This window comes from Rhizobium sp. 10PS4, from assembly GCF_032464805.1.
GTDB classification, from domain to species: domain Bacteria; phylum Pseudomonadota; class Alphaproteobacteria; order Rhizobiales; family Rhizobiaceae; genus Rhizobium; species Rhizobium laguerreae.
In genome coordinates this window covers 503,437-558,649 of sequence record NZ_JAWDIW010000002.1, presented here as the reverse complement: position 1 = coordinate 558,649, position 55,213 = coordinate 503,437, and the positions used below count along the sequence as shown (strand labels likewise).

Annotated in this window: 57 protein-coding genes and 3 pseudogenes (1 of these 60 cut by a window edge); 33 read left to right on the top strand and 27 right to left on the bottom strand. The window is 60.5% G+C overall.

What is annotated here, in order from left to right:
- The first annotated feature begins 25 nt into the window (after positions 1-25).
- Together RWJ89_RS05720 and RWJ89_RS05715 are read left to right on the top strand one after the other, a co-directional pair.
- Complete coding sequence (locus RWJ89_RS05720; protein WP_170268656.1) at positions 26-673, top strand: ankyrin repeat domain-containing protein; 648 nt, start codon at positions 26-28, stop codon at positions 671-673.
- A 77-nt stretch (positions 674-750) separates the two neighbouring features.
- Complete coding sequence (locus tag RWJ89_RS05715; RefSeq protein ID WP_077978517.1) at positions 751-1,242, top strand: YHS domain-containing (seleno)protein; 492 nt, start codon at positions 751-753, stop codon at positions 1,240-1,242.
- 19 nt (positions 1,243-1,261) lie between these two features.
- Here the strand turns inward: RWJ89_RS05715 and RWJ89_RS05710 are convergent, their stop codons facing one another.
- Positions 1,262-3,478, bottom strand: coding sequence for an adenylate/guanylate cyclase domain-containing protein (locus tag RWJ89_RS05710; RefSeq protein WP_316030682.1), 2,217 nt, complete (start codon positions 3,476-3,478; stop codon positions 1,262-1,264).
- Positions 3,479-3,710: 232 nt separating this feature from the next.
- Here RWJ89_RS05710 and RWJ89_RS05705 point away from each other — a divergent pair, with 232 nt between their 5' ends.
- Positions 3,711-4,478, top strand: coding sequence for an adenylate/guanylate cyclase domain-containing protein (locus tag RWJ89_RS05705; protein WP_221941416.1), 768 nt, complete (start codon positions 3,711-3,713; stop codon positions 4,476-4,478).
- A 78-nt stretch (positions 4,479-4,556) separates the two neighbouring features.
- Here RWJ89_RS05705 and RWJ89_RS05700 read toward each other — a convergent pair whose 3' ends face one another.
- Entirely contained in the window at positions 4,557-4,781 is a 225-nt protein-coding gene (locus tag RWJ89_RS05700) for a DUF982 domain-containing protein (RefSeq protein WP_245503836.1), read from the bottom strand.
- 500 nt (positions 4,782-5,281) lie between these two features.
- Here RWJ89_RS05700 and uvrB point away from each other — a divergent pair, with 500 nt between their 5' ends.
- The 6 genes from uvrB (at position 5,282) to RWJ89_RS05670 (ending at position 14,968) form a co-directional block, all read left to right on the top strand.
- Complete coding sequence (gene uvrB, locus RWJ89_RS05695; protein WP_316030681.1) at positions 5,282-8,281, top strand: excinuclease ABC subunit UvrB; 3,000 nt, start codon at positions 5,282-5,284, stop codon at positions 8,279-8,281.
- Between the two features lie 295 nt (positions 8,282-8,576).
- Positions 8,577-9,929, top strand: a complete 1,353-nt coding sequence (locus RWJ89_RS05690; protein WP_316030687.1) for an AAA family ATPase — start codon at positions 8,577-8,579, stop codon at positions 9,927-9,929.
- A gap of 2 nt (positions 9,930-9,931) precedes the next feature.
- Positions 9,932-10,429 carry a hypothetical protein gene (locus RWJ89_RS05685; protein ID WP_316030680.1) on the top strand — a complete coding sequence of 166 codons (498 nt, stop codon included), beginning with the start codon at positions 9,932-9,934 and terminating at the stop codon, positions 10,427-10,429.
- 76 nt (positions 10,430-10,505) lie between these two features.
- Positions 10,506-11,357, top strand: a complete 852-nt coding sequence (locus tag RWJ89_RS05680; protein WP_316030679.1) for a hypothetical protein — start codon at positions 10,506-10,508, stop codon at positions 11,355-11,357.
- 58 nt (positions 11,358-11,415) lie between these two features.
- A complete protein-coding gene (locus RWJ89_RS05675) occupies positions 11,416-11,802 on the top strand; it encodes a GNAT family N-acetyltransferase (protein WP_222061206.1) in 387 nt (128 codons plus the stop codon).
- 379 nt (positions 11,803-12,181) lie between these two features.
- Positions 12,182-14,968: a metal-binding protein gene (locus RWJ89_RS05670; protein ID WP_316030678.1), complete on the top strand. Its 2,787-nt coding sequence runs from the start codon at positions 12,182-12,184 to the stop codon at positions 14,966-14,968.
- An 85-nt stretch (positions 14,969-15,053) separates the two neighbouring features.
- Here RWJ89_RS05670 and RWJ89_RS05665 read toward each other — a convergent pair whose 3' ends face one another.
- On the bottom strand, positions 15,054-15,365 hold the full coding sequence (locus RWJ89_RS05665; RefSeq protein WP_131663630.1) for a putative quinol monooxygenase: 312 nt from the start codon (positions 15,363-15,365) through the stop codon (positions 15,054-15,056).
- Between the two features lie 172 nt (positions 15,366-15,537).
- Here RWJ89_RS05665 and RWJ89_RS05660 point away from each other — a divergent pair, with 172 nt between their 5' ends.
- The 3 genes from RWJ89_RS05660 (at position 15,538) to dusA (ending at position 18,151) form a co-directional block, all read left to right on the top strand.
- On the top strand, positions 15,538-16,005 hold the full coding sequence (locus RWJ89_RS05660; RefSeq protein ID WP_131663631.1) for a DUF3828 domain-containing protein: 468 nt from the start codon (positions 15,538-15,540) through the stop codon (positions 16,003-16,005).
- A gap of 761 nt (positions 16,006-16,766) precedes the next feature.
- Complete coding sequence (locus tag RWJ89_RS05655; RefSeq protein ID WP_003540801.1) at positions 16,767-16,979, top strand: cold-shock protein; 213 nt, start codon at positions 16,767-16,769, stop codon at positions 16,977-16,979.
- Between the two features lie 170 nt (positions 16,980-17,149).
- A complete protein-coding gene (gene dusA / locus RWJ89_RS05650; protein ID WP_316030677.1) occupies positions 17,150-18,151 on the top strand; it encodes a tRNA dihydrouridine(20/20a) synthase DusA in 1,002 nt (333 codons plus the stop codon).
- Positions 18,152-18,190: 39 nt separating this feature from the next.
- On the opposite strand, the pseudogene RWJ89_RS05645 reads toward dusA, so the two are convergent.
- Both RWJ89_RS05645 and RWJ89_RS05640 read right to left on the bottom strand, forming a co-directional pair.
- A pseudogene (locus RWJ89_RS05645) lies at positions 18,191-18,305 on the bottom strand (tRNA-dihydrouridine synthase); the annotation flags it as partial.
- Between the two features lie 66 nt (positions 18,306-18,371).
- Positions 18,372-19,328, bottom strand: a complete 957-nt coding sequence (locus RWJ89_RS05640) for a S1C family serine protease (RefSeq protein WP_222042824.1) — start codon at positions 19,326-19,328, stop codon at positions 18,372-18,374.
- 564 nt (positions 19,329-19,892) lie between these two features.
- Between RWJ89_RS05640 and RWJ89_RS05635 the strand changes: the two genes are divergently transcribed.
- The 3 genes from RWJ89_RS05635 to RWJ89_RS05625 all read left to right on the top strand — a co-directional run bounded on the left by RWJ89_RS05635 (position 19,893) and on the right by RWJ89_RS05625 (position 21,461).
- Positions 19,893-20,729 carry an alpha/beta fold hydrolase gene (locus RWJ89_RS05635; protein ID WP_077978533.1) on the top strand — a complete coding sequence of 279 codons (837 nt, stop codon included), beginning with the start codon at positions 19,893-19,895 and terminating at the stop codon, positions 20,727-20,729.
- Between the two features lie 43 nt (positions 20,730-20,772).
- Positions 20,773-21,054 carry a hypothetical protein gene (locus RWJ89_RS05630; protein ID WP_077978534.1) on the top strand — a complete coding sequence of 94 codons (282 nt, stop codon included), beginning with the start codon at positions 20,773-20,775 and terminating at the stop codon, positions 21,052-21,054.
- A 197-nt stretch (positions 21,055-21,251) separates the two neighbouring features.
- Positions 21,252-21,461, top strand: coding sequence for a hypothetical protein (locus RWJ89_RS05625; RefSeq protein WP_131619898.1), 210 nt, complete (start codon positions 21,252-21,254; stop codon positions 21,459-21,461).
- A gap of 312 nt (positions 21,462-21,773) precedes the next feature.
- Here the strand turns inward: RWJ89_RS05625 and RWJ89_RS05620 are convergent, their stop codons facing one another.
- Positions 21,774-22,664, bottom strand: a complete 891-nt coding sequence (locus RWJ89_RS05620; RefSeq protein ID WP_168337790.1) for a hypothetical protein — start codon at positions 22,662-22,664, stop codon at positions 21,774-21,776.
- 181 nt (positions 22,665-22,845) lie between these two features.
- Here RWJ89_RS05620 and RWJ89_RS05615 point away from each other — a divergent pair, with 181 nt between their 5' ends.
- Positions 22,846-23,337, top strand: coding sequence for a BA14K family protein (locus RWJ89_RS05615; protein ID WP_077978536.1), 492 nt, complete (start codon positions 22,846-22,848; stop codon positions 23,335-23,337).
- A gap of 272 nt (positions 23,338-23,609) precedes the next feature.
- Here the strand turns inward: RWJ89_RS05615 and RWJ89_RS05610 are convergent, their stop codons facing one another.
- The 3 genes from RWJ89_RS05610 to RWJ89_RS05600 are packed head-to-tail and all read right to left on the bottom strand — an operon-like array spanning position 23,610 to position 26,606.
- On the bottom strand, positions 23,610-24,542 hold the full coding sequence (locus RWJ89_RS05610) for a DUF3313 domain-containing protein (protein WP_316030676.1): 933 nt from the start codon (positions 24,540-24,542) through the stop codon (positions 23,610-23,612).
- A 40-nt stretch (positions 24,543-24,582) separates the two neighbouring features.
- Entirely contained in the window at positions 24,583-25,935 is a 1,353-nt protein-coding gene (locus tag RWJ89_RS05605) for a sensor histidine kinase (RefSeq protein WP_131663781.1), read from the bottom strand.
- Positions 25,935-26,606, bottom strand: a complete 672-nt coding sequence (locus RWJ89_RS05600) for a response regulator transcription factor (RefSeq protein ID WP_316030675.1) — start codon at positions 26,604-26,606, stop codon at positions 25,935-25,937. The genes RWJ89_RS05605 and RWJ89_RS05600 overlap by 1 nt, the downstream gene beginning before the upstream one ends.
- A 138-nt stretch (positions 26,607-26,744) precedes the next feature.
- Between RWJ89_RS05600 and RWJ89_RS05595 the strand changes: the two genes are divergently transcribed.
- Positions 26,745-26,891 (top strand): hypothetical protein, encoded by a 147-nt coding sequence (locus tag RWJ89_RS05595; RefSeq protein WP_165940264.1) that lies wholly within the window; start codon positions 26,745-26,747, stop codon positions 26,889-26,891.
- Positions 26,892-26,907: 16 nt separating this feature from the next.
- Here the strand turns inward: RWJ89_RS05595 and RWJ89_RS05590 are convergent, their stop codons facing one another.
- Positions 26,908-27,450: an NADPH-dependent FMN reductase gene (locus RWJ89_RS05590; protein ID WP_316030674.1), complete on the bottom strand. Its 543-nt coding sequence runs from the start codon at positions 27,448-27,450 to the stop codon at positions 26,908-26,910.
- Between the two features lie 163 nt (positions 27,451-27,613).
- Between RWJ89_RS05590 and RWJ89_RS05585 the strand changes: the two genes are divergently transcribed.
- From RWJ89_RS05585 to RWJ89_RS05575, 3 genes are read left to right on the top strand one after another with little or no spacing between them, the layout of a single operon-like run.
- Positions 27,614-28,615 (top strand): ABC transporter ATP-binding protein, encoded by a 1,002-nt coding sequence (locus tag RWJ89_RS05585; protein WP_131663636.1) that lies wholly within the window; start codon positions 27,614-27,616, stop codon positions 28,613-28,615.
- Positions 28,612-29,412: an ABC transporter permease gene (locus RWJ89_RS05580; RefSeq protein WP_131663637.1), complete on the top strand. Its 801-nt coding sequence runs from the start codon at positions 28,612-28,614 to the stop codon at positions 29,410-29,412. Before RWJ89_RS05585 ends, RWJ89_RS05580 begins: the two co-directional genes overlap by 4 nt.
- 2 nt (positions 29,413-29,414) lie before the next feature.
- Positions 29,415-30,218 carry an ABC transporter permease gene (locus tag RWJ89_RS05575; RefSeq protein WP_131663638.1) on the top strand — a complete coding sequence of 268 codons (804 nt, stop codon included), beginning with the start codon at positions 29,415-29,417 and terminating at the stop codon, positions 30,216-30,218.
- A 24-nt stretch (positions 30,219-30,242) separates the two neighbouring features.
- Here RWJ89_RS05575 and RWJ89_RS05570 read toward each other — a convergent pair whose 3' ends face one another.
- Positions 30,243-30,764 carry a winged helix-turn-helix transcriptional regulator gene (locus tag RWJ89_RS05570; RefSeq protein ID WP_316030673.1) on the bottom strand — a complete coding sequence of 174 codons (522 nt, stop codon included), beginning with the start codon at positions 30,762-30,764 and terminating at the stop codon, positions 30,243-30,245.
- A 243-nt stretch (positions 30,765-31,007) separates the two neighbouring features.
- Between RWJ89_RS05570 and RWJ89_RS05565 the strand changes: the two are divergent.
- Positions 31,008-31,100 (top strand): annotated as a pseudogene (locus RWJ89_RS05565) (O-methyltransferase); the annotation flags it as partial.
- A gap of 69 nt (positions 31,101-31,169) precedes the next feature.
- Here the strand turns inward: RWJ89_RS05565 and RWJ89_RS05560 are convergent.
- Positions 31,170-31,790: a TetR/AcrR family transcriptional regulator gene (locus tag RWJ89_RS05560; protein ID WP_131642597.1), complete on the bottom strand. Its 621-nt coding sequence runs from the start codon at positions 31,788-31,790 to the stop codon at positions 31,170-31,172.
- Positions 31,791-31,923: 133 nt separating this feature from the next.
- Here RWJ89_RS05560 and RWJ89_RS05555 point away from each other — a divergent pair, with 133 nt between their 5' ends.
- Positions 31,924-32,955, top strand: coding sequence for an aldo/keto reductase (locus tag RWJ89_RS05555; RefSeq protein WP_131642598.1), 1,032 nt, complete (start codon positions 31,924-31,926; stop codon positions 32,953-32,955).
- Positions 32,956-33,240: 285 nt separating this feature from the next.
- On the opposite strand, the gene RWJ89_RS05550 is transcribed toward RWJ89_RS05555, so the two are convergent.
- The gene (locus RWJ89_RS05550) at positions 33,241-34,116 is read right to left on the bottom strand and encodes a bifunctional helix-turn-helix transcriptional regulator/GNAT family N-acetyltransferase (RefSeq protein WP_131663639.1); all 876 of its coding nucleotides are present in this window, start codon (positions 34,114-34,116) and stop codon (positions 33,241-33,243) included.
- Positions 34,117-34,264: 148 nt separating this feature from the next.
- On the opposite strand from RWJ89_RS05550, the gene RWJ89_RS05545 reads away from it, so the two are divergent.
- Positions 34,265-35,077: a hypothetical protein gene (locus tag RWJ89_RS05545; RefSeq protein ID WP_131663640.1), complete on the top strand. Its 813-nt coding sequence runs from the start codon at positions 34,265-34,267 to the stop codon at positions 35,075-35,077.
- Between the two features lie 30 nt (positions 35,078-35,107).
- Here RWJ89_RS05545 and RWJ89_RS05540 read toward each other — a convergent pair whose 3' ends face one another.
- Positions 35,108-35,929 (bottom strand): class I SAM-dependent methyltransferase, encoded by an 822-nt coding sequence (locus RWJ89_RS05540; RefSeq protein ID WP_131663641.1) that lies wholly within the window; start codon positions 35,927-35,929, stop codon positions 35,108-35,110.
- 337 nt (positions 35,930-36,266) lie between these two features.
- Between RWJ89_RS05540 and RWJ89_RS05535 the strand changes: the two genes are divergently transcribed.
- Positions 36,267-36,698: a nuclear transport factor 2 family protein gene (locus RWJ89_RS05535; protein WP_131663642.1), complete on the top strand. Its 432-nt coding sequence runs from the start codon at positions 36,267-36,269 to the stop codon at positions 36,696-36,698.
- 106 nt (positions 36,699-36,804) lie between these two features.
- Here RWJ89_RS05535 and RWJ89_RS05530 read toward each other — a convergent pair whose 3' ends face one another.
- Positions 36,805-37,239 carry a MarR family winged helix-turn-helix transcriptional regulator gene (locus RWJ89_RS05530; protein WP_168284858.1) on the bottom strand — a complete coding sequence of 145 codons (435 nt, stop codon included), beginning with the start codon at positions 37,237-37,239 and terminating at the stop codon, positions 36,805-36,807.
- Between the two features lie 120 nt (positions 37,240-37,359).
- On the opposite strand from RWJ89_RS05530, the pseudogene RWJ89_RS05525 reads away from it, so the two are divergent.
- A pseudogene (locus RWJ89_RS05525) lies at positions 37,360-37,730 on the top strand (hypothetical protein).
- A 10-nt stretch (positions 37,731-37,740) separates the two neighbouring features.
- On the opposite strand, the gene RWJ89_RS05520 reads toward RWJ89_RS05525, so the two are convergent.
- Complete coding sequence (locus tag RWJ89_RS05520) at positions 37,741-38,208, bottom strand: Lrp/AsnC family transcriptional regulator (RefSeq protein ID WP_168284859.1); 468 nt, start codon at positions 38,206-38,208, stop codon at positions 37,741-37,743.
- A 124-nt stretch (positions 38,209-38,332) separates the two neighbouring features.
- Here RWJ89_RS05520 and RWJ89_RS05515 point away from each other — a divergent pair, with 124 nt between their 5' ends.
- Together RWJ89_RS05515 and RWJ89_RS05510 are read left to right on the top strand one after the other, a co-directional pair.
- A complete protein-coding gene (locus RWJ89_RS05515; protein ID WP_168284860.1) occupies positions 38,333-39,544 on the top strand; it encodes an argininosuccinate synthase in 1,212 nt (403 codons plus the stop codon).
- A gap of 355 nt (positions 39,545-39,899) precedes the next feature.
- Positions 39,900-40,073, top strand: a complete 174-nt coding sequence (locus tag RWJ89_RS05510) for a hypothetical protein (RefSeq protein WP_003540843.1) — start codon at positions 39,900-39,902, stop codon at positions 40,071-40,073.
- A gap of 36 nt (positions 40,074-40,109) precedes the next feature.
- On the opposite strand, the gene RWJ89_RS05505 is transcribed toward RWJ89_RS05510, so the two are convergent.
- Positions 40,110-40,493 (bottom strand): VOC family protein, encoded by a 384-nt coding sequence (locus RWJ89_RS05505; RefSeq protein WP_168284861.1) that lies wholly within the window; start codon positions 40,491-40,493, stop codon positions 40,110-40,112.
- Between the two features lie 591 nt (positions 40,494-41,084).
- On the opposite strand from RWJ89_RS05505, the gene RWJ89_RS05500 reads away from it, so the two are divergent.
- Positions 41,085-41,861 carry a phosphodiester glycosidase family protein gene (locus RWJ89_RS05500; RefSeq protein ID WP_131663646.1) on the top strand — a complete coding sequence of 259 codons (777 nt, stop codon included), beginning with the start codon at positions 41,085-41,087 and terminating at the stop codon, positions 41,859-41,861.
- Positions 41,862-41,918: 57 nt separating this feature from the next.
- On the opposite strand, the gene RWJ89_RS05495 is transcribed toward RWJ89_RS05500, so the two are convergent.
- Together RWJ89_RS05495 and RWJ89_RS05490 are read right to left on the bottom strand one after the other, a co-directional pair.
- Complete coding sequence (locus RWJ89_RS05495; protein WP_131663782.1) at positions 41,919-42,515, bottom strand: demethoxyubiquinone hydroxylase family protein; 597 nt, start codon at positions 42,513-42,515, stop codon at positions 41,919-41,921.
- Positions 42,516-42,655: 140 nt separating this feature from the next.
- Positions 42,656-44,536: an ABC transporter ATP-binding protein gene (locus tag RWJ89_RS05490; protein WP_316030672.1), complete on the bottom strand. Its 1,881-nt coding sequence runs from the start codon at positions 44,534-44,536 to the stop codon at positions 42,656-42,658.
- Between the two features lie 237 nt (positions 44,537-44,773).
- Here RWJ89_RS05490 and RWJ89_RS05485 point away from each other — a divergent pair, with 237 nt between their 5' ends.
- On the top strand, positions 44,774-45,175 hold the full coding sequence (locus RWJ89_RS05485; protein ID WP_131663648.1) for a GFA family protein: 402 nt from the start codon (positions 44,774-44,776) through the stop codon (positions 45,173-45,175).
- Positions 45,176-45,255: 80 nt separating this feature from the next.
- Here the strand turns inward: RWJ89_RS05485 and RWJ89_RS05480 are convergent, their stop codons facing one another.
- The 3 genes from RWJ89_RS05480 to RWJ89_RS05470 all read right to left on the bottom strand — a co-directional run bounded on the left by RWJ89_RS05480 (position 45,256) and on the right by RWJ89_RS05470 (position 47,597).
- A complete protein-coding gene (locus RWJ89_RS05480) occupies positions 45,256-45,729 on the bottom strand; it encodes a VOC family protein (RefSeq protein WP_025395052.1) in 474 nt (157 codons plus the stop codon).
- Between the two features lie 250 nt (positions 45,730-45,979).
- Positions 45,980-46,984 carry a carbon-nitrogen hydrolase family protein gene (locus tag RWJ89_RS05475; protein ID WP_131663649.1) on the bottom strand — a complete coding sequence of 335 codons (1,005 nt, stop codon included), beginning with the start codon at positions 46,982-46,984 and terminating at the stop codon, positions 45,980-45,982.
- A 223-nt stretch (positions 46,985-47,207) separates the two neighbouring features.
- A complete protein-coding gene (locus RWJ89_RS05470) occupies positions 47,208-47,597 on the bottom strand; it encodes a VOC family protein (RefSeq protein ID WP_168259221.1) in 390 nt (129 codons plus the stop codon).
- A 193-nt stretch (positions 47,598-47,790) separates the two neighbouring features.
- Between RWJ89_RS05470 and RWJ89_RS05465 the strand changes: the two genes are divergently transcribed.
- Positions 47,791-48,006, top strand: coding sequence for a hypothetical protein (locus RWJ89_RS05465; protein WP_094085643.1), 216 nt, complete (start codon positions 47,791-47,793; stop codon positions 48,004-48,006).
- A 131-nt stretch (positions 48,007-48,137) separates the two neighbouring features.
- Entirely contained in the window at positions 48,138-48,908 is a 771-nt protein-coding gene (gene dapB, locus RWJ89_RS05460) for a 4-hydroxy-tetrahydrodipicolinate reductase (RefSeq protein ID WP_131663651.1), read from the top strand.
- A gap of 15 nt (positions 48,909-48,923) precedes the next feature.
- Here the strand turns inward: dapB and RWJ89_RS05455 are convergent, their stop codons facing one another.
- From RWJ89_RS05455 to RWJ89_RS05445, 3 genes are all read right to left on the bottom strand, one after another.
- Positions 48,924-49,844, bottom strand: a complete 921-nt coding sequence (locus RWJ89_RS05455) for an ornithine cyclodeaminase family protein (RefSeq protein ID WP_316030671.1) — start codon at positions 49,842-49,844, stop codon at positions 48,924-48,926.
- A gap of 99 nt (positions 49,845-49,943) precedes the next feature.
- Complete coding sequence (locus RWJ89_RS05450; RefSeq protein WP_168284869.1) at positions 49,944-50,450, bottom strand: GNAT family N-acetyltransferase; 507 nt, start codon at positions 50,448-50,450, stop codon at positions 49,944-49,946.
- A 136-nt stretch (positions 50,451-50,586) separates the two neighbouring features.
- The gene (locus RWJ89_RS05445) at positions 50,587-51,084 is read right to left on the bottom strand and encodes a hypothetical protein (protein ID WP_316030670.1); all 498 of its coding nucleotides are present in this window, start codon (positions 51,082-51,084) and stop codon (positions 50,587-50,589) included.
- Between the two features lie 314 nt (positions 51,085-51,398).
- Between RWJ89_RS05445 and RWJ89_RS05440 the strand changes: the two genes are divergently transcribed.
- Positions 51,399-52,802 carry a pyridoxal phosphate-dependent decarboxylase family protein gene (locus RWJ89_RS05440; RefSeq protein ID WP_168284871.1) on the top strand — a complete coding sequence of 468 codons (1,404 nt, stop codon included), beginning with the start codon at positions 51,399-51,401 and terminating at the stop codon, positions 52,800-52,802.
- Between the two features lie 516 nt (positions 52,803-53,318).
- Positions 53,319-54,044: a class I SAM-dependent methyltransferase gene (locus tag RWJ89_RS05435; protein WP_316030669.1), complete on the top strand. Its 726-nt coding sequence runs from the start codon at positions 53,319-53,321 to the stop codon at positions 54,042-54,044.
- 56 nt (positions 54,045-54,100) lie between these two features.
- Here RWJ89_RS05435 and RWJ89_RS05430 read toward each other — a convergent pair whose 3' ends face one another.
- Positions 54,101-54,523, bottom strand: a complete 423-nt coding sequence (locus RWJ89_RS05430; RefSeq protein ID WP_316030668.1) for a TIGR02594 family protein — start codon at positions 54,521-54,523, stop codon at positions 54,101-54,103.
- A gap of 502 nt (positions 54,524-55,025) precedes the next feature.
- Positions 55,026-55,213 carry the 3' end of an MFS transporter gene (locus tag RWJ89_RS05425; RefSeq protein WP_316030667.1) on the bottom strand. The gene runs 985 nt beyond the window's last position, so the window shows 188 of its 1,173 coding nt (coding positions 986-1,173); its start codon lies beyond the right edge, outside the window — the gene reads right to left on this strand; it ends in the stop codon at positions 55,026-55,028.

The window sequence follows — 55,213 nt, the reverse complement described above, 5'->3', positions numbered from 1 at the left end:
GCAATCTTGTTTACGAATTGCACACGTGCTAAAACGCAACAAAACGGCGCATACGAACCCTGATCAAACCGAGATCGTGCCCGTGAATATTTTTATCGCGACTGTTGCTACGCTTGTCATTGGCGTCCTGCCGGCATGGGCAGGTCCTTTGCATCAGGCGGCCAAGGACGGCGATATCGCCCGCGTCACACAGTTGCTGGACCAGGGCTCCGATCTGTCGGAGCTCGATGAGGCGGGCGAGCCGGCGTTGATTATCGCGTCATTGGCGGGCCATGCCGATGTCGTCGTTCTTTTGCTGGATCGCGGCGCCGACATCGAAATTCGCAACAAGGGTGGGCTGACGGCGCTGCATGCAGCAGCCTATGCAGGAAATCTGGAGGTGGTGAAACGGCTTGTCGCCGAGGGAGCTGATGTCAACGACAGGAAGAATTTCTATCAGATGTCGCCGCTGCACGGCGCCGCCGAAGAGGGCCGCACCGACGTGGTCGCTTTTCTGCTGACGAAGAGCGCGGATGTCGAAGCGACGGAAAGAAACGGGTACACGCCTCTCACTCAAGCCGGGTGGCGGGCGCATTGGGATACGGCCAAATTACTCATGGAAGCCGGTGCTGTTTGCCAGAAAGCCGAGCTTGTGGGCGAACCGCTCTACAAGGAATGCACCAAACGGCAATAGCATTTCGCTGGAGTAACGGACCGCGTCCGGGAACGGAGCTTGTTATGTCTTATCATGTGCAAAAATGCGGAACGCGGATGGGCGTGGCTGTTGGCGCTGCGGTGATGTTGCTTTCCTTCCTTCAGCCTGCGGGGGCCGAGGAACTCGTCAATACCGGCTATTTTGGCGATGTCGCGATCAAGGGCTACGACCCGGTCGCCTATTTCACTGAAAACCAGGCCGTCGAAGGATCCGAGACATATTCCCACCACTGGCTTGGCGCGACTTGGTATTTCGCCAGCGCTAAAAATCGCGACCTCTTTAAGGGCGATCCATCCAAATATGCGCCGCAATATGGCGGCTATTGCGCTGACGGCGTGTCTTTCGGGACGGTGACCACCAATATCGATCCGAAAGCTTGGCGGATCATCGATGGCAAACTGTACCTGAGCTATGATCCCGGGGCAGCCGAAGGCATGGAGAAAAATCCGACCAAGGTGACCGACTCGAAGAAGCATTGGTCCGAAGTTCAGCAGACGCTGATTTCGGAGAAGATGCATACCGTCTGGCAGCAACCGGATACGAAATGAAGCCGCAACGCCCGACCCGTCAGGGTGTGGGTGAAAAGAAGGTCAAGGCGCGCGGCGTGACATGGACGTATGGCCTGTCGCGCTGTTCACCTGACGTGTTGCGGTAAACATATCCGCACACCATCCGGTCTAAGAAATAGCCGTCGAATTTTTCGCAGAGACTGTCGCCTCGCACCTCGACGATACCGGTGATGTTGGTATTCGCGCTGCGATAGGCAGTGTTTCCAGCCTTGTCGAAATATTGGGTGAAATCCGTGCCGTTTTTGTGCTTGCCGGTCCAGCTCTTGCCATCGACAAGATTGCGCAGGTCTGCCTCGCCCAGCCTGTCGGCTTGACTGCCTGTAAAGCCGAAGGGCCATTCGGGAATGCCGGCCTTTCGCAATGCGGCCAGATGGCGCTGCAGATCGCCGTCCCGCCAGTAATCATAGAGATAGCCGTAATAGGTGAGATTGCTTTCTGGGAAGAGCTCCAGCAGCTTTGCCGTCTCCGCTGCAGCCTTGGTCTCATTGCCCTGGTCGGCATAGGCGGCCGCCAGGTATTCGCGTGCCGGCTCGACCTTCGGCAGGCTGTCGAGCGTCGGCTCTATCAGCGAGATCGCGCGCTGATCATCGCCCGCGGTATAAAAGACGATCCCCGCCAGCAGTTGAAAGCTCGACGCCGGCGAAGGGTCGAGTCGCAAAGCCTTTTCCATCTCCGTGATCGCCTGCCCGCTGCTTCCGGTATGGACCAGAATGAGAGCGAGGTTGGCGGCGGCCTCAGCATCGTTCGGCTCCATCGCAACCGCCATGTTGGCGGAATTTTTGGCCTCCGTCTCGCGTCCATCCACCCATTGCAGCAGGGCAAGCACCGTGTGCGCCCTGGCATTGTTGGGATCGAGCTTCAGGGCTTGCCCAGCGGCGTCATAGGCGATCTTGCGGGCGACGGCGGCCGACCAGAGGTAATTATAGTCGTTGCGCCAGACATCGACGGCCACGCGCGCGATTCCCGCATGAGCATTGGCAAAGCCCGGATCGAGATCGATCGCTTTCTGGTAGAAGGACAGCGTCCGACGATAGGTGTCGACATCCCTGAGAATGAAGCCCTCCTGCTCGGCCCGCATGTAATAATCGTATGCTTCGAGGTTTTCGGTCGGGATTCGGGCCAGTTGGTCGCGCTCGCGCGCGCTGAGTTTGACCGACAGGGCCGAGATGATCTTGCCGATCACATCGTCCTGCACCGCAAAGAGGTCGGCATACTGGCGGTCGTAGCGCTCGGCCCAGAGCGACAGGCCGGTGACCGCATCGATCAGTTTGACATTGATCCGCAGCCGCGGTCCGGCCCGCTGCAGGGTCCCTTCGAGCACATATTTGACGCCGAGTTCGGCGGCCACATCCTGGATCTTGCCGACGGAGTCCCGGATGGCGAAGACCGAGTGGCGGGCGATGACGAAGAGACCCGATACTTTGGACAACTCGGTGATCAGATCGTCCGTCAACCCCTCTGCGAGATGGTCGTGCTCGGTGTCGCCGCTGACATTGATGAAGGGCAGAACCGCGACGGAGGGCCTGTCCGGCAGAGGATAGGCGAAACGTTCGCCGGGCCCCGGTGGTTTTGCCGGCATCCATGGCTGCCACCAGAGTGCTGCGCCCGCGAACGCGAGGATAACGGCCGCGGCTACGCCCGCAACCAGGTGGCGTCTCGGCAGGCGCCTGCGGGTCTTGAGGGTTTTGCCGGCGGCAGTCGGATCAAGCAGGACGCGGTAGACCCGGATCGGTTCGGTGATGCTCTTCAATCGCTGTTCGCCGAGCGAAGCAAAACCGACCGGGACTTTCGATTTCACCTGGTCGTATGTCGTGCCCGATATGGCGATGCCGCCCGGTTCGGCCAGCGCCTGTATTCGATCGGCGATATTGACGCCGTCGCCCTGGATGTCTTCGCCCTCGACGATGATATCGCCGAGATTGATGCCGATCCGGAATTCGAGTCGGTGCTCCTGGAGCGCCGCGGCACTCTGCGTGGCTTTCAGTTGCTGGACCTCCACCGCGCAGCGCAAGGCATCGACGACACTCTGAAATTCGACCAGCAGACCGTCGCCCATGGTTTTGACCAGCCGGCCGTGATGACGCTCGATCGCCGGCTCGAAGATATCGTTCTGGTCCGCCTGAAAACGCGCACGGGTGCCCTCTTCGTCGATCTGGCTCAATCGACTGTAACCGACGACATCAGCGATCAGGATTGCTGCAAGACGGCGCTCCATCCCCGGGTCTTTCCTGGAGAGCGAATGTATTACTAACAATATCCTACAGTATGTCCCACCGCGATGCTATCGTCGGGCCGGGCGATATTCAACTTAGTGGCGACGTGTCCGATAAGGATGGAGCCGGACGGAATATTTCGAGTTATCATCGCCCTCGACGGTCGGGAGAGTTGCCAAAAGCAGGCGAGTGTCGGAAGCTTATTTTCAGCTATCAGGCGATGGATTGCGAGATATGACGACAGCCTCCTCTACGGAGCCAACCAGGCACGGCAGCGCCCGGATCTGCCGCGGCTGCTGGGACCAGATGCACATGCCGATCCCGATCGGCGGCCCGCTCGCCTTACCCTTCCGCGCCTTAGGCATCACCCGCAGCAAGATGAATCCCGATATCTGCACGATCTGCGAACGCTCCTTCCAATATGTCAAGAAGCAGCGCCAGATCACCGTCGACGCCACCATCCTGTTTGCCGATATCAGGGGCTTCACGGATCTGTCGGAGCGCATCGAAGCGGTGCAACTGAGCGAGATCGTCAGCCTGTTCCAGGATCGCTGCGCGCAGGCGATCTGGGCGCATGACGGCATCGTCAATAAGCAGATGGGCGACGGCCTGATGGCTATCTTCAACTTCCCGATCGTCCGAAAGGATCACGCCGGCGCCGCTATCCTGGCCGCGCAGGAGATCCAGCAAAACTGCGCCACAGCGCTGAACGGTCTGGCGCTCGAGGCATTGCCCGGCCGCACCCTCGGCGTCGGCGTCGGCATCCATTCCGGTGAGGTCCAGATCGGCGAATTCTCAAGCTTTCGCAGCGATTTCACCGCCATCGGCGGCGTCGTCAATCAGGCCGCAAGGCTGGAATCCCAGGCCGCCGCCGGCGAGATCCTGATCTCGGCCGAAACGGCGGCGAAGGCTGCTGATCTCGCCGCAGGCGCCGAAACTCGCATGCTCGTGCTCAAGGGCATCGAGCAGCCGGTGCAGGCACGGGTGCTGGCCAAGCGCTGAGCGACCGCGACCACGCCACGATCTCTTCGAAGCGGATGCCGGCCGCGTGAAGCCTGAATGTAGCCGGCGTCGCTCCAGCTATATCGCAGGGTTCAAGGCGGAGGCTTCTGCGCCGTCTTCATCATCATTGATCGTAACGCCTGCTTCCAGCGCGGCCAGGATGAAAGCCTGCCGCACCGTCTCGGCCGGCATGCGTCCGGCAAGCCAGGCGCGGCAGAAATCGATCGCCCTCTGCTGGTGGACGCCGCCATTGACCGGCCAGTCCGAGACGAGTGCATAAAGCGCATCCTGCGGTGAGCGCAGAACCAGCCGTTCGCCGGTATCAAGGTCGATCGAGATGGGGGTTTCCCAGAAGGCAGAATGGTCGCTAATGGCAGTAGCACCTGAAGCTGAAGTGACAGGAAACTAACTGCGGAAGACCGATTCTGGTTCCAGTGCGGAGCCGGATCATCGCTGCCCGGCATTCGACGGTCGCCGGTAATCCATGCGAGGAAAAACAATGGCTGCCAGCAGCCACGCTGCGGCGCGTGCTTCGAGGCTTCGCCCTGCGGGCTGCGCACCTCAGCATGAGGGGCGTTAGAGAATGCCGTACCCGAATAGCCGGTGCTGGAAGAATCCCGCGCGAACGCTCAAGAGAGCCTCACTCTGAGGTGCCCCGCAGGGCCTCGAAGGGCGGGGCGGGTGCGCCGGCTTCGCAGCGCCATTAAGCTTGGGAACTATTCACACTTTCGAACAAACAGTTCGTTTCCCTTTTGTACTCTTTCCCTCTTCACTTTCGCGCTGACTCTCTCCATATTCCCGCCATGGCCAAATCTCCGAAGAAATCCCCCGCCCCGAATGGCTTCGAGGAAGCCCCTCAATCGTCTTTTGAGGGAGCCCCCCTCTCAGGCTCGGTTGCCGATTGGGTGAAGCAGCTGGAGGCCGATGCCGAAGCCTCGGGCGTTGAGACCCAGCGCCAGATCGCCTCCAAGGCCGGCAAACATCGGAAGAAGGTGGAAATCGCCGCCAGGACGAAAACCAGCGACGGCGGCGTCAGCGCGTCGAAATCGGCGCGCGGCACCTCAATGGGCGGCTCGACCGACCCGAAGACGCGCGCGGCCGCCGGCCTCAATCCCGTCTCCGGCATGGATACGACGCTGGAGGAGGCCTCGTCGCTGCAGGCCGGCACCGCCGTCACCGCCACGGTCGAGGCGCTGTCGGCGCTGATCGAGAGCGGCAATCCGCTGCACAAGAACGGCAAGATCTGGACGCCGCATCGCCCTGCCCGGCCCGACAAATCCGAAGGCGGCATCGCCATCCGCATGCAGTCGGATTACGAGCCGGCCGGCGACCAGCCGACCGCCATCCGCGATCTCGTCGAGGGGCTGGAGAATGGCGACCGCAGCCAGGTGCTGCTCGGCGTCACCGGTTCCGGCAAGACCTTCACCATGGCCAAGGTGATCGAGGCGACGCAGCGCCCGGCCGTCATCCTGGCGCCGAACAAGACGCTGGCCGCCCAGCTCTATTCCGAGTTCAAGAATTTCTTCCCCGACAATGCGGTGGAATATTTCGTTTCCTACTACGACTATTACCAGCCGGAAGCCTATGTGCCGCGCTCCGACACCTATATCGAGAAGGAAAGCTCGATCAACGAGCAGATCGACCGCATGCGCCACTCGGCGACGCGCTCGCTGCTCGAACGCGACGACTGCATCATCGTCGCCTCGGTCTCCTGCATCTATGGTATCGGCTCGGTCGAGACCTATACGGCGATGACCTTCCAGATGTCGGTCGGCGACCGGCTAGACCAGCGCCAGCTGCTGGCTGACCTTGTGGCCCAGCAATATAAGCGCCGCGACATGGATTTCACCCGCGGATCCTTCCGCGTGCGCGGCGATACGATCGAGCTCTTCCCCGCCCACTTGGAGGATGCCGCCTGGCGCATTTCGATGTTCGGCGACGAGATCGACGCCATCACCGAATTCGACCCGCTCACCGGCCAGAAGGTCGGCGACCTGAAATCGGTGAAGATCTACGCCAATTCGCACTATGTCACCCCGCGCCCGACGCTGAACGGCGCCATCAAGTCGATCAAGGAGGAGCTCAGGCTTCGCTTGGCCGAGCTGGAGAAGGCCGGCCGCCTGCTGGAGGCCCAGCGCCTCGAGCAGCGCACCCGCTACGATATCGAAATGCTCGAAGCCACCGGCTCCTGCCAGGGCATCGAGAACTATTCGCGATATCTCACCGGCCGCGACCCCGGCGATCCGCCGCCGACGCTGTTCGAATATATCCCCGACAACGCCCTCGTCTTCATCGATGAAAGCCATGTCACCGTGCCGCAGATCGGCGGCATGTACCGGGGCGACTTCAGGCGCAAGGCGACGCTGGCTGAATACGGCTTCCGCCTGCCCTCCTGCATGGACAACCGGCCGCTGCGCTTCGAGGAATGGGACGCCATGCGCCCCGACACCATCGCCGTCTCGGCCACGCCCGGCGGCTGGGAGATGGAGCAGTCCGGCGGCGTCTTCGCCGAACAGGTGATCCGCCCGACCGGCCTGATCGACCCGCCGGTCGAGGTCCGCTCGGCCCGCACTCAGGTCGACGACGTGCTCGGCGAGATCCGCGAGACAGCGGCCAAGGGCTACCGCACCCTCTGCACCGTGCTGACCAAACGCATGGCCGAGGACCTGACCGAATATCTGCATGAGCAGGGCGTGCGCGTCCGCTACATGCACTCCGACATCGACACGCTGGAGCGCATCGAGATCCTTCGCGATCTCCGCCTCGGCGCCTTCGACGTGCTCGTCGGCATCAACCTTTTGCGCGAAGGCCTCGACATTCCCGAATGCGGCTTCGTCGCCATCCTCGACGCCGACAAGGAAGGCTTCCTGCGCTCGGAGACCTCGCTGATCCAGACCATTGGTCGTGCAGCACGCAACGTCGACGGCAAGGTCATCCTCTATGCCGACCAGGTCACCGGCTCGATGAAGCGGGCGATGGAAGAAACCAGCCGCCGCCGCGAAAAGCAGATGGTCTATAACCAGGAACACGGCATCACGCCGGAATCGGTAAAAGCCAGGATCTCCGACATCCTCGACTCCGTCTACGAACGCGACCACGTCCGCGCCGATATCTCGGGCGTCTCCGGCAAGGGCTTTGCCGATGGCGGCAACCTCGTCGGCAACAACCTGCAGACCCATCTCAACGCGCTCGAAAAGAGCATGCGCGACGCCGCCGCCGACCTCGACTTCGAAAAAGCCGCCCGCCTCCGCGACGAAATCAAACGCCTCAAGGCTGCCGAGCTGGCCGTCATGGACGACCCTATGGCGCGCGAGGAGTCAAAGGCGATGGAAGGCGGAGGAAGAAAGAAGAGCGGTGCGGCAAACGCAACCGGCTCCCTCCCCCCTGTGGGGAGGGTTGGGGAGGGGAATGCCGTAAACTCGGCACCCTCCTACTTCTCAAGACCCAGCCTCGACGACATGGGCCCGGGCACCGACACCACCACCCCGCTCTTCCGCAAACCCACCCTCGACGAAATGGGCCGCGACACCGCCGACCCCACCAAGAAGACCCTCTTCCGCAAAAACGACCTCGACGAAATGACCGTCGGCCGAACGGAAAAACCGGTCACCGGCGCATTGCCGGAAAAGCCGGAGGCCGCCAAAAGCACGAAGCGGTTTTCACCGCTGCTCGAAGGCCAGCCGGAGCGCGATGACGTGCGGCCGGTCGTGCGCGGGAAGACGGGCGTGGGGAGCTATGAGGATCCGGGCGAGCAGAAGCGCAAGGGGCGGACGAAGGGGAAGACTGGGCGGCCGGGGCGGTAGTCAGACACATTCTCGACTGTTGAAGTCAATCCGCACTATGACCAGTTCAACGTCAACAGCTTTCAAGTTATAAACGTGGCTATTCGGCGGGCTGGCTGGCCATTTCTGGATGCCACTCTCCCTCACCTTTCAGTCGTCAAAATTCGTTGCAGAAGAGCCTCCTCATCACTATCCGATCGCGATCGGCCCTAGCCTTCTGTTAACAAGTTTATCAAGTACTCAACAAAATTGACGCAACCTACCATTGCGCAAGATCCTGTCTGTTGATACGCCAGCGACAGGAGAAGGATATAAGATGCTTCGATTCTTACGCGTCCGAAACTTTCGGGCTTACAGAGATCATAAATTTGATTTCAAGAGGATAAATATATTTATCGGAGCAAACAACTCCGGGAAATCTACTGTGTTGAGCGCTATCAACCTGCTCGCTCAGACTCATACTGAATCCAGAGGTCGAGCAAGCCCCCTAGTATTAAATGGTCCATATGAACAATTAGGAACCTACCAGGACGTAGTTCACGGCAACAATGTAAGAACGTCTTTAGGGTTTGATATAGGATTTGAGAAGTATGAGGTATCCTTTGATATAAAGTACCGAACTCAGCGAAGAGAAATAGAAGTCTCAAGATTCTCCCTATTCGAAAACGGGGATGAATTATACAGTTTCCAGAGCAGAAGCTCGAAGAACGATATAAAACTCCAGAGAGTTAACATCGAGGAAATATTTGGGCAAAAAGCTTTGAGAAGACCTGAATTTATTGGTTTTTGGCCATACCAACCGGAGATAAATAGATTCGCACCAGGAGAGAGGCTAGCTGATGAAAAATCAAGAAAAATAGTTGAGCGAGTTTCAAGAGGACTGAGGAATTCTGAGATATTACTAAGAAATATTTTACGTCAATTTGATACCCTCTCTCCCTTTAGAGATCAGCCCCAGCGCACTTACCTGCACACAGGAGAAACCCCGCGAGAAATAGGAAGAACGGGGTCCAGCGCAATAACACTTCTCGCTAACGATTCTTCGCGACGTGGAGCGATGAGGATTGGCATCGAAGATCAAGTCTCGGAATGGTTACGGGTTAACGGTATTGCAAAAGAAATTCGAGTTAAGAGTCTGACGCCAAGGCACTTTGAGATATGTATTGTGGATTTTAAAGGCAAAGAACACAACATATGCGATGTTGGATTCGGATGCAGCCAAGTACTACCCGTTCTTGTCGGCGGACTCAATCTATTCCTTTCTCCGGAACGGTCTCGGCGGCAACCTATTTTTGTTGTACAAGAACCTGAAATACACTTGCATCCGAATGCGCAAGCCTCCCTCGGCTCCTTTTTTGTTGGCCTGTCACAATCAGGCGGACAGCAATTTATTGAGACTCACAGTGACAATCTGGTTCTAAGAATTGCCCGCCATGTCGCACATGGTGAAGTTGATATTGACGATGTAAAGATTTTCTTCGTCAAAGATGAGAATGGCGACAAATATGTTACGGACATAAAGATTAATTCTAAAGGTATCTTTGAACCCGAATGGCCAGGCGGCTTCTTTCCTCAACGGCAATTCGAGTCTTTGCAACTCGCCAGGGCTAGAATTTCCGGCGAAAAAACCTCCAGCGACGAACAGCTTCGCTTCAAATACTTGGATTGAACATGCCATATTTCCTGGATGCGAATTGTTTTAAAAAATATATCGACGAAACAGTACGAGATGACGCGGGTGACTATAGTGCCGTGGTTTCTTATATTCTTGAGGAGGATATGCTTACCGTCGATGACCAAGGAATATTTGTTCAAGAATGGAAACAGACCACCGGAGGCGCCTACAACCCATTCGTTGACGACTTGATATCAAGTTGGCTTGCGGAAGGACGCATTACGCTCAGCGAATTCAAGCGAGATGTCAGAGTTAAGAGGAAGCTACAGCAACAAGGAATACCGAACATAGACGCGAGAATTGTAGAATTCTGCGCCGGCGCCGGTGTTTCGACTATCGTATCTGAGGACATTGACCTTTACGAGCCCACTCAAAAGCAATGCTCGCCACAGAAGCGCAAGAAATATGTATGCGATAAGATGGGGTCGGCTGTTAGATTCATTAGAAAGCAGTTTCACATAGAGGTTACTTGTTGCTGTCACTTTGCGCCGTAGACAGCCGGATTTTTGCAATAAAAGTGCCCTAACCTGCTTCCTCGTCTTTCTAAAACGAGCTGGGGGCATCGCCGACATGTTCAAGACCCTTCTCTCGAAAATAGGCCTCCGCTCCGAAGCGCAGCCCATCTCTGCCGCACCGCCCGAAACCATTGCCGACCTGCGCGATGCCGTTGCGGCGCGCCTGCGCAGCGAGCCCGAGGTCGAAGAGGTTGCGATCGACCCCGGCAATCCCGCCGCTCTCCGCGTGCGGCTTGCCAACGGCGGAGGTGAAGCCGTGACGGGAACGGTCGATGTCACCAACGTCTACGGCAGGCTTTATACGCTCCGCAGCGGTGGCGCCCGCGAGGCCGCCGTCGAAAACCTCGTGCAGAGCGTTCTCGTCACGGTCCGCAGGCCGGAGCTCGACCTGCAGCATGTCTTCGCCAATATCCGGTTCCGGAAGCCTGGGAGTGACCAGGATGCGGCAACCTCCCTGGCGAAGGAACTTGCCGGCGACGTGGCGATCGTCTTGCAGCTGGACACGCCGCAGAGCCTGGTCGGGCTCTCGCGCGCCGATCTCGGCGAACGTTCCGTCGCGGAGATCCGCCAGGCCGCGCAGCGGAACATTCTGCGGGAAATGTCGAAGCTCCAGGAAGAACGGGTCAACGATCACGTGATCGCCTACCGGATCGACGACAACCCGCCGCTGACGTCGGCCATCATGCTGACGGATGAATTCTGGGCGATGGTGGACAAGAATTTCCCGGATGGCGCCTTCCTGATCCTGCGCCAGCGTGACGAGGTCGCCGTGATCGACCGAAAAGCGCCCTCCGCGCTGAATACGGCCAGGCAGCTGATCGACATGGCGAAACACTGCGGCGTCGATTTTCTCTCCGACAGGATTTTCGAAAGACGCGACGGTCGGCTCGTCACCGTGACGGAATGAGCCTGCGTCCGCCCTTGATCCGGAAGACCTCATGCCCGCTGAAGGAAAGGAACCATCCATGGTGGACCTGCGCATCGACCCTTTCCCGTCCGCCGCCGAACTGAACGCGCTCTTTTCCGCTGCCTGGGACAGCCCGCACAACCGAGATTTCACCCCCATCCTCTCCCGCAGCCTCGCTCATATCGGCGCCTATCAGGACGACCGGCTCGTCGGCTTCGTCAATGTCGCCTGGGATGGCGGCATCCATGCCTTCATCCTCGATACCTCGGTCCATCCCGAGATGCAGAGGCAGGGGATCGCCACGCGGCTGGTCAGGGAAGCGACGCGGGTTGCGCGGGAGCGCGGTGCCGAGTGGCTGCATGTCGATTTCGAACCGCACCTGACCGGCTTCTACCGCGCCTGCGGCTTCAGACCCACGGAAGCAGGCCTCATCAAGCTCGTGTGACACCTCCCGCGTGGAAAGCCGGACAAGTCGAAGCCAGCACCAACCTGCGATAGCGACGGGATGGTCGCGCGGCGCGGCACCGCCGAAGAACTCACTGAAAACACAATTTTCGCGAGAGCATCCCACCCGAAAATGAAAGATAATACTATTTACGAAACCAAAGTATGACTTTGAGTTCCCAAATTAAAATCCGTTTCCCCAGTATTTCATCCTTAGTTTTTCATTAAAAAAGCAATGAAAAGACACAATTTTGCATTGAAAAGTTAATCGAGGATTGGCATAGATCCCCGAGGGGTTGTCGTCCGCTGAGCAATAAAACAGTTCTTTCGGGGATGTCTCATATTGCCGAGTACAAAGCATCTTTTGGGGAAAGATATATATGGCCTTGAATATTCTGGACACGAACGGCGCCACAGTTACCAAGACCGGCGCTGAGTTCGAAGCTTACGATGTTATCCGCCATTCCGCCGCTAATCCTCTCTCCGCCGTCGCCCTCACCGTCTCAGATTCCAGCGTGGCAGACCTCGCCGACGAGTTGGGCTCGGTTTCCGCGAGCGTCAGGGGCTCGAGCGGCCCGAATACGATCACGACGGGCGCCGGCAACGACACCATAGTGAGTGGTGGTGGCGCAGACACGCTGAGCGGCGGCGCCGGTAACGACTTGCTCAATGGTGAAGCAGGCAATGACACGCTGAATGGCGGCGACGGCAATGACGAGATTTACGGCGGCGTCGGCAATGACGTCCTCAAGGGCGGCGCGGGTAATGACACGATTAGCGACGGAGATTATTTTTCCGATGTCGCTGAAACCTTCAATATCGATGCCGGCGATGGCAACGACAAAGTGATTTTATTCACCGGCTCTTTCGCCAAGATATCGGGAACGATAGACGGCGGGGCCGGCACCGACACGCTGCAAGCCAATGATCTGACAGGCCTGACGATCAAGAACGTCGAGATTCTCCAGCCTGCGACATCCAGCGTGACCGCATCGACGGCACAATTCGAATCCTTCGATAAAATCATCGGTACCGGCTCCGATTCTTCCGTGCAGCTGGTCTTGACAGACGGCGCCCATGTCGATCTTTCCGACGAGTTGGCAGGCAAGCTAAACTACATCTTTGGCGGCCCTAACGTTTCCGGCATCGATGTCACGACCGGGAGCGCTCGCGACCTTCTCACCGGAACTGCCGGCAACGACATCTTCGACGCCGGCGACGGTAACGACTACATCAACGGCAATGGTGGAAATGACCGGTTGATCGGTGGCAAGGGCGACGACGTAATCGTCGATGGTGATGTTTCGAGTCTTTCATCAGAAGTCTTCAACATCGATGCCGGCGACGGAAACGATATCGTAACCCTCCAGACACAGTCTCAGGGGCTTTCCGGCACGATCGATGGCGGTACCGGCATTGATACACTGCGCGTATCCAGGCTAGCCGGGCTGACGATCAAGAATTTCGAAATTCTTGAAACGAATGAGTATGGCTTTACCGGTTCATCCGCGCAGTTAGAAAGCTTTGACAAAATCTCGGGAACGAAGGACGCTTTCGGCTCCTCCATCGCCATCTTGAGATTGACGGACAAGGCCCATGTCGATCTTTCCGACGAGCTTGGAAACAGTCGGGCTAGTATATTTGGCACGGTCTCCGGTATTGACGTCAAGACTGGCGGCGGTGACGACATATTTACGGGAACCGACGGCAACGATATTTTCGATGGTAGCGGCGGCAACGACACGATCAACGGCAATGCCGGCAACGACAAATTGACCGGCGGCGATGGCAACGATCAGATCTTCGGCGGCGTCGGAAATGACGTCATCAAAGGCGGCGCGGGCGACGATAAAATCACCGATGGCGATAATATGTCCACCGCCCCTGAGGCCTTCGATATTGATGCCGGCGATGGCAATGATGCCATCAACTTGCAGTCACACTCTTCCGCGCTTTCCGGAGTAATCGATGGCGGCGCCGGCACGGACACGCTGCAGGTCATCAAACCTACTTTAGGCCCTGGGCAGGAATCCATCGGGCTTGCCGGTTTCACGATCAAGAACGTCGAAATCCTCGAAACGACAGGAGCCGAGGTTCTCGCTTCGGCCGCCCAATTCGAAAGCTTCGACAAGATCGTCAAATACGACAAGCCGGGCTACGAGAATGATGTCCTGGCGCTGACATTGACGGACAGCGCCCATGCCGACCTCTCCGACGAACTGGCAAACCGCCACGTCGACATCTTCGGCACCGCCTTCGGCATCGACGTCAAGACCGGCGGCGGCGACGACTACTTCTTCGGGACCGACGGCAACGACAGGTTCGAAGGCGGCGCCGGCAACGACGTGCTTTTGGGCGGTGCGGGCATCGATACGGCGGTCTTCTCAGGCAATTTCGCCAAATACACCTTCGCATTGAACAATGGCAGCCACATCCTGACGAGCGCCCTGGAGGGCAAGGATACGCTGACCGATGTTGAATTCGCCCTTTTTGCCGACGGCGTCTACGATTTCGCCAAGGGAAAGTTCACGCCCGACGGCAGCAACATCGCGCCCACCAATATACAGCTCTCGAAAACTTCCCTGTTGGAGAGCACACCGATCTGGACCACGGTCGGCCTGCTCAGCGCCAAGGACGCCGATGGCGACGCGCTAACCTATACGCTGATCGACGGAGCCAACGACCACTTCCGGATCAATGGCAACCGCATCGTCACCTCGAAGGCGCTGGACTACGAGACCGCCAAATCACACACGATCAAGGTCGCTATTTCGGATGGCAAGGTCACGGTCGAAAAGGACATCACCATCAACGTGCTCGACGTCAACGAGGCCCCCGTCAACAAGGCGCCGACCAATCTCGCCTTCTCGCGCAGCTCGGTCTCGGAGAACGTCGCGATCGGCACCTCGGTCGGCCTGCTCACGGCAAAGGATCCGGAAGGCGACACGGTGAAATGGCGGCTGACGGACGATGCCGACGGCATCTTCAAGCTCGTCGGCAACAAGATCCAGACCAAGGCGGCGATCGACTACGAAAGCGCCCATAGCCTGACCTTCACCGCCGAAGCCTATGACGCGGCCGGAAACGTCACCAGCCACGATTTCACGCTCGCTGTGAAGGACGTCTTCGAGCCGTCATTTGCGCTGTCGCATGAGGCATTGATCTAGCCGCGACAGAATTGCCGGGCACCGAGGTGGGACTTGCAGTCGTGCAAGCCCCACCGATGGGCGGCCGCGCGAAATCAGGCACGCATCAGTCAAACCGCTCGTCGATATGCTCCACCTGAGCGGAAATCACATTGTCGATAACGACATGCGACAGCAGCGTCGGGCCGACGGCCCATAACTCACGCATGTGGTCCGTATCCTCGTGCCGGCGATGCGCTTCCTCGCTGGTGAAGGCCTCGGCCAGCAGGATCTTGTCGGGATGCTCGGGCATCGGTACCAGCTCGATATAGAGACAATCCGGGTCGAGCCGGCTCTGATCGAGATGGTTCTGCGCCGCGGCCAGATAGGCATGGCGCTTTCCAGGCTTGGTCATGAAGAATCCGACGATGCATTTCATCTCACCCTCCCCAGCTTGATTGGAAGTCTCGCCCGGGCGCCTGCCACAAGCAAGCGCGAAGCCTTTCATAAGCAGCGATGGCCGAGCCAAACCCTGATACCCCTCCAAAAATGCCGCTCCACCTCAGCGCCTGATTCCGCTATGATTCACCGCTTATCCGAGGAGAGCCCGCATGCGCCTGCCCACATTCATCCTCGCCCTCGCCGTGTCGGCGGTCGCAGCCTTGCCCGCATCGGCACAGACCTACAAGACGCCGAAGGCGCTGCTCAAGGCACTCTATAGCTACGACACCGACAACAGCGACGCCGAGGCGCCCTCACCCTATTCGACCTTCTTCTCCGACCACCTGAACGAACTCCACCAGACCGATCTCGACAACACGCCGGAGGGCGATGTCGGCGCGATCGACTTCGATCCCGTCATCGCAGGTCAGGACGGCGCGGCCAGCGACGTCAGGATCGGCCAACCGATCCTGCTGGATGACAAGGCCGAGGTGGAGGTGGAGTTCGAAAACGGCGAAGAGGTGACGCTCTTCTACACCCTGGTACGCGAACACGGCGGCTGGAAGGTCGACGACATCGCTAATCAGAAGGGTGATAATCCGTGGAGCCTCGGCGCGTTGCTGGGTGACGCGCAGTAGGCGGGAAGCCTTTGGGGGTCTCGCCTACGACGAGGATGGAGCGGACAATTGCACTAGCTGTAGAATAAAAGCCGCAGGCGCCAAAGAGAGCCCTCATGGTGAGGAGGCCCAAGGGGCCGTCTCGAACCACGAGGGCGGGCGTGGAAGCTCCTGCATTCCACAAAGCCCCCTATGCAAAATCTAAGGTTATGGCGCCGGTGGCCGCCCCCGTCCTTCGAGGCTTCAGCCTCCGGCTTCCGCACCTCAGGATGAGGGCGGAGCAAAGACGGCGCGAGGAACACCGGAGAGCAGACTTTGCGATCCTCATCACAATGAATGAGACTGATCGGTGTGCCTGCCGCCCCAACCACTTCCTACATATCCCTGTCCGGCTATCGAATCCGCCGCTCATCCCGTTTCGGCACAAAATCCCGATATGGCACAGCCGTGCAAGAATTCGTTAACCTGTGGTCAAGTATCTGAATCTTCGGCATTTCCCGACATCGATGCGGGCATGCCACAATAATCCCGCTTGCTTTTTGCCCGAAATGCTGGCACGAATTGACTTACTCGGGCATTTGCATGCCGGTGACTGGACTGATGTGGTAATCCCTTCCGTTTGGAAGGCGGCGCGGGACTACCCGCCTACGTAGACGTTCTTTCCCCGTACGTGACTTCTCCGACTGACCCTTCGTCCCAATCGATCGGGGCGAAAGCTAAAGCCGTCCGCTTCCTCTCGGGGGCGCGGATACTACACAGACTAAGGGAAAAGGACGATCCCAATGGCCACCAAGGGCACCGTAAAATTCTTCAACCAGGACAAGGGTTTTGGTTTCATCACGCCGGACGGCGGCGCAAAGGACGTTTTCGTCCATATCTCTGCGCTGCAGGCTTCTGGCATCCAGTCGCTGCGCGAAGGCCAGCAGGTTACTTTCGACACCGAGCCGGACCGCATGGGCAAGGGCCCGAAGGCTGTCAACATCTCGGCTTCGTAAGTCAGACATCGCTTCGGCGGCATGAACGGCGCTCCGTATGGGGCGCCGTTTCTGTTTGCGGTACTCGATCAATTTGTCGATCGTATTGGCAAGTGTTATATGCGCGGTAATGGATTAGCGGCGGTGACGGCGCCGTGCTTGCCTCGGCAACAAGGAACAATGGAACATCGATGACGCAGAAGAGGCCGATTTTTGCGGTCGCCCCGATGATCGACTGGACGGATCGGCATTGCCGCTATTTCCACCGGCAGATCAGCCGCGAGGCGCTGCTCTATACCGAGATGGTGGTGGCCGATGCGATCATCCACGGCCCGCGCGACCGGCTGCTCGGTCATGACGCCGCCGAGCATCCGCTGGCGCTGCAGCTCGGTGGATCGGACCCGGCAAAGCTTGCCGAGGCGGTGAAAATCGCCGAACCCCACGGTTATGACGAGATCAACCTCAATGTCGGCTGCCCCTCCGACCGCGTGCAGTCGGGCACCTTCGGCGCCTGCCTGATGCTGACGCCGGAGACGGTGGCCGCATGCATCGCGGCGATGAAGAGGGTTGCGACTGTGCCGGTGACGGTGAAATGCCGGATCGGCGTCGACGAGCAGGAGCCGGAACAGGCGCTGCCCGAGCTGATCACCCGCGTTCTAGACGCCGGCGCCGACGCGATCTGGATCCATGCGCGCAAGGCCTGGCTGAAGGGCCTGAGCCCCAAGGAGAACCGCGAAATCCCGCCGCTGGATTACCAGATTGTCTACCGGATGAAACAGCGCTGGCCCGACGTCTTCATCGGCATCAACGGCGGCATCCGCACGCTCGACGAAGCCGCCGTCCATCTCGACCATGTCGATGGTGTCATGCTCGGCCGCGCCGCGTATCAGAATGCGGCGATCCTAGCCGACATCGACCAGCGCTTCTTCGGCGCGCCTGCAAGCGAGCCGGACTGGGAGGCCCTGCGTGACCGGATGATGGCCTATGCCGAACGCCACATCATGAGCGGCGGCCGGTTGCAGCACGTGGCCCGCCATATGGTCGGCCTCTTCACCGGCCTGCCCGGTGCCCGCCGCTACCGCCAGATCCTCTCCACCGATGCCGCGAAAAACGGCGCTGGGCCGGAGGTGCTGGCGGCAGCCTTTGCGGCGGTGGATTTTTCGGGGACCGAGCAGGAGCCGGTCAGCGCCTGACGCGAAGTGGTGTATTGTCGTCACGCTCCGCTCTGGCGGTTCGCGAGGGCCGCGGATGATCACATCGGCCACCACCATCTCGGTATAAAGCAGCGACCGCCCGGCTGATCTGCAGGTGGAAATACCGGCAATGCCGATCCGTCCAGTCGATCATCGGGCCTACGGCGAAAAGCGGAAACGCCGCGTGCGCCCCGCCTTTTCTTGCGAAATCTGCGACGAGTCACGACCTGGCCATCGGCAACAAAATCTTCTTCTCGATCCGGCCCGCCACCGAGAACACCAGGATTTCCGTATCCCTGCCGATCCTGCTGCCATCCATCAATCGGACGATATCATCGACACCGCCGACCGGGCTGCCGTCGATGGCGAGGATATAGTCGCCCTCCTGCAGGCCTCCCTTCGCCGCCGGCCCGTCCGGCTCGACGCGGCGGATGCGCACGGATGTCGTCTGCACCGTGCCCGCCGCAAGGGCCACCCGGCGCGGCAGCACGATCGTATCGCCTGATATGCCGATGAAGGCGCGCCTGACCTGCCCGTAACGGAGGATTTCCGAAACGACGAAATTGGCTGTATTCGACGCCACCGCAAAGGCGATGCTCTGCGCGCCCTGGATGACGGCAGTGTTGACGCCGATGACCTCCCCGCCCGAAGACACCAGCGGCCCGCCCGAGTTGCCGGGATTGAGCGCCGCATCGGTCTGGATCACATCTTCCATCAGCCGGCCGCTGGCCGCCCGCATCGACCGGCCGAGCGCCGAGACGATGCCGGCGGTAACAGTCCATTCGAAGCCGAGCGGGTTTCCGATCGCGATCGCGATATGGCCCCTGCGCAAGCGCTGAGAATCTCCGAGCTTCGCCCAGGCGCCGGTGCTTGTATTGGCGCGAATGAGGGCAATGTCGGTATCCACATCCCGGCCGAGCACGCGGCCCTCGGTGACGAAGCCGTCAGGCGTGGTGATGCGGACGACCTTGGCGTCATCGACGACATGGTTGTTGGTGATGATCAGGCCGTCAGGCGAGACGGCGAAGCCCGACCCGTGCCCCTGCCGGCCGCCCACCCTCTCGATCCGGCTGACCGCCGGCCCGACGATGTCGATTGCTGCTGCGATCGATTGCGAATAGGCATCGATCAGCGCCCCATCATTCTGAGGCGCTATGTCCTTATCCATGTAACCCATGATTTATCCTCAGGCGGCAATAACGGCCGTCCCGCCGCCGGCAAAGCCGTCGCGGTTGCGACGGTCTGCCATGGCGCTGTTGTATGAAGATTAGATGGTTGGGCGATGAACCGCGTTCAAGTGAGCGCCGGCAGCAGCATGCACGCGGCGGCAGAACGGGAATACACCTACCCCGGACAGATATATTGAACTACCCGGACGGATATATTGAACGAATATCAAAAAAATGGCTCATTACAGACGTTCGCCGCGTCCCTGACGGACTAGCCTGAGGTGGCCAACAGCCGAGATATCGTGGATTAAAAGAATGTTCGCAGTGCAAAGCAGCCATGCGAAATGGGCGGGTTCACACCCATCCTCTCGGAAACATACAAACTTCTGTCATGTCAACAGAATAGAAAGAAGCATTCAATAAGCACATCAACATATTCGGGTTGATCAGGCGCGACCTTCTTGCCCCTGGCCTCCGGCCCAACGGCGCTCGTGGCCTTGTCAATTCTGCAGGCAACGGCGCAAACTTCTGACCGCATTAATCCAACCAACCCCAACCAACGGAGCCAAAAGATGAGCACGGTTACCACCAAGGACGGCGTCGAAATCTTCTACAAGGATTGGGGGTCGAAGAGCGCCCAGCCGATCATGTTCCATCACGGCTGGCCGCTATCCTCCGACGACTGGGACGCCCAGATGCTGTTCTTCCTCGAGAAGGGCTATCGGGTCATCGCCCATGACCGGCGCGGCCATGGCCGCTCGACCCAGGTGGGCGACGGTCACGATATGGATCACTACGCCGCCGATGCCGCAGCCGTCGTCGAGCATCTCGATCTCAGGAACACCGTCCATGTCGGCCACTCCACCGGCGGCGGCGAAGCGACCCATTATGTCGCCCGCCATGGCCAACCACAGGGCCGCGTCGCCAAGCTGGTGATCATCGGCGCCGTGCCGCCGATCATGGTAAAATCCGAAGCCAATCCCGGTGGCCTGCCGATCGAAGTCTTCGATGGCTTGCGCAAGCAGCTCGCCGCCAATCGCGCGCAGTTCTATTACGATCTGCCGGCCGGTCCGTTCTACAGCTTCAACCGGCCGGGCGCGAAGGTCCTGGAACCGGTCATCAACAATTGGTGGCGCCAGGGCATGATCGGCGGCGCCAAAGCGCATTACGACGGCATCAAGGCCTTTTCGGAAACCGACTTCACCGAAGACCTGAAGATCATCACCGTGCCGACTTTCGTCATGCATGGCGACGACGACCAGATCGTGCCGATCGCCGACTCTGCCCTGCTCTCGTCCAAGCTCCTGCAGAACGCCACGCTGAAGGTCTACGAGAAATTCCCGCATGGCATGTGCACTACCCACGCAGACATCATAAACCCCGACATCCTCGCCTTCATCAAAGGCTGATCCATGCTGTTGCCGGGCGCCGATCAGGCGCCCGGTCGCCACAATGGCTTGCCATCCTCCACGCCGGCGTTCTGGCCACGTCGATCGATTGACAGCCAGTGACGCATTTTCCCATGAAACCGTTTTCGCCCATTTGCGTTTAGCGGCCATGAAAAGAGAACGTGAACCCTCATCAAAGGCTTACCGGCAGGATCGTTTCGAAAACACCGAGCGAGCCGCCAAGGAAACCATCGAGGCGGAGCAGCGGGCCCGCCGCGAAAAAACCAAGCGGCTGAAAGAGCTGCGCCTGGCGCAACAAAGCGGCCAGGATCCCGCAACCAAGTAGATCTCACGCTCACACCATCCGTCCGGCCGACGCCTTGATCGGTCTCATCTCGTGCCGCCGCCCTCGCCCGCATCTTCTCGCGCGGCCAAAATTGTTTTTTGAATTTCGGACCTTCGCCCATCTTGCAGAGCAAAGATCGCGAAATTATCTTTTTTTTCACGAAAGCGATTCACGGCATCCAAAAAGGGCAGATTGCGATGTCAGACAAGCTGTTTAGCACACGTGACGAACCGCTCGCCTCGGAAGACCTCGATGTGTGCAGGCGTGTCCATGAATCTCTCTGTAGCGGTCTAAAGATCGACAGAGCAGGCAAGGAGGCCGACCGTCTTGGCGCCCTCATCATCGAGCTTTACCGCCAAGGTGTGCATGACGAAAGCCAGCTCCGACTGCTGGCCGGCGGAAGGTGAGCCTGATAACGCGCCTTCAGGTTCAAAAGGCCTTTCACCATCCCGTTCGCTCGCCAATGCTTTAGCCATGGACCTGTTGACAGCCCGCACCAGCGCCGTCCGGTGAGGGCCAGCAGGTTGTTGGCGTAGGCGGCGAGTTCGAGGGGGCCGACATACATACGCAACGGCCGGCAACGAAGCCGGGTCTGGAGCCGCGGGCAGTTGCACGGCGGCAGTGGCCTGATCCAGCGCCATGTCGCCGACGACAAGCAGCATTGCCCCGTCGTCGAAGGAGCAATGAATTCGGCAAATCCCAAGGTTCCTCAAGGAGGATTACGGGTTCGTTGTCGTCTCGGTGCTTGTGGCAGAGGTCTCGGTTTGGTCAATACTTTGGGCGGCTTCAGTGGTGTCCGCTGTGACTTCCATTCCAGTCTCAGAGGTTTCCTCAGCCGCGACCGGGTCTGTCGTCGCGCTCCCGTCGGCCGTCTCGCCGGTCGCTGTCTCGGTCTCTGCTGCCGGGGTTTCCGGTGTCGGGGCGGCTGCCGCCAAGGCGTCTCTCATCTGGTCGATCGTTCCGATAGCTGTTCCGACACCGAGCGTCTCCTGTGCCCAGCCCAAAGCCTCCGGCGTGACCGTGCCTGTCTTGGTTGCGGCGGCCAGCGCCGCAGTCAGGGCGGCATCGCCCAATACCGGATCGTCGGCCGGTGGCGCCACCCCGTTGGTGAGTTCATATTGAGCGTACGCCGTGCTGAACGCGGCAATCGCGGCCATCCGAGGATCAGCCGTTTTCATGAGAGCATGGAAGTTGCGCTTCAGCGAATTGAGACCGGCAAGCTCTGCTGCTGGCTTCTTTGCAGGTTTTGTCGCCGGCGCTTTGGCGATGGTCGTCTTTTTGGACGTGCCCTTCGTACTGACAGTCTGCTTGGCCGATTTCGTCTTGGCGGCCTTGCCCATGCTTCCGGTCCGGCCACTTTCTGTCTTCCCCCTCGAGCTGGCGCTGCCCTTTCCGCCGCCGCTATTGCTGCTGCCGCCTCCATGACCTCCGCCGCTGTTTCCGCCGCCGTGGCCACCACCACCGCCACCGCCACCGTTGCCACCACCATTGCCACCACCGTTGCCGCCTTTCGCGAAAGCAGGCGAGAAATCGGTGAAGGTGATGTTGAGAGGTGCAATCGCGAAGCTCGTCGAGAGACAGAGAACACCGAGAATTCTGGAGAGCCGCATGCTAATCCTTCCGACATGCACAGGAGTGCCGTTACATCTCGGTCATTGATGCGGCCCATCCATAAAGATCTAATTGACTATCTACTTTCAATTTGAACTTGTTGCTGAATTTCCCAAAATGAACCATTCCCCTTCCCCTGCGTTATCCCCTCGATACATCCGTTTACCCAAGGTGAGTGAAATGAACAGATTCGCCATCATTGCCCTGTCGATAGCGACGGCCTTCTCCGGAATGCCGGCCTCGGCAGGCCCGGCGTTCATGCCGAGCCCGGTGCAATCGGCGCAACCGGCGCCGCAAAGCGCCGATGCCCGCATCATGACCGTTGGCTGCAATAACTTCACGAACTGCCCGGGTCAGTTCAGCAATAATCGCAGGTGGTATCGCAACCGCCACTATCGCAACCGGGACTACTACCGCGACCGAGACTACTACCGAGACGACCGCTATGGCTGGGATCGTCGTTACGATCGCCGGTATCGCCGCCACGACAACACCGGCGCCATCATCGGCGGTCTGGCCGCCGGCGCCATCATCGGCGGCATCCTCGCTTCGCAGCCGCGCGCACGTGCCTATAGTTCGCATGCGGACTATTGCTACAGCCGATATCGGTCCTATCGCGCCTCGGACAATACCTACCAGCCGAACTACGGCCCACGCCGTCAGTGCCGTTAACCGGTCCACCATTTAGCAACAAGCCTCGCAACAAGATGCGGGGCTTTTTGATGCCTGTGCCGAACCAACTCGCCCGCTTCCCTCCGACAGACCCGATCAGATCAAGCTGTATTTCTGGCTGCGGCCTGGCGTCGTCGTCTGACGTGAAGCGCGACGGATTTCTAGACGGACGGAGCACAAGCCTTGCCCGCCTTTGCTCCGTCCGTCCCCTCAGCCTGGGGCGGGCTGAGTGCTGATCGCGACGGCTTGTCGGGCGCCGCCACCGGATTCTCTCAATAGGTCGCGGCCGATTTTGGCTTCTTCTCGGTCCATTGCGGCGGCGCGCCGTATTTGGCGGCCACGGCGCCCATCAGTCCGGGCGGGCGGCCGAAGGCGTCGCAGGCGGCGTATTTCGGTTTGCCGCCGAGCCAGGATTTCATCCGCTGCCCCGAGGGCAGCGAGACATCCAGTCCCTTCGGCTCCTTGCCTTTGATCAGCATGCGGGAAAACTCGCTGCTGAATTTCGAAGCCAGGCTATAGGCGTCGCCGACTTCGGAAACGCGGGGATTGTTCTGCAGCGAGTTTGCACCACGCGACCAGACGATCGCCGCCCGCTGTACGCCACCGCTGTCGACTGCCTCCGCCTCGACCGCCAATCCGCCGAGGCCAGCCGGCAGGCGGGGCACGCTGACCGGCAGCATGAAACCGGTGCCGACGGTCACCACGGTCGAAACACCCGCCATCGCCTTGTTGGTCGGCACGATGTCGGTGACGACGGAGCGGATTGTCAGGTCTGCCGGCTGGCCGGCAGAGACCAGCTGGTATTTGTCGCTGAGCGAAATGCAGAGTGCCCGGTCCAGAGCATTCGCCACCATCACGCGATCGGCGTCCGACTTGACGCGGGTCGCGGCGTTGAAGGCGAAGGTCGTCGGCACGATGCTCACCGTCTTTGCCGGGCTAAGGCGCGTCCCATCGACATAAACGCGCGATTTCGACAGCTTGCCCTTCGGCGCGCCGAGATTGCCATAGGAAGAAAGCGTGCCGGCCTCCTTTAGCGGCACCGAGCTGCACCCGGCCGCGGCCATGGCGAACGCCACCGGCAGAGCGAGGCACAAACCTCTCGACCCCACGGGGAAGGAAAATGGGAATGGATTGCTGCGCACGCTGTCTGGCCTCCGTCGACGATGAACTCGAGCGAAAGTGGCCGTCGAGAATTGCCGCAGCATTACATCGTTTCCGTGAACGGTGCCGCCGGAGCAGGCGGGCTTATCCGAGGTCGATCGTTACCCGCGTCCCGACAGCGCTGCTCTCGATGCTGACCTCACCGCCATGATTTGCGGCGACCTGCTTGACGAGGCTGAGGCCGAGACCGGCGCCCCTGCTCTTCGGGGTGACGCGATAAAATGGCTCGAACACCAGCTCCCGATGTTCGGCCGGAATACCCGGCCCTTCGTCGGCGACCGTGATCGACCCGCCGCCGGAAGGTGAGCCCGACACAGAAACCGTGATCATGCCGCTGTTGCCTCCGTGGTCGATGGCATTGCGCACGAGGTTGCTCACCGCCCTCGGTAGCGCCGACGGGCTGCCCTTGCGTTTCAGGCTCTTGACCTCGCTCTGAAACGAAATCTGATAGCCGGCGGCAATCGCCAGCGGCGCCAGATCGGCAACCGTCATTCGGGCGATCTCGACGAGATCAACCATTTCGTCGAGATCGGCCGCCTGATCGTTGCGCTCGAAATCGAGCAGTTGCTCGGCCGCTTGCGCGAGCCGCGCGACGTCGTCGAGCAGCCGCTGTCGCTCGCGCCCGTCGGGCATGCCGTCGATCCGCGTCTGCATGATTGCGATCGGAGTCCGGAGTTCATGCGCAGCGTCGAGCAGGAAGCGCTGGCGTTTCTTAAACTCGTTCTCAAGCCGCTCAAGCGTTCCGTTAAAAGCAATCACCAATGGTGCGATTTCCGTGGGAATACCATCCACCGGCAATCGGGCTCCTTGCCGGCGGGGTTCGATTTCCGCTGCCTTGCTCGCTATATCCTTCACGCCCGCCAAAGCGCGCGCTACGACGCGGGGGATGGTTAGAAAAACCCCGGGCAATGCGATGGCCAAAAGTGGTGTGTAAATGAGGTAGGTTTTGCCGAGTATTGCCAGAAATGCGGAGCTTCTGCTGGCGTTTCCGCCGTACATAACTCTGTACTCGCCTTCTGCCGTGTCGACACGGTCGATGGAGGCGACCTCGGTCGTACCAGACGCCCCTCGTATGTCGGCGTCTTTGATGAGGTAGACGTACCGGGCTAGGTCCGCATAGGGCGCCGGTATTACGCCGTAGGAGGCCGTTTCTCCACTGGGTGTTGCGACGAAAAACCAGAGCCTGTTGTTCTCAGTCTTGAACGACCTGAGACGCGGACTATCAGCTATGACGATCCTGCCCTGCGAGTCACGCGTAAGAGCTTCCTCGAGGGCTGCAGTCAGCTGAACCTGCATTCCTTCATTGGGCGAGAGGATGCTGGTGGCGTAAATGCAAAGCCCGATGATGACAGTCGCAACAACAGCCACGAAAACGATACTGAGCTGCCAGCTGAGCGTCCACCAGAGTGAAAGGTTCGACTTGGTCGCCTCGCGCATCATTCTTCCTTCATGAGATAGCCGACGCCGCGGATATTGTGGATGGTCACGCCGGCGGAGGCGTCGATCAGCCGCTTGCGCAGCCGCGAGATATGCGCGTCGAGCGCGTTCGACTGAATTTCCTCTTCGTAGTTGTAAACCGCCGCTTCCAGCGTCGAGCGCAGCACGGTCTTCTCCTTGCGCCGGGCAAGGGCTGCAAGCACCAGAAGTTCGCGCCGGGGCAGATCGAGCGGCACGGCATCGACGGTGACGCTGAGATGCAGCGGGTCGATCACCATCCGCCCAGCCGTGATCTTGAGTTCAGCCAGTTCAGGCGATCGCCGCAGCACGGCCCTGAGCCGCGCCATCAGCTCCTCGACCAGGAACGGCTTTCCGAGATAGTCGTCGGCCCCGAGGTCGAGGCCCTCGATCCGCTCCTTCGGTTCGTTCAGCGCCGTCATCACGATGATCGGCGTATCCTTCCCCGTCCGCCTGAGCTCGGGAATGAAGCTCAGCCCCTCCCCGTCGGGCAGGCGCCGGTCGAGCAGGATCGCATCATAGAGGTTCTGCCGCGTCAGCTCGACCGCATCGACCAGATGCACCGTGTGGTCGGTAACGATCCCATGTTTGCCGAGTGCGACCGACAGCGCCGCGGCCAACTCCCTCTCATCCTCTATCAGCAGTATCCGCATCGCCCGTCCATTACCTCGCTCTCCCCTCTGTCCGCCACAAGGGTTGCGGCAGCATTGCGGAGCTTGCAAGGCGGCCGGTCATGCTGCTGCAATTGTTGAGGTCCAGCACAAGAATATTCGCGGCAGCTGGAGATCAAGATGATCCGACATATCCTTCGTCTCCTGACGAGACACTTCCTCTCCGCTTTCATCCTCGCCGCGCTGCTCGCAGCCCCGCTCGTCATTCTGCACACGCTTCACGAAAAGACGGCATTCGAGAACGGCCTGCTGATGGACGTCCGATGATGCAGCGAGCGGACCCTCAGGCGGTCTTACTGTCTGCCGTGCAATAGGCCGAGAATGCCTGAAGATAGGCCTGCACCTTGGAACGGTTCTCCGCTGCCTCAATGGTGTTGAACACCTCGGCCGGCTCCAGCTTCATCAAAGGAAGCCTGAGGAAAATATCGCCCGCGAACCGGTCGGTGATGGTCGCAAGAACGGTGCGAAGACCCGTCAGCATGCCGTCGCCGCGATGGGATGCGTGCAGCAGGGCGATCGGCTTATGGACGATCTCATCTCCCGATACGAGCCAGTCGATCGCATTCTTAAGGCCGCCGGGGATGGATCGGACATATTCCGGGCTGGCAATGATCACCCCATCGCTCTGAGCGATCGCATCGATGAAATTCCGCACTGCCTCCGGCAGATGCTCTCCCTCGAGATCGGGCGAGAATACCGGCAACCGCCCCACGCCGTCGAAGATCGAAATCTCGATCTCATTTGGCGCTACGGCGCGAACAGCCTGCAGCATGGCGGTATTGGTGGAATTGCGCCGGGCGCTGCCGGATATCGCGAGAATCTTCATGACCCTAACAGGAAATGATTGATCATGGCTGTCAACGCAAAAGGCTACGCTAGACCGATTGAGTAACGCCCCCAAAAGCGACTTTTGCTTGAACTGGCCGAGCCTCGCGTTAGCCTGGATGCTGCTGCCGAATCGGCTGGAATTACCCCTTGAGGAAATACACATGTCGGCTTTGATCGAGGCGCGGGGCGTCAGCAAACGCTTCCGGCAGCACAAGCGATTTCCGGGCCTGCTGGGCGCCTTGAAGACGCTGGTGACCAACGAATATACGGAAGTTCTGGCCGTTTCCGACATCGGTTTCGACATCGCGGCCGGCGAAGCCGTTGGCTATCTCGGCCCGAATGGCGCCGGCAAATCGACAATGATCAAGATGATGACCGGCATCCTGGTGCCGAGCGACGGCACGCTCTCGGTCCTCGGCCGGACACCACATCTGCGGCGGATGGACAATGCCCGCGAGATCGGCGTCGTTTTCGGCCAGCGCAGCCAGCTGTGGTGGGACCTGCCGCTGGTCGACAGCTTTACCCTGCATCAGCGCATCTACGACATTCCCACCGCCCGCTATGCGGATAATCTCCGACGCTTCAGCGAGTTGCTTGATTTGACGCCCTTTCTCGACCGCGCGGTGCGCCAGCTCAGCCTCGGTCAGCGCATGCGCGCCGAGATCGTGATGTCGCTGCTGCACGACCCCAATATCCTCTTTCTGGACGAGCCGACCATCGGGCTTGATGTGGTCGCCAAGGACGCCGTGCGACGTTTTCTCGCCGAGATCAACCGTGAGCGCGGCGTCACCATCATCCTCACCACCCATGACCTGCAGGACATCGAGACCATCTGCCCGCGGCTGATCATGGTCGATCATAGCAGGCTCATCTTCGACGGCGAGTTGAAGAGCCTGCGCGCGGCATTGGGTTCGGCCCGGCGGCTGACACTTGAATTTGCCAGCGACCCTGGACCGCTGCCGTTGCGCACCGCGGCACTCGTCAGCGATGAGGGCCTGCGCAAGAACTATCTCATCGAGCGTGAAGACGTATCGCTGGTCGCAATCCTGTCGGAGGTCGGCAGCGGGCGCGGCCTCAAGGATGTGGCGCTGCACGAGCCCGACATCGAAGAGGTTATCCGCACCTTCTACCAGCGGCGCAATGCCAAGGCTCTGGCATCATGAGCGCCTATTTCGCCTTCGCCCGCAGCTCCTTCCATTCGCAGCTCGCCTACCGCAACGAAGTATGGGCCAATATCTTCGGCAAACTCGTGCAGGTCTTTGCGCGTGTCGCCATCTGGCAGGCGGCCTATGCCGGCATCGGCGGCATCGTGGTCGATGGCGTGTCCCTGCAGCAGATGGTGACCTATGCCCTGCTCGGCGGCGCCGTGATGGGCGCGACCCGCCCTGAAAGGATCATCGGCGAAATCGGCCGGTCGCTCAAGACAGGCGATATCGCAGTCTGGCTGCTCAAGCCCTTGTCCTATCCGCTCTATCTTTTCGCCAACGAATGCGGCAGCTTTGGTTACCGCCTGATGACCCAGGTCATTCCGACCATCGCCTTTACCGCGTTGTTTTACGGCATGCTGCCGCCGGCGACCCTGTTCGATGGCTTGATGTTCATCGCCTTCTGGGCGCTGTCCTTTACGCTGCTGTTCCTGATGTCGGCGCTCTTCGGCCTCGTCGCCTTCTGGCTGATGACGAGCTTCTCGCTGGACTGGATCCTAGGCGCCCTGCTGCAATTGTTCTCAGGGCTACTGATACCGTTCTGGTTCTTCCCCGAACCGCTGGCCACGATTGCCCGCCACCTGCCCTTCGCCTGGGTGGTCTATTATCCCAATGCGGTCTATCTAGGCAGGCTGTCCGCGGCCGATGTCTGGCTGCATCTCGGCCTGGGCCTTGCCTGGGCCGCGCTGTTCCTCGCCGGCGTTCTCTGGCTGTGGCGCAGCGCCTCCACCCGCATCACCGTGCAGGGAGGTTGATCGTGCTTATTCATCACCTTCGCGTCCTGCCGCTGCTGGTGCGGATGCATGTCCGCTCCCAGATGGAGTATCGCGGCGCTTTCTGGCTCGACCGTCTTGCGCAGATCCTTTCCTATGGCAGCGTCTTTGCCACCATCGGCATCCTGCTCGCCCGCTTCGATACGCTTGGCGGCTGGACCTGGCCGGAACTGGCGCTGCTGTTCAGCTTCCAGCTGCTGGCTTACTCGCTCGGCGCCGCGATGAGCTTCGTGCAATTGCGCGACCTCGAAGAACTGGTGCGGCTCGGCACTTTCGACACGCTGTTGGTCAAGCCTTTCAGCCCCTGGGCCTATCTGGTTTTTTCCGGCCTCAATATCGGCTATGCCGGCCACGTCATCCTGGCGGTCCCGCTGATGGGCTGGGCCGTTCTGTCCGTCGACTTCGCCTGGTCGGTCTGGTCGGCATCGTTCTTTATTGCCGCGCTCCTCAGCGCGACGCTGCTGACCGCGGCGCTCATCACCATGATCGGCGCCACGGCGCTGATCTGGGTGCGCTCCAACCACCTGTTCTCGATCTTCTTCGGCTTTTGGGAATTGACGCGCTACCCGCTCAACATTTTCCCCGGCAGCATCCAGACCATCCTCATCACGGCGGTCCCGCTCGCCCTCACCAGTTCGGTCCCCGTCGGCGCCCTGCTCGGCAAGCCCATCCCGATCCTCGGGGACTGGGCCGGGCCGGTGGCTCTCCTCGCCGGCCCGATCTGGGTGTTGATATCAATTGCCTACTGGCGATATGCCACCAGCAAGTACCAGGGTGCCGGCGGCTGATCGAGCCGACCGACTTCCTCGATATCAGTATGCCTGCGACAACGATCTCGCGCGGACCTCGAGGAATGCCGCAGTCAGCTTAGCGAGCACCGGCGAAGTGCATGTACCGTTGGCGCCGCCGATCGGGTCGACGATGTGGATCTGCCGGAGATCCTCCATAAATTCGTCCCACAGCGGCGGCCCGCCTTCTTCGAGAAGCTGCGCACGGATGCTCAGCTCCTCGCTCACAGGCAGATGCCGCCGTCCCCAGGCGCCGATCATGGCAAAGACCGGCACGAGCTGGATCGCTGGCTCCGCCAGGCTGTAGATCGCTTTCTGGCTGTGGCTCGGGTCGTCCCGCTTGCTGATGAATCCGAGCGAAAGCAGACGCTTCAGCCTGGCAGCCAGAATGTTGGAGGCAATGCCCTCCTCCGAATGGGTCAGAAGATCGCGGAAATGGCGGCGGTTGCCGAACATGATGTCCCTGATGATGATGAGACTCCACCGATCGCCCAGCACTTCCATCGTCAGATTGATCGGGCAGCCCGAACGCAGTTCAATATCCACGAATTCTCTCCTTAAAACTGGTTGCAATATAGGATCACTTATGCGCCAATGCAACTAGTTTCGATCCGCAATCAGATGGAGGAGAGCAACATGTCCAAGGTCGATTCCTTCACGCCAGCGCATGCCGCAGGATGCCCGCGGCGGCAATGGCGATGATGACATCAAGACGGAAATCCCAATGCAAAAGATCCTGGCAGGTGCCGCTCTGAAGGCTGCCTGCGAAGGGGGTGTAAGTTTTGGGAGTGCCCCGAATACCTCGCCCGCGTGCACCTGCCTGCAGCCGGCTACCTCTCAACGCCATTCGAAGAGGATATCGAACTGTCGATGCGGACCTGATGACGCCAGGCCGTTGCCCGGCCGAGCGCACGTGCCGGCCGGGCGACGGCCTGTTTCATCGGCACATCTTCACCGCTGTACGGCGCCGTAGCGCAGCCCATCGACCAGCAGGGACACCATACGCCGGGCATGTTCGGACCCTTGGGCGTAGGCGTGCATGCTCAGGCTTGCGGCCGCATTCAAAAGATCCTCGGCCGCGATATCGGTGCGGACCTCGCCGGCGGCAGCGGCGGCGTCGAGAAGCGAGCGAAGGGCCGGCTGCAGCCGCTGCTGGAAGTAGGCGGGCAAGGCATCGAAGGCTGGGTTGCCGGAGTGCAGGGCCGCCGCAAGCCCGCGCTTGGCAGCGATAAAATCCACGAAACGCTGCATCCATCTGGCCAGCGCTTCGCCCGGCGCATGTTCGGCGGCAAGGATCGGCGCAGCGTCAGCGCAGGCGTCGATTTCGCGGCGGAAGACGGCAACGACGAGGTCGGAACGCTCGGGAAAATGCCGGTAAACGGTGCCGATGCCGACGCCGGCCTTCTCCGCGATCTCACGCACCGGGGCATCGACGCCGGAGGTCGCAAACACCGTCAATGCCGCCTGAAGCAGCCCGTCGAGATTGCGCTTGGCGTCGGCGCGCACACGCCTGTCCGCCCTTTCCCCGGGCTTCAGGCCGTCCTCCTGCTCTTTTCTGTCGTCGCTCATCATTCACTCACTTGCAAAACGGAACATTGTTCCGTATATAAACGGAATACGGTTCCGTTTATGCAAGCTAACACAGCGTGACGATGTTGGCCACATCGATGCGCACGAAGTCCGCCTCCCCAATAAAGGAACAGACATGCAATACCGCACGCTTGGAAGAACCGGCATCAAGGTCAGCCCCTATTGCCTCGGCGCGATGATGTTTGGCTCTGCCGGCAATCCCGACCACGAGGATTCGATCCGGATCATCCACAAGGCGCTCGATGCCGGCATCAACTTCATCGACACCGCCGATATCTACAGCCGCGGCGAATCCGAGGAGATCGTCGGCAAGGCGCTCAAGGGCCGGCGCGACGAGATCGTGCTCGCCACTAAAGCACATCTGCCGATGGGCGACGACCCGAACCGGCAGGGCAATTCGCGCCGCTGGCTGATCCGCGCAGTCGAGGATTCGCTCCGCCGCCTGCAGACCGACCATATCGATCTCTACCTGATCCACCGGCCGGCACCCGATACCGACATCGAGGAGACGCTGTCGGCCCTCACCGACCTGATACGGGCGGGCAAGGTGCGCGCCGTGGGATCGTCGACCTTCCCCGTCTCGGAAATTATCGAGGCGCAATGGGTTTCCGAGCGCCGCGGGTTGGCACGTTTCCGCACCGAGCAGCCGCCCTATTCGATCCTCAATCGCGGTATCGAACGCGAGGTTCTGCCCGCCTGCGAGCGTTACGGAATGGGCGCGATGGTGTGGAGCCCGCTGGCGATGGGCATGCTCACCGGCAAATACCGCAAGGGCGCGCCGCAACCCGACAGCGCCCGCGCCAAACGCTTCCCCAGGCAGATGAACGACGAGCGCCGGCTGGACGCGGTCGAACGGCTCATCCCGCTCGCCCAGCAGGCGGGGCTTTCGCTGGCGCACATGGCGATAGCCTTCACCATCGCCCATCCCGCCGTCACCTCGGCGATCATCGGCCCGCGCACGATGGAGCACTTCGACGATCTGCTTGCCGGCGCCGGGGTGAGCCTGACGGACGAAATCCTCGACCGGATCGACGCGATCGTCCCACCCGGCACCGACACCGGCCCGCTGGAGGCGGCCTATAACCCACCTGCGGTAACGCAGCCGAACCTGCGCCGCCGCCCGATAACGGAGCGCTTCGCCGCCTGACCGGCAGGGGTGAGGCCCGGTCCTGCAAAGCAGGAGCGATCGATCCAGTGAATCGATCGCAGGGCCGAACGCCCTGAGCCATGCGAAGGGCTGGGCAACGGCGGTGCCTCGCCCTCCCTCATTCCTGTGCCTGTCACATGAATCCAGCCACGGCGCGTCGGCGCCGTGAATGACTCTCATCCAAGCAACAAACTCTCTCGCGCCCAAGGACTTGGGCGCACTGGATTCCTGCGACGAGCACAGGAATGACGGAGGAGAAGTGGGACAGCTCAAAGCGAGCGTCACTTAAAGCCGCTTCTCAAAGAACGTGTCCGGGTATGGGTCGTCATTGAAACGCTCGATCTCATTCCAGCCGGTTCCGCGATAAAGCTGTGTTGCCTCGGGCAGCGCGCTATTCGTATCCAGGCGCAGGAGCTTGATGGATAGCTCGCGGGCGATGTTCTCGGCGGCTGTCATAAGGCGCCTTGCGAGCCCAAGGCCGCGCGCGGATGGGGCGACCCAGAGCCGTTTGATCTCCGCGACCTCGCCACCATTACCCTTCAGCCCGACACAGCCGATCGGCAAGCCATCCGACATGGCCACCAGGAACGCGCCGCGCGGACGGATCATATCCTTGGCGTCGGGATCGCGAGAAAGCGATACGTCGAAACCCTTCTCGAAGCGGCGTGCTAGTTCGCCATAGTATTCGCGGAGACAATAGCTGACGTCCTCGTGCCGCGGGTCTTTCTCCTCGATCACGATCTGCTCACGCCTCAGCGAGGAAGCGACGATATCCATGGCGCACAGCAGTTCGTCCGGGCGCCGATGGCGCGTCAGAAACGACTTCGCCTGCGCATTGGAAAGCGCTTCATAAGCCTGAAACTCGCAACGGCCGGTTTCGGTCAACCGGGCAACGCGGCGGCGCGCATCCTGAGGGTTCGGCACCGTCTCGATGAGACCCTCCTCTTCCAGACTGCGCAGCAGACGGCTCATCAGCCCCGAGTCAAGACCGAGATAATCGCGGATCACCGCAACATCCGATTGCCCCCGGCCGATCGAATTGAGGACGCGGGCAGCACCCAGCGGACGGCCGCGTCCGAGGAAAGACGTATCGAGAGCGCCGACTTCGGAGGTGACTGCACGGTTGAAACGACGGACACGAGCGACAGGATCATAAGTCATATTATCTGACTTTAGTCAGATAATTTCTCCTGTCAATTCGGAGCACTCAAAGGAAGGGCATAAATGAGCCGCGAACTTCCCCCGCCATCCGCCTTGCGCAGCAGTATCGCCTCGCCTATGGGAACGACAACGTCCGCAAGGCCTTCCCGTGTTCCGTTTTGCCCTTCACGCCCTGATCGTTCTCATTCTGACGTTGCTGACGCAGATCGGCGGCATCGCCTATCTCGTGGCGCTGGCCGCCTCACGCGCCTGGGGCTTACGGCGATTTCTGGCAAAGCTTGCGATCTTCCTGCTTTGTTATGCCGGCGCCACCTTTGCCGCAGGCCTCGCCGCGCCGATCTTCGGGCGAGTTCGCCTCTCCTGCGTCGCCGGCGCGACGGACCGGCTCGTGGTCCGCTCCCCGATCTATTGCCTGCTGAACCGCAACTACGTTACACCCGAGCTGCGCGATCTGGCAAAGGCGCTTGCCGCCCACATGGACAAGGAATTCCCCGGAACCGTCACCGTCGCGCTGGATGCGAATTTCCCTTTCATGAACGGCTTTCCGCTACTGCCGCATCTGTCGCATGCCGACGGGAAAAAGCTCGACTTCGCCTATTATTACAAGAATGAGGACGGTGCCTTCCTGAATGGCGCCACCCGTTCTCCGATCGGCTATTTCGCCTTCGAGCAACCCGCCCCCGGCGACGAACGGCCATGCGAAGGGCGCAATGACTGGCTTACCACCCGCTGGGACTTCGATGCGCTGCAGCCTCTGTTTCCGGCCTATTGGATCGAGGAGCAGCGCACATCGGCCGCGATCGGCTGGTTGACGAGCGAAGGTGTGACGCGCTTCGGCCTGCAGAAGATCTTCATCGAGCCGCATCTGAAGAACGCGCTCGGCATCGCCGATAGCCATATCCGCTTTCAAGGTTGCCGCGCCGCCCGCCACGACGACCATATTCATATCCAGGTTGAGTGATCCTCTCTCCCGCCCCTCTCGCCTCGACTGTCACGAACGGCGGCGCGCCGTATAGATCGCCGTCGTCATGTTGCGTTCGACGTGTCCGCCAAAACGTGATGCGGCAATGTCTTCCAGAGCATCGAGCAACGCGCCGCGCTCGGCCGGTGGCAGCGCTGCGACGTTGGAATAGGTTGCATACAGCCTGCGGACGGCTGCCGGATCGAGCGTCAGCGTCCACGAGAGAAATTGCGGCTCGTCGGCAATGAAGCCGGTGGCGGCCAGTTCCGCGACACGGGCGCCAGTGTCCAGCCCGTGAGGCAATCGCTCCGCATCGCCGCTCGACAGGCTCGATGGATGACTCGCGAACAGATGCACCGTTTCGTCATGGAAGGCATCCGGCCGGCCTGCATCGCCGAAGACGTTCCACCACAGGGCGACCGCTCCGCCCGGCCGAAGCAGACGATGGATCTTCTTCAGCGAAGCTTTCGGATCAAGCCAGTGAAACATCGTCGCGGCAGCGACCAGATCGAAGGAGGCCGGCTTGAGATCGGCGGTCTCGAAAGGCGCCTCGACGATATCAAGACAGGGATCGTCGATCGAGACGCGAAAGTAATCCGCAAGCCGGCCATCGGGCTCGACGGCAACGAGGCTGCGCGGCCGGTGACCAAGCAGGGCTCGCGTGGCCAGCCCCGAACCAGCGCCGATCTCCAATATGTCGATGCTGGCCTTGAGACCGGCGCGCTCGCGCAGGGCCGCCCAGGTCGCCTGCGGATAAGGCGGCCGCGCGCTGTGATAATTGGCAGGATCATCGCCAAACGCTTCGCGGCCAAACCACTGGTCAAGCTTTACCCTTTTCATCGCGGACTCCATTCGGCCGAGCCCTGGTGCACCCGGCATCTCAAGAATGACCGATTTCGGCAAGGAGCCAATCACGAAATGCTTTGAGCTTTCGCTGCTGGCAAATGGTGGCTCGGAGCGCGCGGACGGCTGGCTGCCGGAGAAATTCGGTCCGCCTTATCGGCGGCCGCGACCGCAAGAAGGCAAAGCGGGTGGTCCAGGCCATGTACAGGATGAGGAAGATCATCATCGCCCATCTAGAAGCGGCCTATGCTGGCTAGTTCCTTTGAACTCTCGGCTGGCATTGGCAATTGCACCACGCACAAGCATACTGCTACCCGGCATGCCCGATTGGAATTGAGGGTGATCGATGGAGACTGCGGTCAGGAACCTGTTCGCGCGATATCAGCGGTTCTTCAATCGCGCGCTGAATGGTGATGTGGATTTGGATGCGAGCACGTCGTTCTACGCTTCCGCGTTCATCGCAGCCTCGCCCGCCGGGGTCATGGCCGGAAAAAACGACGATCAACTCGGACGGATCATGGAGCAGGGCTATGAGCGGTATCGGGCGACAGGGACGAAAGAGATGCGGATACGCGATCTCAGGCTCTCCCCGATCGATGAGTGTCATTGCGTGGCTCACCTTGCCTGGACGGCGATCTACTCTCGACAGGACGCACCGGATATCTCGATAGATTTCGATGTCCATTATCTCGTTCAGAAACTGAATGGAGAGCCGAAGATATTTGGTTGGGTTTCCGGCGACGAGCAGGCGCTCTTGAAAGAATACGGAATCGTCTGACACAGCGCGTCCCCAATCGCGCAAAAATAAAAGTTAGACCATCTCCGCGCCACGGAGAAACCAGGAATGATCTAGCCTCCGCGACGACGATACGATCCCTCGCCCGTCAGTGCCCGCCTTCGGTCTTGGCAAGCAGCCTGGCCATCTCTTCGAGCTCTCCGGCCGAAAGGTGCCGCAGTTCCGCCGGCGGGCGATAATGCTCGGTCAACAGCTCGTCCTTGGTGACTGCGCCCTTGTCGGTCAGCTGTACCAGCTTGACGCGGCGGTCGTGTTCCGGCGTTACGCGTTCGGCAAGACCCGCACGCTCCAGCCGGTCGACCAGCCACGTCGCGGTCGAGGCGTCGCACCCCCATTGGCGGGCAAGAGCGCTGATCGGCTCCCCCTCGTCTTGCAAGGTGAACAGAGCCCTGGAATCGTTTGGCGTCAGCCCCCTCGCCTGAAGGCTTTCCAGCCGCTTCGGCGCCGTTTTCGTCAAGAGATCGAACATCATCCGCCACGCCGAGGCGGCGGCTCTGGCATGACGGTCGGAGGCGGAAGGCATCAAATGTCCTCGCAACATACTTGAAAATAGTTTTATTATTCAAATTATCGTATCGATCAAACCTTATCGGCGACTTCCCCGGAAGTCCATTGGGCGTCCACCTTGCCAAGGAGCCATGCCATGCGTTCAGCCGTCGCGATCCTCTTCCTGATCGAAACCTGTTTTTCTGCCATTGCCTCGCTCACCCATGCCGGGTTCATCCTCGAAGGCCACGAACACCGGCGGGCGATGATTGCCGAAGCGGTGATATCAGCCGTACTCATCTCGGCCTGATCTCGCTCGGCCTTGACCGATCGTGGAGCCGAACGGCTGCGATCCTCGCCCAGTCCTTCGCTCTCCTCGGCACCCTCGTCGGCGCCTTTACCATCGCCGTCGGCGTCGGCCCGCAAACCACGCTCGATTACATCACCCATGCCGCGATGATCCTGCTCCTGGTCACAGGCCTCGTCTGGCTGGCAAGGAGCCGGAGTGCCTCCTCTTCTCTCGGATAGGGCACGAAGCCTATCTCAACGGCAGTTCGAAACTTCGCTTCAGCGTTTCCATCGGCACGTCGGTCTTGACGCTGAGAACGCTCGGAATGCGCGTCAGGTGATCGGCCTGAAAACGCCAATAGCTGTGCAGATCGGCGGTGACGATCCGAAGGACTGCGTCGCATTCCCCTGTCGTCAGGTAGCATTCCATCACCTCGGGAAACCGCCTGACCGCTTCAGCAAACCGGAGCGTGACCTCGGCGTCCTGGGTCTTGAACCAGACGCGGGCAAAAACCGTCAGCCCCGCCCCGACCTTTGCAGGGTCCAGCACGGCGACGTAGCGATCGATGATCCCGGCCTCTTCCAGCAGCCGGACACGACGCAGGCACGGCGACGGCGACAGGCCTACCTCCTTCGCCAGATCGACGTTCGAAATACGCCCGTCACGCTGAAGCACGCGCAGAATATGGCGGTCGATCGGGTCCAGGACGACTGGCATTTCATAGCTCCGATTGATGCTGCAATGGCATGATATGCCAAACTTTCGCAATTTTGCGGATGTTTCGCAAGCTCATTGCGCAGGATCTGGCCTATTGTTCCAGATTGAGAACGGAGATGGCTTGATGAGCAAGATAGAGAAAATTGTACTTTCTTATTCGGGCGGGCTCGATACCTCGATCATCCTCAAATGGTTGCAGGAGACTTACGGATGCGAGGTGGTGACGTTCACCGCCGATCTCGGCCAGGGCGAGGAGCTCGAGCCGGCGCGAGCCAAGGCGGAGATGTCAGGGGTCAAGGACATCCGCATCGTCGATCTGCGCGAGGAATTCGTCCGCGACTTCGTCTTTCCGATGCTGCGGGCGAACGCACTCTATGAGGGGCAGTATCTGCTGGGCAGTTCCATCGCACGGCCGCTGATTGCCAAGCATCTGGTCGGCATAGCCCGGGAGGTCGGCGCGGATGCCGTTGCCCATGGTGCGACCGGCAAGGGCAATGATCAGCTCCGGTTCGAGCTGGCCGTCAATGCGCTCGACCCATCGATTAAGGTCATCGCGCCCTGGCGCCAATGGAACATCCGCTCCCGCATGCAGCTTCTGGAATATGCCGAAAAGCATCATATCCCGGTGCCGAGCGACAAGCGCGGCGAGGCGCCATTCTCGATCGACGCCAACCTGCTGCACACCTCGACCGAAGGCAAGATTCTCGAAAATCCGGCGGAGGTCGCACCCGATCATGTCTATCAGCGCACGGTCGATCCGGTCGACGCGCCCGATGCCCCCGAGATCATCACCATCGGTTTCGAAAGGGGCGATCCGGTTTCCGTGAACGGCAAGGCCATGACGCCGGCTGCATTGCTGACCGAGCTCAATGGACTGGGCGGCCGGCATGGTGTCGGGCGGCTCGATCTCGTTGAAAACCGGTTCATCGGCATGAAGTCGAGGGGAATATACGAAACGCCGGGAGGGACAATCCTGCTCGCAGCCCATCGTGGCATTGAATCGATCACGCTCGACCGCGCCGCGGCGCATCTGAAGGACGAGATCATGCCGCGCTACGCTGAGCTGATCTACAACGGCTTCTGGTTCGCGCCCGAGCGGGACATGCTGCAAGCCCTGATCGACCACAGCCAGGCTTTCGTCAGCGGCGAAGTGACGCTCAGGCTCTACAAGGGAAGCGCCTCGGTCATCTCCCGCGCCTCCCCCTGCTCACTCTACTCCGCCGACCTCGTCACCTTTGAAGAAAGCGCCATCGCCTTCGATCATCACGACGCGGAAGGTTTCATCAGGCTCAACGGATTGCGGCTCAGGAGCTGGGCCGCCCGCAACGGCAGATGACCGCCCGATCTTATGTCGGCCAGCGCACCTAACGCTCACGACGCTCCAAGCGCCTTCCCCTCCGCACTTCGACCTGCGGGAACCGGTCGAAACGGGCCGGTTCGGATCCCATAAGCTGCAAGGGTCAATGACCGGATAGGTCAATGCCCACATTGACGGCATCGTCTCTGGCGGCTGGGCGAAGCAGTCAAGGCTTCCATGGAGAAGCCCCAAATCCAATTTCAAACGATTTTTAAAATGGTTGCTCCGAAAGCTAATCGATTTTAATTTTATCGTTAAAATTTTCTTGTTGCAGTGCAAAAGAATTTAGACATTAATTTGTGCGGATGCTCAGTTTATTCGTTGGAGAATTCGCATGACTGTGACATTTCCGCTAACCGAAAAGCGCGACGCCGAGACATTGCTGAAACACTTGACGTCGCACAATCTCAGCGTTCCGGGAAACTGCGTCGTGTCGCTCAAGGCGCACGTCGCCCAGGTCTCATCCTCTCATACGACCGCGCTCGGCACCGCCCGTACCGCTTGGTAGTCTCTGAGACGTCGAATTGCGGCAATCAAACTGGCCTCAGCCGTCATAGACGACAGCAATCTTGTTTCCGGCGGGGCCACGCACGTAAGCGGAATACCAGTTCGGCCCGTAGTGCGGACGTAGACCAGGCGCGCCCTCGTCCGTTCCGCCGTTGGTCATGGCAACGTCATAAAAAGCATCCACCTCGGCGCGGGACTTGGCCATGAAAGCAACCATCGAGCCATTTCCGGCGCTCGCGGGTCTGCCGTTGAACGGCTTGCAAACCCATAGAACGAAACCGTCACCCTTCCCGCCTTCGGAATAGGCGCTCCATCCGGGAAATTCCCGATGTTTGCTCCATCCGATCGTTGCCAAGGTCGCATCATAAAACCCATTCGATTTGGCGGAATCGATTGCACCGACTGTTGCGTAGACACTCATGATCTTCCCTTCCCTGCCACAGGATCTGCGGAACTCATATCGCGCCGATACGAACATACAAGAACGATGAGTTGCGGTTTTCGCGGTAAATCAGCGGATACCAATCACGCTGTGAACCAGCGATACCGGAGCCGGCGACTCCGGCATGCATCGCTGGAGTAGTCATTGATCGCAATGGTCGGTGGGCGTCTCCAATCGCATATCCTATCGATCTTCAGGCCGTTTCTTGTTCCGTCGATGTGATCGGAGAATTTGTTCAGCTTTTTCAACAGATGGAAGTGGCCGCTCTGTTCTGATGATATGAAATGCTCCACAATTGTCATCGGGGCAACCGCAAGACACCGCGTCAACGTGATACCTGGTTTGCCCAGTTCGTTTTTGCAGAGCGTTCGTTCTCTCTTCGCTCTTCCTCGTGTCAATGATTGCACCGCGCTTTAGAAACTTCCCAACCATCGCTTCTGCCTCGTGTTGTCTTGTCAGCCTCATAATACAGCATCGTCGAGCGTCGCAACGAGCCGGAAGCCCCGCATCAAACTATTGCAATCTCACAATTAAACGCTTCATTATCGATATGAAGAGAGTCCTGCACCAATGACCTATCTCAAACACAGCGTGCTCGCCGCCGCCATCATGCTGGCAGCAACGATGACATTCCTGCATCAGGCGCATGCCGAACAATGTGAGCAGGAAAGCTTCGAAGAGGCAAAATACGTCGTCTGCACGCTGGAACCGGGCAAAGCCGACCTGCGATTGTTCTGGAAGAACGCCGATGACGCACCGTATCGCACTTTTTCAAGCCTTGCCGAAGCCGTTCGCGCCGAGGGGCGAACGCTGACATTCGCCGTCAACGCCGGGATGTACCGGGCCGATTTTTCGCCGATGGGACTTTATGTCGAAAACGCCAGGGAATTGCAGCCCGCCAATACGACCAAGGCCGAAAGCTCCGCCGGTCAGGTGCCGAATTTTTATAAGAAGCCGAACGGCGTGTTCTTTCTGGGTGAGGCAGGTGCCGGGATACTCCCGACCGATGAATTTCTGAAGCGTCGGCCCAAGGTGCGGTTCGCCACGCAATCCGGCCCGATGCTTGTCATTGCTAACAAGCTGAACCCGATCTTCATCGTCGGCTCGACAGACCGAACCCGCCGCAACGGTGTCGGCGTCTGCGAGCATGCCGCGGTTCGTTTCGCGATCAGCGAAGACGGCGTGAATTTCCACGATTTCGCACGGCTCTTCCGCGACCATCTGAAATGCCCGGATGCCTTGTTTCTTGATGGCGGACGCGGTGTCGGACTTTACAATCCGGCAATGGGCCGCAACGACCGATCCTGGCACGGCGGCTACGGCCCTATCTTCGGGCTCGTCGAATAGCGCACTCGCATTTGGCCAAAGGCCCGACAGCAGCAAGTCACCGTTTGCGCAGCGAGACTAGTCCCTCCCCGCACGTGCCATTTCGGCGCGCATCCAGCTCGAGTCTCCCCAGGTCGAGAGCCAGATCATCAGGTCGGTCAGGGCGCCGACGACGGGCAGGAGCAGGGCGTGGCTGAGGCCCCGCCCCTTCTGGCTGCTTTCGGCCGTCCTGAGATGTGCCAGTTCCTGTTCCTGGATCGACGCGATGAGGGCATGAAGCTCGGGGTCGCGCTTCGCAAGGAAAGCCAACTGGTCTTCGAGATGGCGATGGACCGTGCTTTCGACCGCTTCAGTGCAAATCCAGATCAAGTTGGGCCCGCCTAGCGCCGCCAGAAAGCCGAGGACTGAACCGCCAAGACTCCAGAATGACATGACACGACAGGGCTTGGCGCTCCTTGCAGGCATCGCCTCGCGAAACAGGCGGCAATGGTCGATCTCGTCCCGACGCATCTCTTCAAGCGCCGGCACGATGTCGGGGAACAGTCGCCGGGCCACCAGGATCTGGGCGCCATAGATCCTGATAGCGCCGAATTCGCCCGCATGGTTGACCTTCAGAATGCGACGGATGGTGACATCGGGGTCGCGCCTGCCCGACCTGCTCGACGGATTGATCATGACCACCCTGCCCCCGGTTCCCTTGCCGGCAATAGGCAGGACGGTCGCCGCCATCGTCAAGGGGTGCGGCGATGGAGAAGGTCCCCGTCGCATGCTTCTAGTCCGCTGATATTATCCCGGTTTACGTGAGGACCGGCCGCTCAGGCCGCCGGCGAGCCCGGCAAGAGTTCGTCGATCTCTTCGGGAATGAAGCCGCCGGTCTGGCGTTTCCACAAGCGGGCAAATAGGCCGTCTTGCTCGACCAGTTCGTCCGGCCTGCCCTCCTCCACGATGCGCCCGTGGTCGAGCACGACGATCCGGTCCATCCTGGCGATGGTCGACAGCCGGTGGGCGATGGCGATCACCGTCTTTCCCTCCATGACGAGGTTGAGCCTTTTCTGGATGGCGGCTTCGGATTCGCTGTCGAGGGCGGAGGTCGCCTCGTCGAGCACCAGGATCGGCGCATCCTTCAGGAGAACGCGGGCGATGGCCACGCGCTGGCGCTGGCCGCCTGACAGTTTGATGCCGCGGTCGCCGACGAAGGCGTCATAACCCCTGCGGCCTTCGCCGTCGGAAAGATCGGCGATGAAGACATCGGCGCTTGCCATCTTCGCCACCTCTTCGATCTCGTCCCTCGTCGCCTCCGGCCGGCCGTAACGGATATTGTCGCCGACCGAACGATGCAGCAGCGCGACGTCCTGCGCGATGACCCCGATGGCACGGCGAAGGCTTGCCTGCGTGACGGCACGGATATCCTGCCCGTCGACGAAGATCGCGCCGTCCTTGATGTCGTAGAAGCGCAGGAGCAGGTTGGCGAGCGTGGTCTTGCCGGCGCCTGAGAGGCCGACGAGGCCGACCTTTTCGCCGGATCGGACCGTCAGCGACAGATCATCGATGACGGGCTTGCCTGACTTGTAGGCGAAGCGGACGTTTTCGAAACGGATCTCGCCGCTCTCGACCTTGAGGTCTGCCGCATCCGGCCGGTTGGTGATCGCGGGCGGCGTCGTCATGACCGGCATGGCATCCCTGATCGTGCCGATCGCCTGGAAGATCTGCCGGCCCATTTGCAGGAAGGTGAAGGTGTGGCCAGACAGCCGTTGGAGGACATAGACGGCGCCGGTAAATTCGCCGATCGTCACGCCCCCCTCGACGAGGCCGGTAAAGCCGATCGACAGAATGGACAGCCAGTGCAGCACGTTGAGGACGACAACAGTCAGCTCGGCTGTGCGATAAATGCGTTGTTCGCTTTGCTGGGTCTCGATCGACTTGCCGATAATACCGCGGATAGTGCCCGCCTCGCTGTCTTCGGCGGCGAACTGCTTGACCATCTGCATGTTGGTGTAGAGATCGGTGATGGCGCCGGCGATCAGGCTGCGCCGCTTGGCGGAGCGGCGAGCGCGCTCGGTAAAGATCGGTGCCAGCCTGACGGCGAGCAGGACGTTGAGCGTGATCCAGATGACGGTCGGCACGGCGAGCTGCCAGGACAAGGCGCTGAGCAGGATCACGGAGCCCACCATCTGCATCAGGAAGCGTGGAATGGACTGGAAGGCGGAAATGAGCTGCTGTTGGACAGCAGAGGCCACCTGCTGCAGGCGCGAGGTGACCTGGCCGGCATAGAGATCATGGAAGAAGCCGAGATCCTGCCGCTCCACCGCCTTGTGACCCTGCCACTGGATGGCGGCCGGCATGCCGATGCCGAGCGTATGCGAGGTCAGCGTGTTGACGAGGAACGAGGCGATCGGCATGGCCGGAAAGAGCAGCAAGCCGAGGAAGGTCAGCAGCGGCCATTCACTCGCCAGGAAAGCGGATGCACCCTGTTGCGTAACACCGTCGACGATGACCGACAGCCCCCAGACAATGCTTAGATTCATGGCCTCGTTCGCCATGGTGCAAAGCGTCACCACAATCAGCACGCCGCGAAACATCGAGATGAAATGCAGGAGTACCGCCACCGGCCCCTTCGACGGCAGCGGCCGGTAGGGGATATCGAGCGGCCGGATCAGGCTTTCGAAAGGACGATAGATCGCATCTGAAATCGACATGGGCCACTCGGATTAAATCGGGAGGAGGCGTGGACTCAGCTACGCAAGGTCGCAGAAAATCATCTTCATGCTGCAATCTCAATTATAAATTTCAGAAAGCCTGACGAAGCCTGACGTATCGCGAACGCCGGTTAGGAAGCCAGAGAAGCAAGCGGAGCCGGATCGCCCAATTGCGGTCATCGCGCGACTGAGGCAGGATGCCGTCCTCGAATAGCAAGCAGGATCGAACCGACGCTCATGCTGACGGGCTCATGTCATTGCGGCAAGACAAGCTGGACACTCGAAGGTGAACCCGGCTCGATCACCGCCTGCAACTGCACGCTCTGCCGACGCTACGGTACGCTGTGGGCCTATGACTACGAAGGAGAGCGCATCGCTCTCACCGGTGAGACCGCCTCCTATACCCGCGCCGACAGGGACGAGCCGTCTCTCGAAATCTTGTTCTGCTCATCCTGCGCCTGTGTCTTGAGCTGGCGCGGCCTGCGGCTTCCAAAGGATGGCCGCAGGCGCATGGCCGTCAACATGCGGCTTGCGCCGCCGGATCTCGTTCATCATCTGCCTATCGATCATTTCGACGGCCTGGACACATTTGAAGATCTTCCATCCAAGGGGCGCTGCGTGCGCGATCTCTGGTTCTGAGCCGACTGCGAGGAGCGACACGGACCGGATCGCGCGCGAGATGCTAGCCCTGGTAAAAGATCGTTCTGCGCGAAGCTGCCTCAGCCGCGCCTGGCGGCCTCGATCGCTGCAATGTCGATCTTCCTCATGGTCATCATCGCGTCAAAAGCACGCTTTGCCTCGCCACCGCCTGCCGAGAGCGCTTCGGAGAGGACCCTCGGCGTAATCTGCCAGGACACACCCCACTTGTCCTTGCACCAGCCGCACTCGCTTTCCTGGCCGCCATTGCCGACGATGGCGTTCCAATAGCGATCGGTTTCTTCCTGATCGTCGGTTGCGATCTGAAATGAGAAGGCTTCGTTGTGTTTGAACGCAGGACCGCCGTTCAAGCCGATGCAAGGAATACCCGCAACGGTGAATTCCACGACCAGTACGTCTCCTTGCTTACCGTCAGGATAATCTCCCGGTGCCCGAATGACGGCACCCACGGCGCTGTCGGGAAAAGTCGCGGCATAGAAGCGGGCAGCAGCCTCAGCGTCTTTGTCGTACCATACGCAGATCGTGTTCTTTGCCATTGCGTGATCCTTTCGCTCTTCGTTTCGCATTGCCCACTGAAATAAGAGGCAAATCGTCTTTCTCCAGTCCAGTCCGAGTGATTTCACGCGGACGACTGTACAGCGTTGCTAAATGGTCGAGGTCCCTGCGGTGTTGCCATCGTCCGGGTTCAATGACTTCGGGACAAGCGGGTATGAGGAGATTTGCGGAACCGTGCATATAGCATCGGCTGCATTCACTTTGCCGGAATGCAACCGACGCGACCCGGCTCTAAAACATATCCCGCCCGTCACTGCGCGGATCGCCGGCCACGCGGTGCGGCTCGTAGAGGCCGCCCAGCGCTTTGCGCCGCCACGGCCGGGCAATATCGCCGTGATTGTCGTCGATATCAGTGAGCGATATCGCGGCCGTTCCATCCGCAGGGCATTGCGCTGCCCACCGGCCACCGGGCGCGACGATCCCGGAAGACACGGGATCGGCTAAACCGGGATGTGCGAGTATGGAGAAACTCACCCAGTACCTGTTGCTCGCCGCATACCCCTGCACCTCGGCGGCGAAGGAGGTATCATTGGCCGACGTCCCCCCAGTGGACGAAAACAGCACGCAGTGGACATCGAGCCGCTCGTATTCAGTGAAAATTTGAGCAAAGTTGCACTCCATGCCGAGCGCACAGCCAAAACGGATGCCGTCGACCTCGAAGGTCACGGGGATCGAACCTGGCGTGTACATGAAGGAGATCTTGGTGTTCGACAGCAGCCGCTCATCGTAGCGCGTCACCAGTTCGCCGCGATCGGAGACGACATAAAGGCTGTTGTGCGGCCGGTGCGGCGGCGTCAGCGGATGCACCGAGCCGATGACCGTCCAGAGCCCGAGTTCGCGCGCCAGTCTGCGCGTTTTATCCAGCTCCTCACGCAACACGGCCCATTCGAACCGCCGCCAATCGGACGGCCCGATCTCTCCCGGCCCGATTTCCGACATGATCCGCTTGTTCGGCGATGATGTCGTTCCTTCGGGAAAGTGGATGAGCCGCGCCCCTGCCTCTCGCGCCTGCCGCATCAGCAGGCGTATCTCCTGTCCACTCTGGCGAAGCTTGTCGGCATCGCGGGGATCGTCTGCATGGGTGGTCTGGGCCACGGCGAGACGCAAACGTCTTGCCTCAGGCTGTGCATCGTTCGCCGACCTGGGAAGAACATGCATGCGGGCGGCGGTGTAGGATTCACCCGTCTTGGCGGCGCGTGCACGCACCCGTCGCTTGAAATTTCCATTCTCAGTCATATCAGGGCCTCTCACGTTCCGGACATCGTTCCCCAGCAACAGGCCCGAAACATCAGGACCAAGGATCACGACCCGAGACGAAAGTCCCTTTGCCTCCGGTTGAAGACCCTGCTGGGGAAGGTCCTGGGAGGTTCGGCGTTAGGCCACGCCGACACAAAGATGCCGAGGCGACCGCGATTCGTCAATTCGGGAAATGGCCGGGATAGGCAGGCGCCGAGGCGCCCTACGTCGGGCGCTCCGCCTTATCCATTCGCCACGGCGGATCGGTGCGGTTCGATCCGGCGAAATAAAGGATGATGCGGTTGCCGCCGGGGTCGAACAGCTCCGCCTCGCGCCAGAGCCAACTCTTGTCCTCCGGTCCGGTGACGAAACGAAGACCGGCCTCGCTGAGACTGCCGACCGTCTCGTCCAGCTTCTCGCACTCGAAATACACCGTGGTGCCGCCACCGCCACCTTCGCCCTGATGCAGGGAGAAGGTGCTGTCCCCGTCCGGGCAGACGAAGCGCGCATAGCGAGGACGAGCGTCGACGACCGGCGTGAGACCGAGAACGCAGTAGAAGTTCCAGCCCGCATCGAGGTCAGGCATCGTAACGGTTACTTGATTCAGGCGCATGACCTATCTCCTCGGCTGAGTTCGCCCAAAACGGTACGGCGGCTTGGCACCACTACATTCATAAAAACAAAGACCTGAAGCCATCAAATGAATCAAATTCTAAGCGAGCAGTTTTAGTGTCATCGACACAAAACTCGTGTCAGACTGCGCAAGCCACGCACACGCCGGCGCACCGATCGAGAGGGCCGAAGCCATGCACAAGTTCACCGTATCAATCACTCGGGAGATCGAGGCCGACACCGCCGAGGAGGCCGCCTTGCTCCTGTATCAGGAACTATCAAGGGGACCGATCCCCGACCGCTACTCGGTCGTCGACGAGACGAAGGCTGGCACGGAGGTGAAGCTGGATCGGCAAAAGGCCGACGAATTCGCCAGCATCGATCACACCGCCGACCCCGGCAACTGGTAGGCACCAGACGACCAGAGGAGATCGCTGCTTTGCCCCGGGAGCGCAAGTGCGGTAGTGGCAGATCCCATTCGCCGGCGTAATGCCGATGCAAACAGCCGCCCGTTGGAAATATCGCGAGCCAAGGAAAGTCCGTGACCTCACCAATCAAAATAGCCGTCGCCGGCGCGAACGGCCGCATGGGTCGCGCCATCATGCCGCTGCTGGCGGCCGATCCGGCTTTTGCGTTCGTCGGCGGCATCGGCCGAGAAGGCTCCATGAGCGCCGGGCTGATCGACCGTTCGGCTGCGATCGGAGCGACCGACGTGATCCTGGATTTCACGACGGGACGTGCTGCCGCCGAACTTGCCGGTTTGTGCGCTTCGGCCGGCGGACCGGCCCTGGTGATCGGGGCGACGGGGTTCGAGCCGGATGAGCTCGAACGGATCGCGGAGGCCGCCCGCGCGATTCCGATCCTGCGCTCCGGCAATTTCTCCATCGGCGTCAACATGCTGGTTGGCCTAGTCGCCCAGGCCGCGCGCGCCCTTCCCGCGCATAGCTGGGATATCGAAATCCTCGAAGCCCATCACAACAGGAAGATCGACGCGCCGTCCGGTACGGCGCTGATGCTCGGCGAAGCGGCGGCCGAAGGCCGCGGCGTTTCCCTTTCATCTGTCGAGCGGCGCGGGCGTGACGGCATCACCGGCGAGCGCCCGCCCGGCGAAATCGGCTTTGCCGTCCTTCGGGCCGGCGGGCTCGTCGGAGAACACAGCGTCCTGTTTGCCGCCGCCGAGGAAGTCGTGACGCTCTCGCATTCGGCTCTCGATCGCGGCATGTTCGCCCGCGGCGCGCTTGCCGCCGCCCGCTGGATCGCAGGGCGCGCACCCGGCGAATACGCCATGGGGGATGTGCTGGGCCTGGCGTGAATAAGGAAAACGGGCTCACAGCATATCGAGGATTGCCGAGGCGACGACGACCTCGGTTCCAGCCAATCCGACGGAGCAAAACAGCGTCGTATCGCCAGGCGACCCTCGCCCGGCCGTTTTCCCGGCCATGATATCGGAAAGGTCGGCCATGCGGTGTTCATTGCCGCAGCCGGTCAGGAAAAAGGGCGAAGCATAGGCGCGCGTCTGTTCGGGTGAATCCGTCGCGATCACGGCGGCGACATCGGCAAGATCCAGGCCGAGTTCGTATCCCTCATGCGTTTTCGGGCCAACGGTGTTGACGTGCACGCCGGGCTTCAAATCCCGCGCATGAATGACGGGCGTTCGGCTCGTCGTCGCACAGATGACGATGTCGGCGTCATAGACGGCTTCAGAAGCGCTGCCGGCAGGCTCCACTTCAATACCCAAGGCGTGCTGCATCTCGGCTGCAAAGGCGGCGCGATTCTTCTCGTCGCGGCTATAGACGCGGGCGCGGTCCAGCTTTCGAACGGCGGCGGCCGCGGCAAGCTGGGTTCGCGCTTGCCCTCCGCTGCCGAGGATCCCGACGATCTTGGCGTCAGGCGCGCTGAGATGCCGGATAGCGAGCCCTCCGATCGCACCGGTTCTGAGATTGCCGAGACGATCTCCGAGAATAATGCCCTTGAGCTTCGCGTCGTCGGCCGACCACACCGCGACGATCTGCGAATGCTCCGCCCCGTCGAATGTTTCATAGACCCGAAAGCCCGCAAGCGGTTTCTCGCCAAGGATACCGCCGACGGTGAAGACGAGATCGCCTCGACCGGGAAACGAGACATGGTGCCGGGGTGGAGAAATCAGTCGATTGCCGGCGCTCGCGAGAAAAGCGGTATCGAGCGCATCGATTGCGACCACCATCAGCACGCTGCCGACCAGATCCTCGTCTTTCAGAATTTTCGTCACGGCCAAATCTCCAACCCATGCCGGCATGCTGCAACCCCAACCCCACTTGAGGTCAATAGATTGGGCAAGCCGACATGCGCTGAAACATCCGCGTGAGACCTAACCGACCAGACGGCGAGCCATCATGACGTCGTCGATCTCCCTGCCCTCCTCCAGAACCCCGCCGGGAATCCTACCGATCTCGGAGAAGCCTTCCCGCTGATAGAAGCGTATTGCCGCCGGGTTTTCTGCGCTGACGAAGAGTTCCAGTTGCAGGATGCCGATATCGCGCGCGTGATCGGCCACCGCGCCGAGCAGCTTGCCGGCAAGGCCCGTTCCGCGCAGGCTCCTTCTCACGTAAACCATGATGATCGTCGCGCGATGGGCCATCTTGCTCGACCGCTGCCGAACTAGGCCAGTTATGCCGACGGGTTCGTCACCCTGAAAGGCGATAAAAACTGGCTCATTCAGGCGATTGCGCCACTCCTCGAGAGAAAGAGCCTGCCAATCCTCGTAGCGGCTTGCAAAGAGGGACGGTTCGGTGCGAAGCGCTTCCAGACGGATGCGCCGGAAGGCCTCCACTTCGTCTGCCCTGACATGCCTGATCGTCGTGCCACTTCCATCCATCGGGACCTCCTGCGAGATGAGAGGTACTGTCAATACAGATGGCCTCAGCCGATGCAACCGGTGTCAGGACGCTTCGTAGTCCAGCATATGCTCAAAGTGACGAAGTCGAACGGAAATCCGTCGTCTCAGGCGCCGGTCACTGCGCCGGGCTCCCCAGCCGGCCACCCTTCCGGACGACCGGTTCACCGCTCGGACCGACCACCGATTGATCAGTCGGCCTTGCTGCCGGTTCGCCAGTTGGCCCGTCGACCGGCTGGCCGGTGGATCGGACGATCAGGGGATCGGCTGGCTGGACGGCGGATTGATCGGTTGTTCGCCCCGGCACCGGCTTGCCGGTTGCCCCCGGCACCGGCTTGCCGGTTGCCCCCGGCACCGGCTTGCCGGTTGCCCCCGGCACCGGCTTGCCGGTTGCCCCCGGCACCGGCTTGCCGGTTGCCGCGCTCAACGGCTCACCGGTTGGCCCGGCAACCGGCTCATCTGTTGAGCCGGCCACCGATTGATCGGTTGGCTTGTCGATCGCGAACGGTACAACTTCACGGATGATGAAGAGAAGAGCTATCCCGACCAACGTGCATGTCAGCGCGTAGAGAAGGAAATATTTCAGTGCATATCCCTCGCTGATTGGCGGCACCAACTTGACAATGGTGCAAATGATATTTCCGCATCATTGAACGATACTTGCAACGAAGGCAATCATTTTCAACAAGAGCCGCGAAGTTTCAAAAATGCACAGAACGGGATAAGGTAGTTATTGTAAATATTTAGGAAGCGCCTCCCCCGATGCTCGATTTGTCTTGAGGTCTCGGCAAGCCCAAGGAAGGCCCCGGAACCCAGATTCGAGATCTGCCAGGCGAAGACAGCCTCGGCGATATGGGCTAGATTGCGTGTGCCGGCAGCCTGCTTTCGAGGGTGAGGCCCTCCAGGATCGGTGGCGGCAGGGGGATCCGCATGACGGCAATTGCATCTCTGTTTCAGGAAGCCGCCCGCCTTGCGGCCGCGTTCCGGCAGGCAGCGCCCGCCCGCCATATGCCCACCCACGACTACGCAGCCTCGCTTGCCTGTTTCGAAGAGCCGCTGCCGGCTGCCGGTTCCGATATGATTGATGTCATCAGGCGTCTCTCGGACGGCGCCGAACCCGGGCTGCATGCGACCACTGGGCCGCGCTTTTTCGGCTGGGTCATCGGCGGCTCCCATCCGGTCGGCGTCGCGGCCGATTTCCTCACCAGCGCCTGGGGCCAGAATGCCGGAAACCATGCCGCCGCCCCGGCCGCGGCCGCCGTCGAGACCGTCGCGGCGAGATGGCTTCTCGATCTCCTGAAGCTGCCGGCCGAAAGCTCGGTCGGCTTCGTCACCGGCGCGACGGTGGCGAACTTCACCTGCCTCGCCGCCGCCCGCGGCGAGGTGCTGCGCCAGGTGGGCTGGGATGCCGACGCAAAGGGCCTGTTCGGGGCGCCTGAGATTACGGTGCTGATCGGCGACGATGCCCACACGACCGTCTTCTCAGCGCTTCAGTTCCTCGGCCTCGGGCATGATCGCGTGCTGCGCCTGCCCGCCGACGCGATGGGACGGATAGACCCGGCCGCGCTGGCGGGCACGCTCGATACTTTCTGTGGACCGGTCATCGCCGTTCTCCAGGCGGGGCAGATCAATACAGGCGCCTTCGACGATTTCGCCACCATCATCCCGCTGTTGAAGGCGAAAGGCGCCTGGGTGCATATCGATGGCGCCTTTGGCCTCTGGGCGCAGGCATCAGCGAAGACCAGCCACCTCAGCCGCGGCATCGAAGCGGCCGACAGCTGGGCGACCGACGGCCACAAGTGGCTGCAGACGCCCTATGATTGCGGCTATGCGATCGTCCGCGACGAGCTCGCCCATCGCCGCGCCATGACGATCGCCGCGAGCTACCTGCCGCTCGCAGGCGAAGGCGAACGCGATCCCTCACTCTACGTGCCCGAGCTTTCGAGACGGGCGCGCGGCTTTGCCACCTGGGCGATGCTGAAACATCTCGGCCGCGACGGCATCGCCGCCCTGATCGACCAGTGCTGCGCCTCAGCGCGGTTGGTGGCCGATCTCCTGTCGCAACAACCGGGCATCGCCATTCTGAACGAGGTGGCGCTGAACCAGCTCGTCATCCGCTTCGGAGCCGACCTGCCGAACGAAGAAGGCGACGCACTGACGCGAAAGACGATCGAAAAGATTCAGGCGGACGGCATCATCTTCGCCGGCGGCGCCAAATGGCGCGGCCGCGACGTGCTGCGCCTCTCCGTCACCAATTTCCAGACGACGTCAGATGAGGCGCAGCTCGCTGCCCAAAGCATCATCGCCGCGTTCAAGAGTGTGAGCCTGGGGTGATGCAGCTCAAGCGGCTTCTATTGCAGCACATCAAGTCCATGCGTTCGGCGAGAGTAAGGACGGCCATCCCCTCGCCCTCATTCCTGTGCTTGTCACAGGAATCCAGTGCGCCCAAGTCCTTGGGTGCGAAAAACTCTTTCGGCTTGCGGTACCGCTTCATTCACGGCGCCGACGCGCCGTGGCTGGATTCCTGTGACGAGCACAGGAATGAGGGAACGTGGGATGGACGTCCTTGCTCCAATCTTCCGCAGGTGCACGTGAACGCCCACCTTCCATCCGGGATCAGGAGAGGAGCTGTCCTCGTCAATCCTCGCGCTTCAAGCCGGCCGCCCAGTTCCTGACCCTTTATTTGTGCCATCAGCGGCAGATGCCGGCGGAACGGCAGGATTCGGGAGAGATGCCAAAAGTGAACGGAAAAGATTCATCAAAGCACCTGCTGTCGGAGGAATCGTCGACTTCAACCAACGCAAACCATCGCCCTGAGCTTCTGGTCGGATAATAATACCTTGAGAAGCATTGACGCGGCTGTACTCCCTTCGGTGCGACGCGCTGAACACACCGGCCTTTCTGAAGGTGCTGCCGCCGGTGGCAGGCCTTGCCGGGCTTGATCTCGGCTGCGGCGAAGGTTCCAACACCCGCGCCGTCGCCCGCCTCGGCGCCCACATGACCGTGCTCGACATCGCTCCGACCTTCATTCGCTATGCCCGCGAGACCGAGGCGCAAACGCCGCTCGGAATCGACTATGTGCTCGGCGACGGCCAGGGCATCGATTTCCCCGAAGCGAGTTTCGATTTCGTCACCGCCTTCATGTCGATGATGGACATGGCCGATCAGCGCCAGGTGCTGAAGGGCATCCACCGCGTCCTGAAATCGGGCGCCTTCCTGCAGTTTTCGATCCTGCATCCCTGCTTCGTGCCGCCGACGCGCCGCAATATCCGCAATGAGGCCGGCGAACCCGTCGCCGTTGAGATCGCAGATTATTTCGACGAGAGCGACGGCCGGGTCGAGCGCTGGATCTTTTCCTCCATCCCCAAGGAAGAACGAGCGACGCTGACGCCGTTCGCCATTCCGCGTTTTCACCGGACGCTGTCGACCTGGGTGTCGATGATCGTCGAAGCGGGGTTGACGATCGAAGCTTTCGGCGAGCCCATGGCGTCAGTCGAGGTGGCGCTCGCCGAGCCAATGGTCGCCGACACCCGCATCGCGCCGATCTTCCTCCACATCAGGGCGCGCAAGGCGTAAGGCCTGTTTTCCCGCCGCCACCGAGGTTTGGAAGGAGGGTGAGTTCTCACCCAACATCATCGTCGCACGGCGACCACCGAGCTGGCGCGATAGCGCGACAGCTGGACCCGGTTGGATTGGTTGCCGCCGAACAGGTAGACGTACTGCCGGCGCTGGTCGATGTGATCGAACAGGCTCACATGAAAGCGCCGGCCGGAGCGGATCACCACGACATCCCCTCGCCTGGCGGAGCGGACACCGACCGGCTTGCCGAACTTTCTCCAGGACGCTGCCATGTTGGGGTTGGGCGGCGGTTGCCGCGAAGATCGCTTGGCGACAAAGGCCAGGAACGCCCCGCACCACGATACCCTGCGCGGATTGATGCTGAGGAAGGAGATGGAGCGTTCGTGCATGCTCTTGTACTTGGACGCCGTGCCGAGCATGTCCGCCTCACAGGGCACGGCAAGCGCCGTGAGGACGATGACGAGAATAACCTTCATAGTTACCCACCATTGTTTGTATAATGTTGAAGATCCGAAATGTGGCGAAGAATAAAACAGGCGGGGCAACGTAGATGCGAATTATGGCGCGAATTAGAAACAACTAATACTGGCATTTTGGTGGCAGAAATTCGTCCGAAGCGAGGCGCGGAGCTCCATAGGCGAGCCTCTCTTTGAGACCGGACGCGGCGATCGAAAACCCCGAAAGGGCCTTTATACAAGCCAGACAGGCTGCAGTTCGCCATCCAAACCAGGTCATTCAGATGAAGATGGACGGCGCCTGCAAGTGCCTGAGGGGTAAGACCATTTGCCAGGAGTGGACCACAGCGCGCAAACGTAGGTCATCACCTGTACGAGATATATTACTGACGATCATTCGTAATACTTCGACGCGACAGAAAATACATTGCGCTCGCTTCATTCGCCGGCGAAAGCCGGGGGTTACTTATGGCCGGTTGCGGACATGAACGGCTTTGGGATAGCAGACGGACGGTGCGGCGTATCAACCGTGGGGTTGCACCGGTTCGGGCTGGCCCATGGGGGCAGGATCAGCGGCAAGCGCCCTGGTGACCAGGAGTGCGGCACCGATAACCGGGACGACCATCCCGTACGAAAAGCGGATGCCGAAATGTTCGGCAACGAAACCGAGCAGCGGCGGCCCGGCGAAAAACACGAGGAACGTCGTCTGCG

Bases quoted from the DNA above. Each gene is read 5' to 3' on its own strand.
- RWJ89_RS05660 (WP_131663631.1), top strand. From the start codon at position 15,538: ATGCGCCTGCCCACATTCATCCTCGCCCTCGCCGTGTCGGCGGTCGCA.
- RWJ89_RS05485 (WP_131663648.1), top strand. From the start codon at position 44,774: ATGCTGACGGGCTCATGTCATTGCGGCAAGACAAGCTGGACACTCGAA.
- RWJ89_RS05450 (WP_168284869.1), bottom strand. From the start codon at position 50,450: ATGGATGGAAGTGGCACGACGATCAGGCATGTCAGGGCAGACGAAGTG.
- RWJ89_RS05635 (WP_077978533.1), top strand. From the start codon at position 19,893: ATGAGCACGGTTACCACCAAGGACGGCGTCGAAATCTTCTACAAGGAT.
- RWJ89_RS05710 (WP_316030682.1), bottom strand. From the start codon at position 3,478: ATGGAGCGCCGTCTTGCAGCAATCCTGATCGCTGATGTCGTCGGTTAC.
- RWJ89_RS05515 (WP_168284860.1), top strand. From the start codon at position 38,333: ATGAGCAAGATAGAGAAAATTGTACTTTCTTATTCGGGCGGGCTCGAT.
- RWJ89_RS05580 (WP_131663637.1), top strand. From the start codon at position 28,612: ATGAGCGCCTATTTCGCCTTCGCCCGCAGCTCCTTCCATTCGCAGCTC.
- RWJ89_RS05555 (WP_131642598.1), top strand. From the start codon at position 31,924: ATGCAATACCGCACGCTTGGAAGAACCGGCATCAAGGTCAGCCCCTAT.
- RWJ89_RS05615 (WP_077978536.1), top strand. From the start codon at position 22,846: ATGAACAGATTCGCCATCATTGCCCTGTCGATAGCGACGGCCTTCTCC.
- RWJ89_RS05690 (WP_316030687.1), top strand. From the start codon at position 8,577: ATGCTTCGATTCTTACGCGTCCGAAACTTTCGGGCTTACAGAGATCAT.
- RWJ89_RS05685 (WP_316030680.1), top strand. From the start codon at position 9,932: ATGCCATATTTCCTGGATGCGAATTGTTTTAAAAAATATATCGACGAA.
- RWJ89_RS05595 (WP_165940264.1), top strand. From the start codon at position 26,745: ATGATCCGACATATCCTTCGTCTCCTGACGAGACACTTCCTCTCCGCT.
- RWJ89_RS05665 (WP_131663630.1), bottom strand. From the start codon at position 15,365: ATGAAATGCATCGTCGGATTCTTCATGACCAAGCCTGGAAAGCGCCAT.
- RWJ89_RS05495 (WP_131663782.1), bottom strand. From the start codon at position 42,515: ATGATCAATCCGTCGAGCAGGTCGGGCAGGCGCGACCCCGATGTCACC.
- RWJ89_RS05470 (WP_168259221.1), bottom strand. From the start codon at position 47,597: ATGCGCCTGAATCAAGTAACCGTTACGATGCCTGACCTCGATGCGGGC.
- RWJ89_RS05550 (WP_131663639.1), bottom strand. From the start codon at position 34,116: ATGACTTATGATCCTGTCGCTCGTGTCCGTCGTTTCAACCGTGCAGTC.
- RWJ89_RS05625 (WP_131619898.1), top strand. From the start codon at position 21,252: ATGTCAGACAAGCTGTTTAGCACACGTGACGAACCGCTCGCCTCGGAA.
- RWJ89_RS05675 (WP_222061206.1), top strand. From the start codon at position 11,416: ATGGTGGACCTGCGCATCGACCCTTTCCCGTCCGCCGCCGAACTGAAC.
- RWJ89_RS05640 (WP_222042824.1), bottom strand. From the start codon at position 19,328: ATGGGTTACATGGATAAGGACATAGCGCCTCAGAATGATGGGGCGCTG.
- RWJ89_RS05610 (WP_316030676.1), bottom strand. From the start codon at position 24,542: ATGCTGCGGCAATTCTCGACGGCCACTTTCGCTCGAGTTCATCGTCGA.
- RWJ89_RS05535 (WP_131663642.1), top strand. From the start codon at position 36,267: ATGGAGACTGCGGTCAGGAACCTGTTCGCGCGATATCAGCGGTTCTTC.
- RWJ89_RS05480 (WP_025395052.1), bottom strand. From the start codon at position 45,729: ATGGCAAAGAACACGATCTGCGTATGGTACGACAAAGACGCTGAGGCT.
- RWJ89_RS05590 (WP_316030674.1), bottom strand. From the start codon at position 27,450: ATGAAGATTCTCGCGATATCCGGCAGCGCCCGGCGCAATTCCACCAAT.
- RWJ89_RS05585 (WP_131663636.1), top strand. From the start codon at position 27,614: ATGTCGGCTTTGATCGAGGCGCGGGGCGTCAGCAAACGCTTCCGGCAG.
- RWJ89_RS05530 (WP_168284858.1), bottom strand. From the start codon at position 37,239: ATGCCTTCCGCCTCCGACCGTCATGCCAGAGCCGCCGCCTCGGCGTGG.
- RWJ89_RS05705 (WP_221941416.1), top strand. From the start codon at position 3,711: ATGACGACAGCCTCCTCTACGGAGCCAACCAGGCACGGCAGCGCCCGG.
- RWJ89_RS05605 (WP_131663781.1), bottom strand. From the start codon at position 25,935: ATGCGCGAGGCGACCAAGTCGAACCTTTCACTCTGGTGGACGCTCAGC.
- RWJ89_RS05630 (WP_077978534.1), top strand. From the start codon at position 20,773: ATGGCTTGCCATCCTCCACGCCGGCGTTCTGGCCACGTCGATCGATTG.
- dusA (WP_316030677.1), top strand. From the start codon at position 17,150: ATGACGCAGAAGAGGCCGATTTTTGCGGTCGCCCCGATGATCGACTGG.
- RWJ89_RS05520 (WP_168284859.1), bottom strand. From the start codon at position 38,208: ATGCCAGTCGTCCTGGACCCGATCGACCGCCATATTCTGCGCGTGCTT.
- RWJ89_RS05430 (WP_316030668.1), bottom strand. From the start codon at position 54,523: ATGAAGGTTATTCTCGTCATCGTCCTCACGGCGCTTGCCGTGCCCTGT.
- uvrB (WP_316030681.1), top strand. From the start codon at position 5,282: ATGGCCAAATCTCCGAAGAAATCCCCCGCCCCGAATGGCTTCGAGGAA.
- RWJ89_RS05540 (WP_131663641.1), bottom strand. From the start codon at position 35,929: ATGGAGTCCGCGATGAAAAGGGTAAAGCTTGACCAGTGGTTTGGCCGC.
- RWJ89_RS05465 (WP_094085643.1), top strand. From the start codon at position 47,791: ATGCACAAGTTCACCGTATCAATCACTCGGGAGATCGAGGCCGACACC.
- RWJ89_RS05560 (WP_131642597.1), bottom strand. From the start codon at position 31,790: ATGATGAGCGACGACAGAAAAGAGCAGGAGGACGGCCTGAAGCCCGGG.
- RWJ89_RS05505 (WP_168284861.1), bottom strand. From the start codon at position 40,493: ATGAGTGTCTACGCAACAGTCGGTGCAATCGATTCCGCCAAATCGAAT.
- RWJ89_RS05440 (WP_168284871.1), top strand. From the start codon at position 51,399: ATGACGGCAATTGCATCTCTGTTTCAGGAAGCCGCCCGCCTTGCGGCC.
- RWJ89_RS05620 (WP_168337790.1), bottom strand. From the start codon at position 22,664: ATGCGGCTCTCCAGAATTCTCGGTGTTCTCTGTCTCTCGACGAGCTTC.
- RWJ89_RS05500 (WP_131663646.1), top strand. From the start codon at position 41,085: ATGACCTATCTCAAACACAGCGTGCTCGCCGCCGCCATCATGCTGGCA.
- RWJ89_RS05510 (WP_003540843.1), top strand. From the start codon at position 39,900: ATGACTGTGACATTTCCGCTAACCGAAAAGCGCGACGCCGAGACATTG.
- RWJ89_RS05490 (WP_316030672.1), bottom strand. From the start codon at position 44,536: ATGTCGATTTCAGATGCGATCTATCGTCCTTTCGAAAGCCTGATCCGG.
- RWJ89_RS05475 (WP_131663649.1), bottom strand. From the start codon at position 46,984: ATGACTGAGAATGGAAATTTCAAGCGACGGGTGCGTGCACGCGCCGCC.
- RWJ89_RS05670 (WP_316030678.1), top strand. From the start codon at position 12,182: ATGGCCTTGAATATTCTGGACACGAACGGCGCCACAGTTACCAAGACC.
- RWJ89_RS05655 (WP_003540801.1), top strand. From the start codon at position 16,767: ATGGCCACCAAGGGCACCGTAAAATTCTTCAACCAGGACAAGGGTTTT.
- RWJ89_RS05715 (WP_077978517.1), top strand. From the start codon at position 751: ATGGGCGTGGCTGTTGGCGCTGCGGTGATGTTGCTTTCCTTCCTTCAG.
- RWJ89_RS05680 (WP_316030679.1), top strand. From the start codon at position 10,506: ATGTTCAAGACCCTTCTCTCGAAAATAGGCCTCCGCTCCGAAGCGCAG.
- RWJ89_RS05600 (WP_316030675.1), bottom strand. From the start codon at position 26,606: ATGCGGATACTGCTGATAGAGGATGAGAGGGAGTTGGCCGCGGCGCTG.